The organism is Alteromonas genovensis (genome assembly GCF_010500895.1).
In the GTDB taxonomy this organism is placed as follows: Bacteria; Pseudomonadota; Gammaproteobacteria; order Enterobacterales; family Alteromonadaceae; genus Alteromonas; species Alteromonas genovensis.
Map to the genome: position 1 here is coordinate 1 of NZ_JAAAWO010000002.1, position 57,671 is coordinate 57,671.

The following is a 57,671-nucleotide window of genomic DNA, read 5'->3' on the forward strand; positions in this document are numbered from 1 at the left end:
AAGCACAACGTGCTCTGAATTTGAGACCAAGGAAGTGCCTTGGTTACAAACAACCTGAAGTTGTATTTAATCAATTACGCGGAGCGGCCTAATTTAGTGAGTGGTGCACTTCGAACTTGAATTCGCGGCCATATTTCCTGAAAGTCAGCTTACCCCAAATACTCTGCTTAAAGATGTGACTATTCCTGTGTGGTACTAGCGCCCTACATCGGCTCGTTTTGCCATACTCATCACGTTGCCAGATGGTGAACCCCGCTTTGTCTCTCAGGTATTTTCGGCTCCGCCTAAAAACGAAGCTGGTGGGACTAAAGTTAATCACGTGGTTTACAACATCGTTATCGGTGTTGTGGCGCTTATCAGTTTAGGAGTGGCATTGTTGTTTCTTATGCGCAGTGTGTCTCGTCCTGTAGAGTCACTTCAGCGTTGGGCGGCAGACTTAGATGAAGCTAAATTAGATGCGCCTATTTCTACTTTTCGCTACAAAGAGCTCGATGCGCTTGCCCACATTATTCATACCAGCTTGAAAGATGTACGCGACACCCTGAATCGTGAGCGAGAGTTCGTCAATCATGCCAGCCATGAATTGCGAACGCCTATTGCCGTTGTGCGCAGCAGTTTAGCCCTAATGCATAGGGTAACAACGCCATGCAACTCAAAGGCAACTAATGCAGCGCATCGATCATGCTTCTAAAACTATGGCTGATTTAACTGAGATTTTACTATGGCTTGGTCGAGATAACCAAGACAGCCTGCCGATAGAACAAGTCAATGTAGAAGCAATGGTTTCTACATTAGCGCAAGATTTAAAGTATTTACGTAAAGGTAAGGATGTCTCGGTAACGTTAGCCCTTGAGGCGTGTGAGCTGTTTTTACCAAAAACGGCTAGTGAGATTGTCATTGGCAACATAGTTCGCAATGCCTATCAACACACCCAATGTGGCAGTGTGGCGATTTCGCTACGTGATAATCAACTTGAAGTTGTCAATGAAGAGCAAAAAGAGGAAGATCAAAAAGAAAACGAGCAAGATGCCTCTAAAGCCCTCGCTACTGCTAATTTACCAGGCAACGCTACTGGTGCAGAAAGAAACGTTAACGTCAACAATAGTGAAGAATCAGCCAGCGGCTTTGGCATTGGATTAAAATTGCTAGATAAGCTTACTGGCAAGTTGACTTGGGCTTATCAACAGCGCACAACAAGTAACGGAGTATTGGTGACGCTAGTACTCGAAACGCATTAATAACACACACAAAAGGAAGACAATGAAGCACGACACGCAAAACAAATTAGCCCCAACCACAATAGTATTGCATTGGCTGGTAGGCATAACCATTATTGGGCTTTTAGCATCAGGTGTTTACATGGCGGAAAACGGTGTATACACCCTGTTTCCATGGCACAAAGCGTTTGGTTTTCTAATCTTATTCGTTGCGCTAGCTCGGGTGTTTTGGCGATTTAAAAATGGCTGGCCGTCAGCGGCGGGAAATTACACCGCTCTTGAACACCGCCTTGCCCACGTGGTTCATTGGGTGCTTATTGGCGCAACACTGTTAATGCCAATTTCAGGGCTAATGGGCTCTGTGCTAGGTGGTCATGGTCTTGATGTGTTTGGCATTGAAGTGTTTGCACAAAACTTTAGCGTAGAAGACCCAGAGAAAACCCTGCCGATTAATTATGAATTATCGAAGCTTGGCAGTGCTGTTCACTTCTACTTAGGATATGTGGTAATTGGCGCGCTGGTTTTACATATTGTTGGCGCATTAAAACATCATATTATCGACAAAGACGGCACGCTGCGCCGGATGCTTGGTAAACAGATTTAAGCAGTAATGAGTTAAAAGGAAAATGAATAAAACGAGCGGCGTACTTGCTCTATAAATAGCTACTATGTAAATAGTTACTATATAATTAGTTGCTACGCCCACTCGTTTCCACTTTGAAAATGGAAATTTGCTTATTCCGGATTAATTTTTACTAACCAGTTATGCGTATCTTCTGCCTTGCCCCACTGAATGTCGTTCAGCGCTTGACGAAGCTTCATAGTAACTGGGCCTGCCTCGCCGTTACCTACTTGATACTCTTTTTCGTTGTGAATAAGCGTGCCCACAGGCGTTAGCACTGCCGCTGTACCAGATAGAGCAGCCTCTGCGCCAGGCTTGGCTGCACGCTCTAGCAGCTCACTCACCGTAAGCTCTCTTTCGCTTACCGTCATGCCATGGTCTTTTGCTAGTTGTAGAACTGTCGCGCGAGTTACACCGTGCAGGAAGCTAGAATCTAGGCCTTTGGTGATGATTTCGTTGCCATCAATAAGTAAGAAATTTGCCGCGCCAGTTTCCTGTACGTCACCATTTGGGCAAAACAGAATTTGATCGGCCTGCACTTCTTCTCTCGCTTTTAGGATAGGCGGTAATGCACTGGCGTAGTTACCACCACTTTTTACCATACCCATGTGCGGCGCACAGCGCATGCCCGTTTCGTCTAGCAAAAGACGAAGCGGCTTTAAACCACCGGCAAAATAATCACCAACGGGTGATAACAGCACGTATAGCATTGATGTGGCCGACGGTGCGGCTGCTTTCCCAATAGACGCTTCAGTACCTACATGCGTTGGACGAATATACATTGAACCAGGAGGCTCTGGCACCTCCAAGCTGTACTTCGATACCACGTCGATAATCATTGCTTCTACTTGCGCTTTATCTATTTCAGGCAAGTTGAGTAAACGACTGCTTTGTGCAAAGCGTTCGATATTTTTGTCCATACGAAAAATGTTAATACTGCCATCTTCGTGCTTAAACGCCTTAAGACCCTCAAAACATGTGCTCGAGTAGTGAAGAACATGCGCGCCAGGATGCATTTGTATGGCGCCTGAACTGACAAACTCAGTCTCAGACCATGCGTCGTTTTCAAAGCGGGTAAGCGCCATTTCAGGCATGAATACGGTACCGAATACGGCCATTGGGGTTTCCTGTTTATGTGTTCTCAAAAATACTGCGGTGAGTTTATCAAAAATTACCCTGTTTGCTAAAAGAATGTGCAAAAGGAAATAATCTTTGTGATGCCAAATGTAAACTTAAGAGAGTCGTTGAGCTTTCTCGACACAAAGAAAAGGCCCTATGCTTTTATGCTGCTAGGGCCTTACGATGCTGGCACTTTTTATACCAGCGCTTAAAATGCTGAAGCCGAAGGGCACACTGCAGCCTCCGGCTTATTCTCAGTATTACCGTGTATTTAGGCTGTCTAAAGCGTACTAAAGTGCACTAGAGTTTTCTGCCGTGAATATCCAGTTCTACCAGAGGCGAGTCTAAAGACGCCGCGAATGCAGCAACCTTTTCTCGCTGAGTATTACCGTCGCCCGCAATAACATAAATCATGGCTGGCTCCTGCATATACTGCTCGATAACCCGGTGCACCTCATCTAAGTTGGCATTTAGTGCATAGTTTTGCTGTAGCTCTACGTAATTAGAGGGGCGGTTGTATTCACTGATTTCCTCTAGCATACGTAGCTTGCTTCCCAAGGTTTCAAACGCTCGCGCATTGCCTTTAATCACCATGTTTTGCATGACAGACAAATCTTTCTCGTTAAAGGTGTCTTTGTAATCACCCACAAGACGTTTAAATTCCTCTAACGATTCTTTAGTTACATTGCTTCTCACCTGCGAACTTGCAATAAATGCTGAATGATAAGGGCCACCTCTCACATATGAATATGCGCCGTAGGTGTAGCCTTTCTCTATTCTCAATGTTTGGGCTAAACGCCCGCTAATGCCACCGCCCAGAGATGTGTTGGCATATTCAATGGGATAAATATCGTCGTTTTGTGCATTTGGAAGCAGCTTGCCCATATAGATAACAGATTGCTTTGCATCTGGAATATCAATAAAGAATACGCGGCTATCTTTCGACGTAGTGGCAGGTTTTAGGTTAGGCAGCGAAGCCGTTGCGCCAGACCAATCGCTGAATGAGGAGAGCGCGGCAATTACCGACGCTTTATCTACCGCACCAACACTGTGGTATTGGCTACCTTGTGGCTTGATGTTGGTTGCGTAAAAGGCTTCAACATCTTCCAGCGTAATACTTTCTATACTGGTGAGCGTTCCACCTGTGGCAACGCCTAATGGGTGGTTATCGCCGTAAAGTTTGGTAGAGAACACGTTGAATGCTGTGCGCGATGGGTTACTTAAACTCTGCTTGATGTTCGTCAGTTGAGCTTGTTTTATTCTATCAAAATCAGCTTGTTTAAAGGCAGGCATGGTGAGCATTTCAGAGACCAACGCCATTGTCTTGCGGTAGTTTTTAGCGAGCACACTTCCTCGAAGCGTAATATCGTACTTCGATGCACTTACGTTAACCGACGCACCAAGTAGGCCAAGCGCTTGTTCAAACTCTGCCGCCGTTCTTTTTTCAGTACCCTCAAATAACATATCGGCAAGTAGTGCTGATGTGCCCTCTTTACCGCTTGCGTCTAACAGCTGGCCCCCTGGAAAGCGCATGCTGAAATTCACCAATGGCAGCTCGGTATCTTCAATACCATACGCATTAATACCTAACTCGGTAGTATGCTGCCACACATCGGGTACGTTAATAGCAGGTAAGTCTGTTAGTGCGGGTTCACTGCGATCGTTGTTCGTCTTTGTGCGTTTGAATACGACGTTATCCGACTCGTTAAACTCCTTTTCCGCCCCTTCAATAATTTGCTCTTCAACCACATTTGCCTTGGTGGCGTTGTCCATAGCAAGTTGAACTTCGCCTTTAGGAACGAAGTTGGTAATAACGGCGGGCTTGTTTAGTACATACTTGCTAAATACACGCATGATATCTTCGGTAGTCACACTGTTAATCTGTGCAATTTCAGTAGTATAAAAATCAGGAGATTGTGCATATTCATTGTATATTCCAAGCTGAAGGGACTTGTTAAGGATGCTTTCAAACTGTTCATAAAACGCGGTTTCGGTTTGCGCGCGTATGCGAGTCAGCTGAGCATCGGTAACGCCTTTCTCTTTGAAAGTGGCTAAACCTTGTTCAATAAGGGCATGGACTTCATCTAACGGTTGGCCTGAATTTGCCCGTACTCGCAGTGTGAACGTTCCAGCAACTTCTTGCGCAGAGTGATAAGCAGAAACATTTGGAGCCACTTGCTTTTCAGTCACGAGTAACTGGTATAGCGGTGTGTCTTTAGACCCTGCCAGTAATTCGCCAAGCATATCAAGGGCGTATGCATCAGGGTGATATTGCTCAACAGTAGGTAGCGTAATTCTAATTTCAGGAAGGCGCGCAAAATTATCTTCATGTACCAGAGTAATATCGCTGTCTAATGACACTGGCATAGGCTCTATCGGAGCCACCGACTTGCCGGCATCAATTTCGCCAAACCAATAAGCCACTTTTTCTTTTGTTGCTTCAATGTCGATATCACCGGCAATCACTAGCGTTACGTTCGATGGGGTATAAAACTCGTTATAAAAGCCTTTTACATCATCTAGTGTCGCCGCCTGTAAGTCTTCTAGGTCGCCAATCACCGTCCAGCTGTAAGGGTGTCCAGCGGGGTAAAGCGCTTTGCGAATAACGTGGTCGGTATGGCCGTAAGGGCGGTTATCCACACGCTGACGCTTTTCATTTTTTACTACCTGCTTCTCGCGCTCAAGAGTCGGCTCGGTAACCGTATTGATCATAAAGCCTAAACGGTCTGAGTCTATCCAAAGTAGTTTATCAAACGCATCTTTTGGCACCACTTCGTAGTAAATAGTACCGTCACTCCAGGTTCCTCCATTTCGACTACCACCTAATTCAGGGATCATTTTGCGATTGGCGCCTTTAGGTACATTTTCAGAATCGTTAAAGGCCATGTGCTCAAAGAAGTGGGCAAAACCTGTTCTACCGGGCTTTTCTCTGTTTGAGCCTACGTGCACCACAGTGGCAAGGGATACAATAGGGTCAGATTTATCTTCATGTAGAATTACGGTTAAGCCGTTGTCTAACTGATATTTCTCGTAATCGATTTTAAGACCTGCTTCTTCGGCCTTCGTTTCTTTTTTTGCGATATCTTTAGAGGATGGCGCTGTAGGGGCACATGCGGTTACCGCCGTTGCCAAAGCAAAAATACCAAAGAGGTAAGTGCCTGCTTTCATGGAGTAAATCCTTTTTTTAAGTGGATGCTAATCGCTCTACAATAGTAATTATTGGTGATGGGTACAAGTTGCTGGTGGTTTTAGAACTAGGCGAAAGTGCTTTTTTTGTAAAGTACAACTGACTGCATAAGTACAACAGCCAGCACCGTGTACCGACTAACTCTTATGATTGCCTATCCACCTAAGTTATTCGCGTGCGGCTTTTCTTAGTGCTAGCGTAAGGTTATAAGCAAACGCTATTACTAAATATAATTACACGGAGAATGGTTACTGTGACAACATCAAAACAACTACTAACAAAAATTACTTCGCAAGGTCAGCTAGAAATTAACCTCGTTGACTCGGATATTCCTGAGCCAAAAGCGCACCAGGTTGTTGTTAAAATTGAAGCCACACCTATCAACCCGTCTGATATGTGGCCCATGTTTGGCCCAGCAAATTTGAATGAAGCGACCTTCAATGCAGACAACGGGCAGCTAACGGCACCCGTGCATCCTGGTTTACTACCTCGTATAAAATCCCGCTTAGACATGTCATTGCCTATCGGTAATGAAGGTGCTGGCGTAGTGGTAGCTGCCGGTGAAAGTGAAGCGGCGCAGTCTATGTTGGGTAAAACAGTAGCAGTGCTCTCGGGGGCGTGTTTTGCGCAGTACTGCTGCGTTCCGGTTCAAGCGTGTATCGTTCATAAAGAAGAAACTACGCCACAGCAAGCCGCGTCTTCATTTGTTAATCCGCTAACTGCATTGGGTATGGTAGAAACTATGCGCATGGAAGGTCATAGCGCATTAGTGCATACAGCCGCGGCCTCTAACTTAGGTATTATGCTAAACAAAATTTGTATTGCCGAAGGCGTGCCCTTGGTCAATATAGTACGTAAGCAGTCTCAGGCAGATTTACTCACTGAGATTGGCGCGAAATACGTGTGCAATTCGTCAAGCGATAGCTTTAAGAAAGACCTCTACAAAGCCATTGAAGAAACCGGTGCCACATTGGCCTTTGATGCCATAGGTGGGGGCGAGTTGGTTAGCGACATTCTAACGGCAATGGAGGCGGTTGGAAGCAAAGACGCGGAAGGTTTTAATACCTATGGCTCAGATGCCAACAAACAAGTGTATATTTACGGTGGCCTAGACTTCTCACCTACTATATTAAACCGTGCCTACGGCATGACTTGGGGAATTGGCGGGTGGCTATTAATGCGCTTCTTAGGCAAGCTAGCCCCTGAAAAAGTGGGTGCGCTACATCAACGCGTGGCCAATGAAATTAACACCACGTTTAAAAGCGACTTTACTGATGTATTAAGCTTAGAAGAGGCATTGCAGCCTGAAAGAATAGCTCAATATAATGCAAAGAAAACCGGCGAGAAGTATTTAATTAACCCTCAGAAATAGAGTTTGTTGATAAGGCTGACTTGAGTTTAGAAGAAGCCTGTTTTCGTAATACTAAAAAAGCCACCTCTTACTAAGAGGTGGCTTTTTATTTGGCCGCTAAATGCTTTTTTATAGCTAAAGGCTCTACAGTAGCGCTAAAGGCTTTGTAACAGCAGCTAGAAGTTTATGAGCGTTTAAACTTAACCCAGCGACAAACCAGCGCTAAACTAAGTAGGAAAAAGCCTAAGCTTCCTCCGCCAGACGAATTGTTACCAGAGCCTGGAACATCCGGAGTGGCTGCGTCTATCAACGTATTTTCAACAGGAACGATATCTGGGTTGGTCACCGTTGCGCTATCTGTCACTACTACGTCAGTAATAATCACCAAGTTGTCGCCTGTTACTTCAACATCATTATTCGCATCGGCGTTGGTATAGTCTTGCAGCGGAATAGAGTCCGCTGCGCCGCCTAAATTAAAACGTGGTAGGTCTTCAATAGCATCAAGCACTTCCATGCCATTACCTAACACTTGGCCAAACACGGTAAACCCGCCATTTTGCACATCTAGGTTTGCGCTGTTGTCAGATAGGTTAATAAACCATTGTGATGTGGCGCTATCTGGTGAACTGGCAAGCTTTGCCATTGCAATAGTGCCGCGAACGTTAGATAACGTTGGCTCATTAATAACAGGCGTTCCTGTTGGTACGCTATCAAGAGGGAACATACCGTTATAAACAAAACCACCGCTTTGCGCGACAAAGCCTGGCTCTAAGCGGTGTATCACTGTGTTTGCATAAGCCCCTGAGTTTACATAGTCCAAAAAGTTCTCGACGCTTTCAGGAGTCTCTTCATCGAAAAGATTTATTTGTACGTTGCCTAGTGCGGTTCGTACCTCAACCACAGTGGCCTGTACTGTGCTCGCCATTATCAGACCTAGAACACCCATTACTCGTAAAGAGTTTGATTTAGCTAAAGTAAACATCAATTTATACGCTTATAGAAAAAATGAGAGTCTGATTCTACGGTAGAAGCCGAAACGAATACAAATAAAGATGAATCCGCATTTTTTCTATTCAAACACTGTTGCCTAGTCGCTATTAATGTTGGCTTACTGTAGAATGCGCCGCGGAGTTGGCCAGGCAATCGCCGCTTTCGCAAGAAAGGGGAGGAAAGTCCGGGCTCCACAGGGCAGGGTGCCAGATAACGTCTGGGCGGCGCAAGCCGACGACAAGTGCAGCAGAGAGAAGACCGCCTAAGCATGTTTACATGCCGGTAAGGCTGAAAGGGTGCGGTAAGAGCGCACCGCACCTCTGGTAACAGAGTGTGGCGAGGTAAACTCCACCCGGAGCAAGACCAAATAGGATCCCTTAACGTGTGGCCCGCATGGGGATCGGGTAGGTTGCTTGAATCAGTGAGTAATTGCTGATCTAGAGGAATGGTTGCCCACGACAGAACCCGGCTTATCGGCCAACTCCACCTTTATTCGGTAAGCGAAGTTAGCACGTTGTTTGCCTCTTTAGTCGACACGTTCGATAGTCGGCAAGCTTGCCTTACTCGACGATAAAGCGATGAAACTTTTATTAGGCGCTTTTCGTACATGCTCTTCTTAAAAGCTCCTTTGCAAGGTAATAGCTAGTCAATAACTCGATGGCAAACATAGCCAAATAGCTGCTATCTGGCAGTTAGATTGTAAAATCGGCGTATTTGTCGATTACTGATTGAATCTTCCCCTCAGCGCTTAACTTCTGTATCACGTTATTTAACGTACCTACTTTATCTTTGTGTCGGCTGTGCAAACGAAGGGAGAGTGAGCCTTTAGTGTGAATAGCGCCAAAACTAATTTCAACACCGTGTTTAGCAGACCAATAGCGAGCAACAGCCTCTTCCATAATTGCCACTTCTATCCGTTGATTACGCAAAGCCAATATGAGGTCACTTTCTGATTGAAAGGCGAGTGGCGTAAAGGTATTAGCGTCAAAATAAACATAGCCTTCTACGGTACCAACAATGCTATCGCTACGAATTTGGTTACGAGTGCGATAACGGTCTACATTTTCTGGAAGCGTAATAAAGTACTCTGTTACGTCGATAATAGGGTCGGTGAAAACAAAGTTGTCGTTGGCCTCGTTTGGTGGCACCCACTCTGGGCTGAAAAAGTCAAAATCAAGGGCCCCATTTTTAAACGCCTGCGCAGCTCGCTTAGTGGATAGCATGACTTTTTCAGTTTTTAATCCTGCAGCGTCCATAATCAATGGTAGCAATTCCACCATTATGCCAGGGCGCAAGTCATCAACCGCATTTTCATAAGGAATTGAGCTTCCGGAAGTGCCAAGGTTATATCTCAGTGACTCCTTGGCAATACAGGCTGAAGAGGCTAACGAGAGCAGCAATATCTTTACTAAAATTCGATATATTCGTCGTTTCACTGGGTCCATCCACATCGTAAAAAGTCGCTCGTTAACACTGCATCATTTACAAACAAGGCTAAAGATTCTATCAACAATGCTTGCATCGGTTGTTTAGAAGTTTTTAGGTATTGTTTATTAATAAGCGAGACGCTTTAAACGCAACCCATGTAGTCAGAGTAGTGCAAACTAACGATGATGAAAAGTGGCATGATTCTACTATTGCGATGCTAGAAGTAAAAAGTAAGAAAAAGTGCGTATATTCAGCTGAGTTGGCTTTTAGTTGCCTAAAAGAAAAAATGTACAGCAACCCTTTAGGACGTGTGCACAGTTTGTAGGCAATATAACGTGCTACTAATTAATTATGCGGAGAAAAAGTGCAAAATAGATGGCTCCCTTCTATCGTCGATGTTGAAGCAAGTGGTTTTGGGGCGGCGAGTTACCCCATTGAAGTCGGTATCGTGCGCTATGATGGTGCAAAGTGGTGTAAATTGATCCGCCCATTTGATTCGTGGATCCACTGGGATGACAAAGCCGAACAACTGCACGGTATAACAAAAGAAATGCTTCACACTCGTGGAGTAGAACCTGTGAGAGTGTGTCACGAGCTTAATCGCTTTTTAGGCAATACCATAGTATACAGTGACGGTTGGGTGGTTGATAATCCATGGCTGATTAAGCTGTTTAGCGCCGCTCAGGTAGAGATGGCATTTACGTGCAGGGCAATGGAATACATTTTGAGCGAGCCGCAGATGAACATTTGGCATGAGGTGAAGGATGATTTATCAGTTAATTTAGATACCCAGCGACATAGAGCGAGTGCCGACGCTTATTTAATCCAGCAAACGTTTATACAAACTCAGATTAAGACCAGTAAAAAGACTCACCGGTCGCCCAAACAAAGTAAATAAGGGCCGAACAAAAAAGTGCAAAACCAATAAAGCCCAAACGAACTAAGAACATGCCTTTGAAACAAAACTCCTTAAAAGAGGTAATGCACACCTAGAGAAAGCGCCATGTTTTCTTCTTCTCCAACCTGTCGATGTTCAATTTCTACTGCCATGTTCAACCCTTTGTTATCGCCTAAAAGCCATCCTAACCGAGTAAACGTGCCTATATCTGTTGGAACATACAGCCACTCTGCGTAATGACTAAATGCCGTGTTTTTCGTATTGTACGTGGCGTACACATGCTGAGGTAAACGTGTATTAAAACTGCGTTTGGCACTCACAAACGTTTGCGAACCGGCAGGGTAAGTAAAGCTGCTGTCGTACTGATGGGTTTCAGTTGTGGAATGCGGTCTGTAGCGGCTTTTCAGCTGCCAGCTAGCCATCTTTGCGCTTTTAAAATGAATGGGACCAAAGTTAGATTCCACACTTCTTTCACGCGCACTCGCATTGCTAGCGGTAAAACAGAGTCCGCATAGTAGCAATAAAACGTAGAAGCGCTTGGTTGTCATGTGTTTCACTTTAAGTGTCAATTTCATTGCTTGTTACAACACAATCAGCAACAAAGAAGTTTGGAGTAAAGAAGTAGAGAATAAAAGCGCCACTCTTTGCTCAACAATCCTATTATGGCACTGCTTGTCGGCGTCTACGGTATCACGCTGATGCAGTACGTATTTTTCTGGCTACATATTTAACAGCTACTTATTAATTGGCTAACTATTAAATGAATAAATAGCTTTTATCTAAGCATAGACAAAAATGCAGGTTACGGAAATGCATTTAAAATACTTAACGCAAATTCTTTTACTCTAAAAAACAAAAAGCCCCCGCTATGAACATGCTTTTCGCATTGACGAGGGCTTTTTTGGCGGCGCTGACACGCCTAGTTTATTTTACTAAACCGATGCTTTAAGCGCTTCGGCTTTGTCAGTCGCTTCCCAAGGGAAAGCTTCACGACCAAAGTGACCGTAGGCCGCAGTTGCGCGGTAAATTGGACGCTCAAGGTCTAACATTTTAATTAGGCCGTAAGGGCGAAGGTCAAAATGTTCGCGCACTAGCGCAACCAATGTTTTTTCATCAACCACGCCGGTACCAAAAGTATCGATGCTGATAGAGGTAGGCTGCGCAACGCCGATAGCGTAAGAAATTTGAATTTCACAGCGCTTGGCTAAACCTGCCGCTACGATATTCTTCGCTACATAACGTCCAGCGTAAGCGGCACTGCGGTCAACTTTTGATGGATCTTTTCCTGAGAATGCACCACCGCCGTGACGTGCCATACCGCCGTAGGTATCAACAATTATCTTGCGGCCGGTTAAACCACAGTCGCCCATTGGGCCACCAATCACAAATCGACCGGTTGGGTTAATGTGAAATTGGGTATTTCCATCAATCCATTCGCTTGGCAGAACAGGTTTAATTATCTCTTCCATGACTGCTTCGCGAACGGTATCAGTAGACACTGAGTCGCAATGCTGTGTTGATAACACTACTGCATCAATGCCAACAGGCTTGTCATTTTCGTATTTAAACGTGATCTGGCTTTTCGCGTCAGGACGCAGCCAATCAAGCTTGCCCGATTTACGTACTTCAGCTTGCTTTTGTACTAAACGGTGCGAGTAGGTAATAGGCGCTGGCATAAGCACGTCGGTTTCGTCACTTGCGTAACCAAACATTAACCCTTGGTCGCCTGCACCTTGCTCTTCTAAGCTAGCGCGGTCTACACCCTGATTAATGTCGGGAGACTGCTTACCAATAGCGTTAAGTACGGCGCACGAATCAGCGTCAAAACCCATATCTGAATGAGTATAACCAATTTCTTTCACTGTATTTCGAGTGATTTCTTCAATATCAACCCACGCTGACGTGGTAACTTCACCACCAACCAAAACCATGCCTGTTTTTACATAGGTTTCGCAGGCAACGCGTGCCCGAGAGTCTTGTTCTAATATAGCGTCAAGCACTGCATCTGATATTTGGTCAGCGATTTTATCCGGATGTCCTTCAGAAACCGATTCAGAAGTGAATAGATTCGTGGCCATGTGTACTCCGTTTGCATTTAATTATCGAAATTATTTGTATTGTACTAAATCAAGTTATAAATACCAGTCTTTACTTCTAGACGTCTAAAAGTCTTGTGGCTCTAAACCGTTACGATTTGTTGACATTTACCGATCAGGTTCTCTTTTTGTATCTCTTTTTTAGTTGAGTATTGAAATCCATCGGAGTCGAGTATTGACATACAAATTTGCGTTTTATCAATGAGCATTTACGTGTGTTCTGCGTAATAGACCATTTTTTGTGAGTAGTTTCGCTTTTGGCATTATAAACCCATTGAACTGTGCGGTGGCATGGGTAAGAATAACGCCACATTCAAACGTATATAAAACGCAGAGCTTAAGTCGAAAGCGCGACTTACCTCCACGCTCGCTTAGATACGAATTATAACCAGGAGACAACATGCCCTCTCGTCGCGAACTCGCCAATGCTATCCGTGCACTAAGTATGGATGCGGTTCAACAAGCTAAATCAGGTCACCCAGGCGCCCCAATGGGGATGGCTGATATTGCTCAAGTATTATGGCAAGATTTTTTATCTCACAATCCAGCTAACCCATCATGGGCTAATCGCGACCGCTTCGTGCTATCGAATGGTCATGGGTCGATGCTTTTATACTCGCTACTTCATCTCTCAGGCTACGAACTGCCGATTGAAGAGCTGAAGAACTTCCGTCAATTGCACTCTAAAACTCCAGGTCACCCAGAGTATGGCTATGCACCAGGTGTAGAAACCACTACCGGCCCACTAGGCCAGGGCGTGAGCAATGCAGTCGGTATGGCGCTAGCTGAGAAAGTACTCGCAGCCCAGTTTAACCGCGATGGCCACGACATTGTTGACCACTATACCTATGCATTCCTTGGTGATGGCTGCTTGATGGAAGGTATCTCACACGAAACGTGTTCACTTGCAGGTACCTTAGGTTTAGGCAAGCTTATCGCGTTTTGGGATGACAACGGCATTTCGATTGACGGTGAAGTTGAAGGTTGGTTTACTGACGACACGCCAGCACGCTTCAAAAGCTACGGCTGGGATGTAATTGAAGGTGTAGACGGTCATGATGCTGAGCAAGTTAAAGCGGCCATCGAAAAAGCGCAAGAAAACAGCGCTAAGCCAACCCTTATTTGCTGTAAAACGACTATTGGTTTTGGTTCTCCAAACAAAGAGGGGACTGAGTCTTGTCACGGTGCACCATTAGGTGATGATGAAATTGTAGCAACACGTGAAAAGCTAGGCTGGAAACACGGCGCGTTTGACATTCCTGATGACATTTATGCTCAGTGGGATGGCAAAGGTAAAGGCGGCGAAGCAGAGTCGGCATGGAACGACGCTTTTGCAGCCTATGAAGCCGCATACCCTGAACTAGCCGCAGAATTTAAGCGTCGTGTTAACGGTGAACTGCCTGCAGATTTCAGTGACAAAGCAGATGCAGTTATTGCTGAGCTGCAAGCTAATCCGCAAAACATTGCGTCGCGTAAAGCGTCTCAAAATGCGCTAAATGCGTTTGGTCCATTGTTGCCAGAATTATTAGGCGGCTCTGCTGACCTAGCAGGCTCTAACCTAACAATTTGGGAAGGCAGTAAAGGCGTTGAAGCTAACGATGCATCGGGTAACTATGTTTACTACGGCGTGCGCGAGTTTGGTATGTCTGCCATGATGAATGGCATTACGCTACACGGCGGCTTTAAAGCATACGGTGCAACATTCTTAATGTTTATGGAATACGCACGTAACGCAGTGCGCATGGCTGCACTAATGAAGCAACCTGCTATTTTTGTGTACACACATGACTCAATTGGTTTGGGCGAAGATGGTCCAACCCACCAACCTGTTGAGCAAGTGGTTGCGCTTCGCTCTACACCGAATCTTGATAACTGGCGCCCCTGCGACCAAGTTGAATCAGCGGTATCTTGGAAGTCGGCAATCGAGCGTACTGACGGCCCAACCACACTTATCTTTACGCGCCAAGGTTTAGCGCAGCAAGAAAGAACCTCACAGCAAGTGGCTGATATTGCGAAAGGTGGCTACGTACTTATCGATAGTGACAGCACGCCTGAACTTATCCTTATTGCAACGGGTTCTGAAGTTCAGTTGGCTGTAGAAGCCGCCGCTGCATTAACCGAGCAAGGCAAGGCCGTGCGCGTGGTATCAATGCCATCAACAGACGTGTTCGATCGCCAGTCGAAAGACTACCGCGAGAGCGTATTGCCTTCGTCAGTCACCAAGCGTGTGGCGGTTGAAGCACTGTCAAAAGATAGCTGGTATAAGTATGTTGGCCTTAATGGCGCTATTATTGGTATGGATACCTTTGGCGAATCGGCACCTGCGGGCGACCTGTTCAAGCACTTTGGTATTACTACCGACGCTGTCGTAGAGGCCGCGCTGTCTCTGTAAGAGGTAAATAAAAGCCAATGGTAAATATTGCCATAAATGGGTTTGGTCGAATTGGTCGTAACGTATTACGCGCACTCTACGAGAGTGGGCGTAATAACGAGTTTAATGTTGTGGCCATTAACGACATTGCCAAGCCCGAAGGCATTGCACATTTACTGAAATACGATACCGCCCACGGGCGGTTTCGTTTCGATGTGGCCTTAAAAGATAAAACACTGTCGGTAGCAGGCGATGATATACAGCTGCTAGCTGAAGCCGAAATTAGCAATCTTCCCTGGGAAGCCCTAGGTGTAGACATTGTGCTTGAATGTACCGGTATATTTGATGATCGTGCTTCAGGGCAGTCTCATCTCGATGCGGGTGCTAAACAAGTGCTGTTTTCATCCCCAGGTTCGCCCGATTTAGACAACACAGTCATTTTCGGTACTAACGAAGATACCTTAACCAGTGACCATAAATTAGTCTCTAACGGCTCGTGCACCACAAATTGTATTGTCCCTGTTATTCAGGCTCTCGATGCGGCATTTGGTGTACTAAGTGGCACAATTACCACCATTCATGCATCAATGCACGATCAACAGGTCATCGATGCATACCATGAAGATTTACGTCGGACTCGGGCTGCAAGCCAATCTATCATTCCTGTAGATACGCGCTTGGCGGCGGGAATTGAGCGTATCTTACCCAAGTTTGCAGGCAAGTTCGAAGCAATTGCGGTACGGGTACCCACCATCAACGTCACCGCGATGGACTTAAGTGTTAGCCTTAAAAGTGAAGTGTCTATTGAGCAAGTTAACCAAGCGTTGCGAAACGCAAAAGACGGTCGCTTGCAGGGAATTTTAGACTACACCGAAGAGCCTTTGGTATCAGTAGATTTCAATCACGACCCGCACTCGTGTATTGTAGATGGCACACAAACTCGCGTAAGCCACAAGCAGTTAGTTAAAACTCTGGTGTGGTGTGACAATGAATGGGGCTTTGCAAATCGAATGCTAGACACAGCCAAAGTGATGTTTGAAGCAAAATAAATCGTAAATGCTGCCAGGGTTGGTGGCACCAACCCGCGCAGCTTTCACACGTTAATGAATGACAACATTTTTAAATTAACATAGGAAAGATGATGCCAATTCCAAGTATGAACGATATGGCCTTGCACGGTCAGCGTGTTCTCATTAGACAAGATTTAAACGTACCGGTTAAAAACGGCAAAGTAACCTCAGATGCTCGCATTAAAGCATCAATTCCAACCATTAAAGCAGCGCTCGACGCTGGTGCTGCCGTTATGGTGATGTCTCACCTTGGCCGTCCAACTGAAGGCGAGCCTGCCGAAGAGTTTTCACTTCAACCTGTTGTCGATTACCTAAACGACGCCCTCGATGTACCTGTAAAGCTAGTTAAAGATTACCTAGACGGTGTTGAACTTTCCGATGGCGAACTAGTGATCCTAGAAAACGTACGCTTCAATGAAGGCGAAAAGAAAGACGACGAAACCCTTTCCAAACAATATGCTGCACTGTGCGATATTTTCGTGATGGATGCATTTGGTACTGCTCACCGTGCACAAGCTTCTACACATGGTGTAGCGAAATTTGCTACCCAAGCATGTGCTGGGCCGCTTCTAGCTGCCGAACTCGATGCACTAGGTAAAGCACTAGATAATCCTAAGCGTCCAATGGTGGCCATTGTTGGTGGGTCAAAAGTATCGACTAAGCTAACCGTACTAAAAACACTGGCAGAAAAGGTCGATCAGCTTATTGTAGGTGGCGGTATAGCCAACACATTTATTGCTGCCCAGGGCCACAATGTAGGTAAGTCTTTAGTTGAGATGGACCTAACTGAACAAGCCACGCAGTTGATGAACGACGCTCAGGCTAACGGCGGAAACATTCCTGTGCCAACCGATGTAGTGGTAGGCGCAGCGTTTGATGAAAATACCGAGGCCGCGTTAAAGCACGTGTCTGAAGTTACTGATGAAGATATGATTTTTGATATTGGCCCAGACTCATCGAAAGCTCTGGAAAGCATTATTAAAAATGCGGGCACTATTGTGTGGAATGGCCCGGTGGGTGTATTTGAATTTGAACAGTTCAGCGCAGGTACGAAAGCCCTGTCTGAGGCAATTGCAGCAAGTGACGCATTCTCTATTGCAGGGGGCGGTGATACACTTGCAGCAGTCGATAAGTACGGGATTGCCGATAAGGTCTCTTACATATCAACAGGCGGTGGTGCATTCCTTGAGTTTCTTGAAGGAAAAACACTGCCTGCTGTAGCGATACTAGAAGAAAAAAATAAATAAGCGCTGTCGTTGCCTCAAGTTAGCTAATCAAATTAACTCACTTGAAACTATAACGTAAGAAATAGCGCCTAGTATGCTACCGGTGCTTACCTATACTGAAAACAGCAATAACATGGTGTAGGTAAGCGCCTTTCGAAAACGACGCTTTTCGAAAAATTTTTTTAAAAAAGGTTCTTTGTGAAGAAGGACTGGTTAGCTTTACAGTGATGTTTGCTGACGAAATAACTATAAACCCTACAGCTGTCGTATAGGCAGAACAATACAAAAGGAGTGTTGCAATGGCATCACAAGCTCAGCAATCTATGCTGGATAAACTCAACACACAAATCGGTTTTATTGCAGCGCTAGATCAAAGCGGCGGCAGTACACCGAAAGCATTACGTCTTTACGGCATTGAAGAGTCACAATACAGTTCAGACGAAGAAATGTTCAACCTTGTACACGACATGCGCACTCGTATTATTACCAGTGCTCCTTTCAGTGGCGAGCGCGTTCTTGGCGCCATCTTGTTTGAAAATACCTTAGATAGAGAAATTGAAGGCATGTCCACTGCTCATTATTTGTGGCAGAAGAAGCGTGTTATTCCGTTTTTGAAGGTAGACAAAGGGCTTCAGGAAGAAAGTGATGGCGTACAGCTCATGAAGCCGATGCCAGAACTTGACGCATTGCTAGCGAAAGCCGTGGCGCAAGACGTGTTTGGTACTAAAATGCGAAGCGTAGTAAAGCTAGCTAACCAGCAGGGTATTAAAGCTGTTGTCGAGCAGCAGTTCGAAGTAGGCAAGCAAATTCTTGCCGCAGGACTTGTGCCTATTATCGAGCCAGAGGTTGATATTCACAGCCCGCAGAAAGCCGAAGCTGAAGCACTCCTTAAGCTTGAGATCCTTACTCAACTTAACTTGTTAAGTGAAGGGCAAGAGGTGATGTTAAAACTAACGCTACCTGACCAAGCTAACTTCTACAAAGAGTTAGTAGACAATCCACGTGTACTGAAAGTAGTTGCCTTATCGGGTGGTTATACTCGCAACGACGCTAATGCAAAGTTGTCAGAAAACCAAGGCATGATCGCAAGCTTCTCTCGCGCACTTACCGAGGGTACCTCGGCTCAGCAGTCTAAAGAAGAATTTGAAGCACTACTCGATACCGCAATTGACGGTATTTATACTGCTTCTAAGTCTTAATTTAGCGCTTGTATGGCATTGTGCTTTGCCGGTACAAGCGGCATTAGCTTTGCGACAGAAGCTTCGAAATATGAGCTTTGAAAAATAAACATAAACAAAAGGAGAGCATCGCTCTCCTTTTTTATGTCTGTTTATTCAGTGCTGAAATATCCCGTTTTCATAAAGAAAGCGAAAGGGCATTTGACTCAAGATGAAAAGTCATTTTGACTTAAAAACTGCCTGACTTCCTGCTCATCAAAACGCAACTCTGCTTGTGAAATAGCGTTAAGGGCGGCATCAATGTCATCAAAAAACGCATATTCGATGTTTGCGGCATCGTAACAAAAGCGCAATTGCTGTCTTATTGTCATTGCCACATCAGAATCTTTAATCACTACTGCAAGTAATGCTAACCCTCGAGTTTTACGAATAGAGGTTTGCTTAATAAATATATCAAATGTGGAGGGAGGCATAAGGCTTTCACCATATAACACACTTAATTGCGCCCACTGCTTGCTTGGGTTGTCTGCGTTGCTTGACACCGCTTCTATGTGCTTTGAGAATTTGACCACGCCATGTCGCATTGTTTCGTCATTCCACGGGCCTCTTGCAGAAAAAAGTACAAGCTGCTCGCTCACTGCACTTTTGTATTCACCATGATGATTATGCATATACCTAATGCCACCTTTTTGTTGGTAAAGTCACACTACCATGTCATCTACTTTTTCAATGTTCTCACTTCGTATACGGTTAGCTGTTGCTTAGAAATTAACTCTACAATTGCACAAAGAGCAGAGAAAGCGGTAAGAGTAAATCGCAGCAAGCGTGGTCTACAGCTTTAAATAAAGAACAGTTTGTCTTAAAAGTATGTACATTTTATCGACTAAATCGAGTGAGTGGCCGCATATTTAACCCCGCTTTATCTTCATGGCGTTTGATTGCGCTAGTATGAGAGCTGAACAAGTTTGAAGATCAAAAATAAAAAAGAATAGGGCAACAATGACAGCACATTATTTCCACCCACATTGCAAAACAACCAAGAAATCATTTACTACAGGCCGCATTTCTACGGCCATTTTATTTTCCTTAGGTACTTCTTTGCTGAGTACGTTACTTCCCGCTACCAGCGTGGCCCAAGAAGACACTCGCACTGTGAATTCGACGCCAACATCACCAACATCCAATAAAGCTCACCACTTTGCGTCAGAAGATATTTTCAATTTAGAATATGTGAGCGAAGCACGGGTATCGCCAGATAAAAAGCAGGTGGTCTACGTGCGTCGCTCTAATGACATTATGTCTGATAGCACGCGCTCTAATATCTGGCTTGCCAGTGTCGATGGCAGTAAGCACCGGCCTTTACTATCATCTAAACATAATTTCTACTCGCCCCGTTGGTCTCCTGATGGAAAGCGTTTGGCGTATTTGTCTAATGAAGAAGGAAAGCCACAGCTATATGTACGCTGGATGGATACCGGGCAAACGGCACTTGTTACCAATGTCACTTCTTCCCCTAGCTCTATTACCTGGTCGCCCGATGGAAAGCACATTGCATTTACCATGAGCGTCGATGCCGAAGAAAAGCCGCTGAAAGTCAATATGCCTAAAAAGCCGAAAGGGGCCAACTGGTCTCCAAGCTTTGAATATATAACTAAAGCAAGGTATCAGGCCGACGGAAGAGGCGTATTAGAGCCTGCGTACACACACATATTCGTAGTGCCATCACAAGGCGGCACCGCAAGGCAGCTTACCTCAGGTGATTATCACCATCGCGGAAGCTTAAGCTTCTCTCACGACGGCGCAAAAATATACTTTTCAGCCAATCGAAGCAGCAACTGGGAATACGAGCCAATAGAAGCGGATATTTATACGGTAGACATGCAGGGGCATATCGAGCAACTAACCAGTTTTAAAGGTCGTGAAGCGTCGCCGATAGTATCCCCTAATGGCAAATATGTCGCTTACGAACGCCGAAGCGATGACAAAGTCATGTATAAAAATACGTATTTATACGTGATGAAAGCCGATGGTACAGAGCATAAAAATCTCACTGAAACTATCGATAATGCTGTGTCTAACTTTGTATGGAAAGATAGCAAGAATATCTACTTTCAGCAGTCGGTAAGAGGCCTAGCGCAAGTCGATAGTGTGTCACTATCGGGTAAAGTAACCAATATGGCTTCTGGGTTAGGGGGCACTACATTAGGCAGGCCTTACGTTTTCGCCACTTACCACGCCGCGGGTGATGTTATTGCCTACACAAAAGGGGCAACTAACAGACCTGCCGACTTATATGTTACCAGCGATGATGAGCGTCAACTGACGTCGCTGAATGAAGATGTACTTGGCCACAAAACGCTGGGTGAGGTGAAAGAGATTGTTTACACATCTTCAATAGACGAAGAAGAAATTCAGGGCTGGTATATTCTTCCACCAGACTATGACAGCAGTAAAACCTATCCACTCATTTTAGAAATTCATGGCGGTCCAAATTTAGCCTATGGCCCCGTGTTTACGGCAGAGTTGCAGCGAATGGCGGCCGAAGGTTACGTAGTGTTTTACGATAATCACAGAGGCAGCACCGGCTATGGAGAGCGTTTTGCTTTGCTACTTCAAGGCAAGTACAGCTCAAAGTATGACTTTGCAGACCACATGTCGGGTGTTGATGCGCTCATTGAAAAAGGCATTGCCGACCCTGAAAAACTCTACATCACCGGTGGCTCTGCTGGTGGGATTGCATCTGCTTATGCCATTGGTCTAACGGATAGGTTTAAGGCAGCGGTAGTGGCAAAGCCTGTTATTAATTGGCTATCTAAAGTACTTACCGCTGACTCAGGGCTTTACCAAATACCTTTTCAGTTTCCTGGTAAGCCATGGGACAACGTAGAGCATTATTGGAAGCGTTCACCACTGTCGCTAGTTGGCAATGTTACAACGCCTACCATGCTTATCACTGGAGTGAACGATAAACGTACCCCCATGTCTGAAACAGAGCAGTTTTATCAAGCGCTTAAAATTCAGAAAGTAGATACGGTATTAGTAAAAGTACCTGAATCGTCTCATGGCATTGCCGCAAAACCGTCGCGAATGATCGGTAAGGTAGAAAATATCTTAGCGTGGTTTAAAAAGTACAGCGGTGCTGATGAAACTACAACGCCAGATGCTCCTTAGTACGTTTCTTATAAAAGCTATGTAAATACAACTTTCGCCAAATGGCTTCAAAAGGGCCTTGGCGGAAGTGCTTCGTCATTACATTCGCCAGCACTATCTGAATAGCCAATCCTGCGCCAAAGAGCAAGCAAAATAACGAACGGAATCTTCCATCTAAGAAAAGGGCATTGACTAGCGAAATGATGTCATCAGATAAAAGCGGTTCTTCAAAAAACGCGTAGCCAGTGTAAAAATTTTGGTGAAACGTAATATTTAAAAAGAGTATGCCGAGGATAGCTAGGCCTCGAATGGCGTCTATTGAATGAATTCGCATTTACATCCCTTGTAAAAGAAGATGGAGTGCCATTAGTTTGGAGTAATAGCAGTTTGGAGTTACAGCAGTGTAGCGAGTCTGATAAATAAAATCGAAATGAAAAATGTATCGAAACGTTTATTAGTTTTTGCGTTTTTGAACTTTCTTGATTGTATTCACGATGACATGTGACACGAAAATTCTAGGTCTGCTACTCGTCAAATTGACTCATCGTTTAAAATATAAAAAATAGCTAGCACTGCCGCTAGCTACTTTCTTGATGTTAAACGCAGTAGAAAGAAACCCAGCTAGCTATTAATCAGTAATTCCAAGTCTAACGCTTGCCAATGCTGGCTCTCACTGACTAAATCAGCAGATAAAATGGGCTTTTCCTCAAGCCACCCTTCAGGAAAGTTCAACGATAATGATGATGGGGTAACGTCAATGGTCATATCTGGCAAGAATTGCTCTTGTCGTTTTAAATTAAGTAACGCTCCTAGCCTTAGCAGTGCAATTAGGCGCTTCACGGCGTTGCTGTCGAAAAGGTTAAAGCTAGGTAAGTCACTAATGCGTATTTTTTTGCGATGAAAACGCACTAGTGTGGCTAACAATAGCTGCTGCTCTTGAGTGAAGCCCGGCATATCAACATTAGCGAGAATATAAGCACTGTGACGCTGCACGCCGCGGGAATTAATTTGTATACCTACCTCGTGCAGCAGCGCTGCCCAACCCAGCATGTTTTTAAAGTCTTGGCCTTTAAGTTTCCACGCTTTATCTGCTTCTCGCAGCAGCATTAGCGAGGTATTTAACACCATGGTTGCTTGCGAGGTATCCACATCATAACGGGTTGCCAAGCTACTCGCCGTTCTTCCGCGAATATCGGCGTGATGCAGCTCGTCTTCCATTTGGTAAAGCACGCCTTCGCGCAATGCCGCAGGGGAATAAACAAGTGCTTTAATATTTAAAGCTTTAAACACTGCAATTAAAATAGCGATACCACCGGCTATTACTACACGGCGATCTTCGCTTAAATTGGGAAAGTCCAACTTATCAACATGCCCCGCATCAATGAATTGGTCCATAAGGCTACGCAAGGCTTTCAACATAACGGGAATATCGTGTTCGTTAGTTTTGTCTTGCTGACATAGCGTAAATAGCGAGCGAATAGTCCCCGAGGTGCCAACACACTGCACCCAGCCAAGCTTGCGATACTTAACGTCTATCATCTCAAGTTCTTGAGCGGCACTGGTTATTGCTTTATTAAACGCGCTGCGCTTTAGCTCGCCGTTAGCAAAAAATTTCTGCGTGTAGCTTACACACCCCATTTGCAAGCTTCTACAAAGTAGAGGTTTAAACCCTTTGCCAATAACAAACTCCGTTGAGCCACCGCCAATATCTACCACCAGTTGCTGGCCATCGGCATGATTAGTGTGGGCAACGCCGGAGTAGATTAAGCGCGCTTCCTCCACCCCTGAAATAACCTCAATAGGGTAGGGCAGTACGTCTTTCGCTGCGCGAATAAACTGTCTGGCGTTTCGCGCTTTTCGCAGGGTGTGCGTGGCCACAATTCTGACTGAATCGGGCTCGAAGCCCTTTAAACTCTCAGCAATGACTTTGAGCATGGCAAGGCCACGTTCTATGGCTTCATCAGACAAAATATTGTCGTCATCTAGCCCTTCGGCAAGTCGCACCTTCTGTTTAACGCGGTGAAGAATTTGAACAGAGCCCGCTACAATTCTCGCCACGACAAGGTGAAAGCTGTTTGAGCCAATATCTAGCGCGGCGACTTTACTTACTTCCCGGGACTCTACACCGTCAAAGATGGATTCATGCTCAGTCATTTGTGATTAGGTTATCCTACAGGTTGTCTTCAAGTTGTTTGAGGTAGTCGTATATCTCTATTTGAGAGCGTACCTTTCTGCGATTACCGCGCAACACATAATTATTCGTCTGCTCAGAGTTGATAACGCGCGCTTTCAGCGTATCGTTAAACTGTAGCTCCATAATATCAACAATGCGCTGCTGCAAGGTTCTATCGTAAACTGGGCAACCCACTTCTATACGATTGTCCATGTTACGTGTCATCCAATCGGCAGAAGAGATAAAAACTTTCCTGTCACCGCCGCCTTCAAAAATCATCACGCGAGGGTGTTCTAAGAACCTATCGACAATAGAGATAATTTCAATGTTGTCGCTAATACCTTTGAGGCCTGGGTTTAGTGAGCACATACCGCGAACGATACCGCGAATTTTAACGCCTGCTTGGCTAGCTCGATATAAATCGTCAATCAACTCTTTATCAACAAGGTTGTTAATTTTGAACGTTATTTGCGCATCATGGCCTTGGTTTAAATGCTGTATTTCCTGACGAATTAACGACTGAATCTTGGTTCTTGAGTTCAGCGGCGAAATTTGTAAATGCTGGAATTTATAACGGCGGTACGGGTATTGAATAAGGTCAAACACCGCTACGCCTTCGTCGGCTAATTCTTGATTGCGCGTAAACAAGCTGTAATCGGTGTATATTTTAGCGGTTTTCTCGTTAAAGTTACCCGTACCGAAATGGGCGTAATTAATTAAAGTTCCACGCTCTTCTCGCGTCACAATACACAGCTTCGAGTGAATCTTAAGAGTAGGCACCCCAAGCACAACGCGAATTCCCGCTTCGGTCATTCGTTTCGACCACTCAATATTCGCTTCTTCGTCGAAACGGGCGCGTATCTCTACAACCACGGTCACTTTTTTACCGTTATCCACCGCGTCAATGAGCGAGTTGATGATGCGAGAATTACTCGCAACCCGATAAATATTAATGCGTATGGTGCGTACATTAGGATCGAAAGCTGCCTGACGCAAAAATTCAGTGAAGTGCAAAAAGCGGTGGTAAGGATAGTGCAGTAAAATATCATTGGCTGTAATGGCATCAAACACGGTGTTGTGTTGCGAAAACGCTTTGCTATCAATAGCCGGCAGCGGCGTATGCTCAAGGTATTCTCGGCCCACGTTGGGAAAGCCAATAAAGTCTTTAAAGTTACGATAGTGTCCCGCAGCATGCATGGTATCAAGCTTAGTAATTTTAAGGCGCTTGCGCAGGTCTTGCATCATATCGTCTGGCATATCGGTGTCATAAATAACCCGAACCGGCTCTGCAATAAGACGCTGCTTCATGCTTTCAGACATCTTCTCAACGTAGCTTTCGTCTATCTCATCGTTGATGGAATACTCTGCATCCCGAGTCATCTTAAATGAAAATGACTCTATCTCGTCAAACTTGATAAAACCTCGAAAGATATCTTCAAGGCAAAGCTGAATCATGTCGTCGAGCATAATAATATGCTTTTTCTTTTTACTTTTTTCTGGGGGAATAAGCATAAAGCGAGACATTTCAGTGGTAGGAACCTGAATGACTGCGAATTTCGTGTTTTTCTCTTTTCTTCTCAGGGCTACATACAAATAAACAGACGTGCCGTTTAGCCGTTTTAATAGGTCTGTTTTTTTATCAATAATGATAGGCGCAATATGACGCAGCACTTTATTCACAAAAAAGTTGCGAACCCACTGCTGCTGATAATCATCTAAGTCGTTTTTACGAAGTATATGTATATTGTATCGGGCTAAACTTTTTACGACGTCTTTATGAATTTTATCGAATTTTTCTGAAAGCTGAACCACCTTCTTTTGAATCAAAGCCATTAATGCTGTCTGACGCTCGGCCTCTTCTTCGTTACCGTCGTTTTGTGCAATTGTGATTTGTCTTTTTACACCCGCCGCTCTTACGCGATAAAATTCATCGAGGTTGTTTGAGTAAATACCTAAAAAGCGTATACGTTCAACAGCAGGGGTGTTTTGATCGGCGGCTTCCTGCAACACGCGTTCGTTAAAAGCTAACCAACTCAGTTCCGCAGGATAATATAAAACGTTGTTATCCATAATTTCTCATTCAAGACTCACAAAATGGTCAAAGGCTGTCATCCGTTAATTACACTTTGATGACAAGGCAATACTTAGCAATGGGCGAAACGGCGTATTCTTCACATTAATGCGTTGCGGTGATGTCGACAACTAAGTCATTCGCCAAAGCTTCAAGGGCGTCTTGCAATGCGCCATCGTCAAATTCTGCTGGTACACCAATTTCCGCTTTCGCTTTAAAAATTAAACTGCCCCAATTAGGCGCGCTTTCGCAGTGTGAGGCAAAGGTAAGTATGTTGAGGTTGAACTGATTAAGTACATTAGTCAGTTCTTGCACTATACCGGGTTTGTCATTACCCATTACCTCTACGGTATACTTAACGGCGCTGCTTTCTTGAGGTCCAAGTGCGGCTACATGTTGAACGGTGATGTCGGGTAACGCTTCAATGGCGTCAATTAAAGGCTGTTCTCCCTCTGCACTGACATGCACTTCTACAAAGCCTGTGAATAAACCGGCCATGTGCGCAAAGCTTGATCCCAACCAGTTACCCTTGTGTGTATAAATACATTTCGCAAGCGAATCGACTAACCCAGGCTTGTCCTGCCCCATTATGTTTATAACTATAGATTGCATGCAAAACTCCTTGATGAATGGCTGAGAAATAAGCTGAACGTGCTTACGCAGGCTAATGGCTAATGTGTTAGCGCTTGATGGTTGATTTGAGTCATAAACACACCGCCTAAAACATGTAGCACGAAAAATTTTCGCTTGCTATTAGCATAACAAAACTTACACTGCTCACCAGTGCAATTTACTCCAAATTCTTCCACAGCGAAGGGTTTTTATTATATAAACACTAAAAAGTAGAATGACTCCCGATAGCGATAGCATAAACAAGAGACGCCAACGGACTGACAGACGGTCTCGCTTTTTAGTGACGGGCTTTGGCGGTCTGGTGTTGCTGACGCTGGTTATTTTAGTGTCACACCTCATAAGCCAAGCAATACCGCTTACCTACACGCCTTCACTTAAGCAAGTTGCCCACACCACCGTGCCCAACAATGAATCTATTATTAGCACTGGCGATATCTTTAACGGACAACCGCTGTTGGCAGAAAAAGCAAACTGCCGATTAGGGCTTCTCGCCTTTTCTGAAGGTAAGCTAAAAAATACACAAGATTACACAAAACCTTGTGGTCACACGCTTTCTGCTATGAGCGTAATGGGCGAAAACTTCATTATTGATATTTCACCCACAGGGCAGGTACGTGTTATTCCTGTGCGAACCTACAATGCAGACAAACTGTTAGATAAGAAGGTAGTGCAAAGCACTCCGTCTAATACCATTGCATTTGCGCTTCCCAAACAGGTTTGGCAGGGGCAAAAGCACTGGCAAATTCAATTATCCAATCGATGGGTGGTGACACAGATTACCCTTGATAGCGGTGTTTTTGTGCGCTGGGTTAATCGCAAAGCGCCCACCACGTTTATCGATAAGCATTTTTCGGGTGAAGAACAGGTCACGCTGATGCCTGGCAGTGAAAGCATGCTGCTGCATAAAAATAACGATATTTATCTTCATCGCCTTTACGATAAGGCTAATGCATCAGCGCCATTTATCAGTAATGTGTCTCACGAAGGCAGTGATGCATTGGTCTTCCCCTTGGCCAAACAGCGTTCATTCTTTTTGCACAACCTCAACACCCATGCATTAACGCGGTGGGTATTGAGTAAAGGCAGCGAGGGCTTACACTTTCAAAAGACATACTCAATTGTGTTAAGCGATGATGAGGTAACGCTAGATATTGCTGAGCATGCCAGCATGAATTTGATTTCAGTGCTAACCAGCAACAATACGCTATTGCTCATCAACCGAATTACTGGGGAGATAATAAGCTCTCGCCACAGTGACACGGCTATTTCTAGTATTGACTGGCATGGTGATGTGTTAATAGGAAGAAGTAACAGTTCGGTAACGGCATGGCAGGGTAAGCACTTAAGCGGTATTACCACGTGGTCTTCTTTGTTTGAACCACAGCATTATGAAGGCTATGACGCCGAGGCGACGGTATGGCAAACCACTAGTGCATCAGACTACCAAGAGGCTAAATTTAGTTTAACTCCGCTATTAATAGGTAGTTTTAAAGCATCTTTACTGGCTTTGGTTATCGCTATTCCCATTGCCATTGGCGCGGCCATTTATACTGCTTACTTTGCAAAAGCGAGACTTCGCCACCTGTTAAAGCCGGCTATTGAGATGTTAGAGGCTATCCCCAGCGTACTCATTGGCTTTATTGCCGCTATATGGCTATCGCCCAAGGCAGAGCAATTTCTATTTTCCGTCGCTTTTTTTATTATCTTCGTGCCAATTGCACTTATTATTGTGTCGCTGTTTCAGCGCCAAGTAGCGCAATACCTGCCAAAGCGTATTCGCCACGGTAGCGAGTTGGTATTTGCCCTAGGAGGTACGTTATTACTCGCCTTTATCAGCGTGGAGTTTGCGCCTCAATTTATATTCTCCATCATGGGCGTTGATGGGTTTGCATTGTTGGCGTCGGGGTCAGACAGTCCAATTGGTAAAACAACCATTGTGGTTGCCATAGCTTTAGGTATCGCAATTTCGCCCAGTATTTATTCTTTGGCTGAAGACGCCATAAACGGTGTGCCCGAAGACTTGAAAAACGCCTCGTTTGCGCTGGGAGCAACACGACTTCAAACACTAATGCATGTGGTGTTGCACGTATCGCTGCCTGGTATTATTGCTGCCATAATGCTGGGCTTTGGTCGCGCTTTTGGTGAAACAATGATTGTTCTTATGGTAACGGGGAACACCCCCATATCTAGCTGGGGCCTTATTGAAGGGCTAAGGGCACTAACCGCTAATTTAGCCATTGAATTGCCTGAAGCTGATGTCTCATCGGCCCATTATCAAATTCTCTTTTTTACCGCCTGCATTTTGTTTGCATTCACCTTCGTGGTAAATACCATTGCCGAGGTTATGCGACAGCGACTGGGAAGGAGAAAAGAGCATGGCTAAGCTTCGCCTTTCTGGCTTAAATGCGGTGCAGCGTCAGTCGCTGGTGATTAGTTTAACCGCCTTTTTTACTGGCCTATTGCTGATTGCCCTTATTAGTGTACTCGTGTTGATTACGGCAAGGGGCGGCGCTTATTTTTGGCCAAAACCCATATACAGCGTTGCGCTTACTCACATATCTCCTCCAGCGCTTGCCACCGACCAAGTTCTACCTAAAGAAGCTGCGTCTAAAGAGACTACGCCTAGAGAGACTGAGCAGGTTGTGACTCTTTTAGCCAATGTATTCGATGATGAGGCTAAATCGGAGATAAGGCTTAAGTATGCAGACGCGCTAAACCCATACGGGGCGCAATTGTTAGTTGAGCGTGAGCGTATAAAGCGTATTGACCTGGCTAAAAACAGCGCCGAGATAAAGCTTAATGACGGGCGGCAGGTAATGGCTGTGCCTGAAAATGTGGTTACGCCAGAGGGCGCCAATATTCCGCTTGCTAAATTGCCGCAAATAATGGAGTCAGTAGCACTCATCTCAGATGAAATTACAAAATTAAACAAACAGTTTTTAGCGCCAATTCACGAATCACTCTCTCGCTTTGACAATCGAGATGTGGCAGCGGATGCACCAGCGCGAGAAAAGCTAGTAGCTCAGTTCAATGAGTATCAGCAGCGAGTTCGTTCACTTGAAACCCAGCGAGATCAATACAAGCTTGCGGTGAGCTTTGCCGAAGGGCAGCCTTTTAGTATTCCGATATTCACAATTCAAAGTGTCGATTTTGTGAGTCGATTAACAGGGTTTGAGAAGTGGCAGGTGGCCATTGGTGAAGTGTTTGTGTTTCTCACTGAATCGCCTAAACAAGCGAATACGTCGGGTGGCGTATTTCCTGCTTTATTCGGTACGGTGCTAATGGTATTTATTATGACCATTATCGTTACCCCCTTTGGCGTAATGGCGGCTATTTATTTAAGCGAATATGCGCCAAACACAGCCCTAACCACCATTATTCGCGTAAGCGTAAGCAATATGGCCGGTGTGCCTTCCATTGTGTATGGTGTGTTTGGCCTTGGTTTCTTTGTGTACACACTTGGCGGCAGTATAGACAGCCTCTTTTTTAGTGATACGCTACCTGCGCCAACCATGGGTAGCCCAGGTATATTTTGGGCGGCATTAACCATGGCAATACTCACACTTCCGGTGGTAATTGTAGCTACCGAAGAGGGACTTAGGCGGGTGCCAGAAGGGCTAAAAGCGGGCAGCTATGCACTAGGTGCCACTAAAATTGAAACCATTGTACGCACTATATTGCCTATTGCTTCTCCCGGTATTATGACCGGCGTTATATTGGCCATTGCCAGAGCCGCGGGTGAAGTTGCGCCACTTATGTTGGTCGGGGCAGTAAAATTTGCGCCTGCCTTACCTATTGATGGTGAGTTTCCATTTTTACACCTCGATAGACAGTTCATGCACCTAGGTGTGTTAATTTACGACAGTGCATTTCACAGCCAAACCGATGCTAAAAGTGCATCTATGATGTTTGCCGCGTGCTTACTACTGCTGGTGGTTGTATTTGTACTTAATATTTTAGCGGTACTACTTAGAACACGCTTACGTAAACGGTATTTAAAAGGGTAAAAGCTGTCATGCTGAAGTTGTTTAAACATAATATACAGCCCGTTAGCGAGTTATCGAGCGCGCAGACAGCAGTTGAGGTTAACGCACTCAACTTATGGTTTGGCGATAAGCACGTGTTAAAAGACATCACCATGCGGATCCCGAAAAACAAGGTCACAGCGTTAATTGGTCAAAGCGGGTGCGGTAAATCCACACTGATAAACTGCTTTAACCGGCTAAACGACCTGTATGACGGTTGTCAGTATAAGGGTGAAGTGATTATTGATGGTAAAAACATTAATAGTAAAAAAACCAACGTGTCACGGCTAAGAGCCAAAGTGGGTATGGTATTCCAGCGCCCAAATCCATTTCCTATGAGTATTTACGAAAACGTATGCTACGGATTGAAGCTTCAAGGGGTGCGTGAAAGACGGAATTTAGACGATGCGGTAGAAAGTGCGTTAAAGCAGGCCGCATTGTGGGATGAAGTGAAAGACCGATTGTTTGAGCCTGCCATGACCTTATCGGGCGGTCAGCAGCAGCGGTTAGTGATTGCGCGGGCTTTATCCTTAAAACCAGAAGTGTTGTTGCTTGATGAGCCAACCTCAGCCCTCGATCCGCTGACGACGCTTTTCATTGAAGAACTGATGGAGTCGCTTAAAAAGCAATGTACGATAGTTATTGTTACTCACAATATGCAGCAGGCCGCGCGCGTAAGCGACTACACGGCTTTTTTCCATCAAGGTAAACTCGTGGAGTATGCCGATAGCGATACGCTGTTCACCATGCCTGAGAAAAAACAAACAGAAGATTACATTACGGGGCGATATGGCTAACAGCGACTTTTTTATTCCCGCTAGCCATATACGAAGTTGCGCGCTACCTTTAATCGCTGCCCCCGTTGCATGCGTCATGTTTTGTTGTGCCACGTTTACCGTTCACTGGAGTTACTAGAATGCGTCAAGTTGCTTTAAATACTCATATTTCGGGTACGTTTAACGTTGAATTAGAAAACTTGCGCAACTCCGTGCTAACTATGGGGGGCGAGGTAGAGCAGCAGATGGTAGATACGCTGTATGCCATTAAGCACAACCATGCAGCTATTGCCGAAAAAGTAGTGTTGAACGACTTAAAAATAAACTCTATGGAAATTCAGATAGACGAAGAATGCCTGAGGATTATTGCTAAGCGACATCCCACGGCAAGCGATCTGCGTTTAATCATGACCATTTCTAAAGCTATCACTGATATTGAGCGTATGGGTGATGAAATAGAGCGCATTGCTAAGTTGGTAACGCGAAACAAGCTTCCTTCTTCTGACACCATAAAAAGCAGTATGGTAAAAATAGGCGAACAGGTTATCGACATGATGCGCGGCACATTCGATGCTTTCGCGCGACAAGATGAGTCAGCAGCCCTTGAGGTTTATCGCCAGGACAATCAAATAGACAGCGAATACAAACGCCTGATAACGTACACCACGTCTGAAATGGAAAAAATCACCGAAGATATGCAAGATTGGCTGGACGTGCTTTGGGCATTGCGTTCACTAGAGCGCATTGGCGATCGATGTAAAAACGTTTGCGAATATGTTGTGTACCTAACACGGGGAACCGATGTACGTCATACCTCCCTTGAAAGCATCCATCAGAAGATAGAAGATCTGACTTAATTGACTGCGTAGATGTCGCTATACCGCACGCGTGGCGTGGGATGGCGTGTCTTTTGAAATATAGCTGTCATAAAAATGAAACATTTGATTGAATAATCAGCGTCGAGATATACTTTTACCGAATTTCGATGATTTTCGCTATGGCTTCGAAGATGATTACGTTATCATGCGCCGGAGCCGAGGACAGGTCGTGCAAAAAACGAACATTATGCTAAAACATAATCTGTCTTTAACATCACACTCTAGCCTATTTGGCTCGGGGAACTGCTACACAGTGAAGTAGCGTAAAGCCCAAATCGCATTAGCTCGGGAGCGATACTTAGTGGATTTTTTTGAAAGTTATGGCCTAATTCTAATTCTTCTTGCCGGTGGTGTAGGTTTCATCATGGCGTGGGGAATTGGAGCCAACGATGTTGCCAATGCAATGGGGACATCAGTAGGGTCAAAAGCATTAACAATAAAACAAGCAATTTTTATTGCGATGATATTTGAGTTTGCTGGCGCTTACCTTGCGGGTGGTGAGGTTACCTCTACCATACGCAAAGGAATTATCGACTCAAGCTTCTTTACAGACATACCCGAATTGCTCGTACTGGGCATGATTTCCTCGCTGTTGGCTGCCGGTATTTGGTTGGCCGTAGCGTCTTGGTTAGGTTGGCCTGTATCTACAACGCATTCTATTATCGGCGCAATTATCGGTTTTACTGCAGCCGGCGTAAGCATGGACGCCGTTGCGTGGGATAAGGTTGCCGGTATTGTGGGTAGCTGGGTGGTAACGCCTGCTATTTCGGGTGTTATTGCCTATTTAATATTTATGAGTGCGCATAAACTCATATTCCAAACTGCCTCACCCTTTGAAAGTGCTAAGCGCTACGTTCCATTTTATATGGCGTTAGCGGGCTTTGTAATGTCACTCGTGACTATCAAAAAAGGGCTTAAGCACGTTGGATTAGAAATGAGCGCGGTGAATGGATACATTCTCGCCGTGATTATCGCAGTGTTACTAGGTGTTTTAGGCAAGTGGTACATTGGCCGCATGAAGTTCAGTGGCTCTGAAGATGCAGATTTACAGGCCGCAAACGTAGAGAAAGTGTTTGCACTATTAATGGTAGTGACGGCATGTTGCATGGCATTCGCCCACGGCTCGAACGACGTAGCGAATGCTATCGGACCATTAGCGGCCGTTGTCAGTGTAGTGAGCAGTGGCGGCGAAATTAATGCAAATGCCAAGCTTGCGGTATGGATTTTACCTCTTGGTGGTTTAGGAATAGTTGCTGGTTTAGCGCTATTCGGTCATCGAGTCATAAAAACCATAGGGCAGGGGATAACTCACCTTACGCCTAGCCGTGGTTTCGCAGCAGAATTGGCAGCAGCCTGTACCGTTGTTATTGCGTCAGGAACAGGTTTACCTATCTCTACCACGCAAACGCTTGTTGGTGCGGTGCTAGGCGTAGGTTTAGCGAGAGGTGTTTCTGCACTTAATCTTGGCATTGTAAGAAATATTGTAGTGTCGTGGGTTGTTACGCTTCCTGCGGGCGCCATTCTCTCAATTATCTCGTTCTATATATTAAGAGCATCGTTTGGGGTGTAAAACCACAGCAGTGTTATTCCGGCACTAGAATGCTGGAAAGTTTGCATCGCTAGCAGAAATACAATAATTAACGATATTGCTGTAAACGTAGAAAGCACCAAAAAAGCCGCGATAAGTGAAAACTTATCGCGGCTTTTGTATGTCATCGGTCACTTCGTTCAAGCACTCATTTTTTCTCAATAGAAATCGGTGTTTGAAATCCACTCGGTTTTATTCCGACAACCGCGCAATGCAGTTGATGAATGGTTTCTTCAGCGGTACCACCCATAATAAAACCAGGTACGCCAAGCCTTGCCACGGTACCCATGACAACCACATCGGCACTAACAGACGCTGCTGTGGCCGCAATTTCTCGTCGAGGGTAGCCGTGTACAATGTGTTTTTGCGGTTTAAGGAAATCCAGTACGTCATCGTCTAGCTCATCAGAAAGCTCGTTGAGCAGAAGGGCCAGCTCGTTATCCCGTTCCTCAAATATTTTGGCGAGGTCGTGTTCCATTCTATCGTTGTCGACAGTGATAAATCCGTCTCTTGCTATGTTTTCGGGAACCGCATCGAATACATGCACAACATGCAGTTGAGCAAATTCAAGTAAAGCAATCTGACTAGCGTGGCGAAGTATGTCGCGATTGAGCTCTTGGCGCACGGAGACTTCGTGTTTAGGGTAGTGATAGTTCAAATCAAGTGCAGCAACCACATTCTTGTACTGGCTTTTGGGCTTGCGATCGACAACCCAAACAGGGCATGGGCATTTTCTCAATAGTCGCATGTCTAAGCTGCCGAAAAGCTTATCTAAAAAACTCTCTTCTGCGCGCTTAATGACTAAATCGATATTGTTATTAACAACGTAACTCACAACATTAATCAGCGGATCGCCTATCAGTACCTCGGTATCAGCATGATAATGCTGGCTCCAGTTTTTAGACTGCTCTGTTAGCCACTGCTGAGCTTGGGTTTCCATACCCTGTTGAGATTCAATATAAGAAAACGATTCCATGATCATATTGGCATTTGGCGGAAGCGCCTCTAGTGCCAGCACGATGGTGATATTCGCCTGATGGGTTTTAGCAATGTGAAGTGCTTGCGCCACCGTATCATCCTGACGATGAGAGTCGCCTAGTACACAGAGAATGTTTTTGTAGTGTCCCTTCATAGTGGCCTCATTAGCATGTGGTTGTTGTGTTTACCGAATACGCTTTCACTTTATCCTAAACCCAGAATGTCTTGCTTGCCAGTGTATAAGTAAGAATTCTTCATGACGTTTTCGGGTTTTTAATGTGCTACACGTAATCCTTATGCTAGATTAAGAACTATATTATTAATCAATTATGAGATGAGTATGAAGTGGCCAAACCTTAAGCATTTACACTACCTTGTAACCCTACATCAAGAGCAGCATTTCCATCGTGCCGCTCAGCGTTGCAACGTGAGCCAATCAACATTAAGTACTGCCATCCAAAACCTCGAAGAGCACTTCGGTAGCCAGCTTCTAGAGCGAGAACACAAAACGTTTGTGTTTACCTCGCTAGGGTTAGACATTGTGGAGCGCAGTAAGTTAATACTGCAAGAAGCAGGTGAACTGGTTGAATACGCGCAAAATGCGGGCAATTGGCAACGAGGTACCATAAAGCTAGGGGTTATTCCTACTATTGCGCCCTTTCTCTTTGAAGGCATGTTGGGGGCTTTTAAGGCGTTTCTGCCAGAAATTAACCTAGAGATGCAGGAAGATACTACGGAGAAGCTGCTTCAGCAGTTAACAGACGGTAGACTAGATTTACTTATTCTGGCATTGCCAATGGAAACTCCAGGGTGCAAGCAAATGGTGCTAGGGCACGATCCATTTCATCTTATCGCTCATGAAGATATGATGCCGGCCTTACCGAATCCTGTTGATATATCGTCACTGCCTAAGAAAAGTATTTTCTTACTTCAACAAGAGCATTGTATGACGGGGCATGCGGTAAGCGCCTGTAACTTACAGCACAGCGACCAAATAAGCAGTGTCGCCGCGAGTAGCTTGTATACCTTGGTACAATTAGCAAATAGCAAAATGGGGTATACCTTTTTACCAGAGCTGGCGATTAACCAGTCTATTTTGGAGCACACCGGGCTTCAAAGTTATCCTGCTGAGGAAAAAGGCTTCAGGGAAATAGGGCTTGTATGGCGCTCTGGCACTACGCGCATGCAGTTGTTTCGACGTATTGGTGAAATTGTTTCACCATTATTGCCAATACCAACGCTCAAATAATAGCGCGAGCAAACACTAAATAGCGCAAATATTAGAAAGACGATCATAGAAGAATAATCTTAGAAAAATGATCGTAGGAAGATGCCCCTAAAAAATTAATGCAGAGCCACCAATTGCTAGATGGCTCTGCATTAACATTAGATATGCGGAGCTGAATGACCGAGTTCGGCAGCCCACGAAAGCTCGGAACGTGATAAGTTGTTTGCCGCATTGCGGCCAAAGCTATGCAGGGCATTGTAGGCGCTATTTGATGGAATGCCTACGTAATGGCAAAGTGCGTAAAACAGTAAGCTACAGCGATGCTGAGAGCCATCGCAGTGCAAATAAATACTGGCACCTTCAGATAACATTTTTGATAGCTCATGAAGATAATGATGTGAGTGAACATCATCTGTTGGCGATTGAGATGACGGATGACTAAAGGGCACCCACAACCATTCCAAGCCATTTTCCAATGCGCTGTCTCGAATATTTGGGGCTTGTTCTTCACCGGTTTGAACCGTTGCCACGTGAGTCACTCCTAAGCCCTTTAATGCACTATAGGCTTCGGCAACAGGCTTCTTGCCCAAACATATCTTGCCCGCTTTCAGTGAGAACCAGGCTATTGCGGGTGAACTATCATTAGTGATATTGCCAGCAGTGTTATTGCCAGTAATGTTAGTCTCAGTTTCAGTTGTATTCACAGCGAGCGTTAAACCACAAAATAATAAATTGAAAAATAATGGCAACCACATCCGCCAATAACGAATACGTGCCATATGGCATGGGTGTATTTTACCTTTTTTGCCACGTAAAAACAGACGCCCACGCTGAAACAAAGTCCTCCTGCTACGAGCAACCATAAACCCGCCCCAGGCAATGCCATATAAAGAGGATAGATTAAGCCAATGGCTATCCAGCCCATAAGTAGATACGTCATAACAGACACTTTTGGAAAGCGATGCTGCGCCACTAGCTTAAAGGCGACGCCGCCAAATGCAAGGCTCCAGATAACACCGGTCATTATCATACCTAACGCGCCACCGATAGATACTAAAAGTAAAGGTGTGTAAGTACCCGCTATCAACAAATATATTGCGCTGTGGTCGAAAAGCTTAAGCCATTCTTTGGCTTTATGATGTGAAGTAGCATGATAAAGAGTAGAGCTTAAAAACATCAGAATAAGGGTGGTGCCATAAATTGCTACGGTAACTAGGGCAAGCGTACCTTCAGCTCGATAGAGTAAAAACACTAAGCCAACAATGGCAGCAACCAAACCGACGCCGTGACTGATACTATTAAGCCATTCCTCTATTACTGAGTAAGCCCTTGCGGGTATGCTTTCAAGTTGGTCTCGCATTTCTGACATGACTAATCCTATTACGTGTTTGTCGTCATTTTTCTGAATTTCAGTGAACAAGTGTTCGCTGAAATGATGATAGCAGAAAATGCGCTGATATTGACACTAGTTTTCAACTTTCTAAAAACTACTTCTTACTCTTTTCGTTCAGAGCTGACCGTCCCGCCTATCAATGCCCTTTTTACAGCTCGGTAGGTTATATTTTACTCGGTGCTTTTTACTCCCTCTTGTGTAGAAACTTCCAATATCAACAAAGTTGTCTCGCTCATTTGTTAATAAGTATATGATTTTAATTATTTTTTGATTCTGGTTCGAAACCTGCAATAACTAGGGAACAGTGGGTTGATAACTCATAAAAGTTAACCAAGCAATTTACAGTTTCAGCACCACTACTGATGCAAGGTAATAGGTGTTTTGTCGCAAGAGCTTAAACCAGCGATGGCAAAAAGTTATAGAGCCATAAATTATAGCGTTGAAATGGAAGCCAGAAACAAGGAGCAATAAATGTCTTTTCTAAAATGGATTTCTTCAGGAATAGTAGTGTCATTACTCATCGTTATGATAGGAGTAGTAGGCAACGGGAATACCTTTGTGAGTCAAGCGACTGCTGAGGATAATGCTAAGCCTTATCATACAGACATAACGGATGTGGAAGAGACTTACTCCAGCATGGAATTTAACGTAAATAGAAAAACTCATTTATTACGTAAAACTCGAATTGAATTTTACCTTGCGCAAGCGAAACAGGCTGATAAGCGTGGGTGGGATCATCAACGCAAAGACATCATGAGAAGAGTGGAAAACATTTTAGCGCATCACCTAACGCAATATGCGCAAGAAGTTGATTCTGAAATGTCGCAATATACTTCTGCTTAACCATACCTCAGCGTAACCATATTTCTGCTTAACCCACATCGAGTATTGCTAAATACAGATAGCTAGAATTGAGAGCGTGTTAACTGCTGCAGCAATGCACGTTAAAAACGACACGCTTTAATTCTTTATCTCTGTTCGTCAGCCTTAAAGCAGCTACCAAGTTTGTCTAGTAAGTAACGAAGCTGCAGGCTTTCTTCATGGCTCATGCCGTCTAATTTGCATAGCATCTGCGAGGGTACGTCCTGGGCAATGTGTTTTTTTGATTTACCTTCCTCGGTGAGCATTACTCGTTTTACCCGCTTGTCGTGTTCGTCTTTCTCTATAGTGAGGAATTGTTTTTCACTTAGCTTTTTAAGAATGAGCGTCATAGCACCGCCATCAATCGCGGTGCGCTCTAATAGTTCGGCAATGGTGATGTTATTCGCTTCCCACAAAGCCATAAGCGTAATGTACTGTGGATAGGTAATATCCAACGCCTTCAATAGCGGCCTGTAAGCACGTGTAAATGCATTTGAAAGCGTATAAAAACGATGACAAAGCTGATTTTCTAATTTTAATAATTCAGACACAGGCAACTCCAATTCAATAGTAGTTTTATATTTTGTATGCAAAGTACTTGAACTTCAAGCCGAGATAGTGTTATTTTAGTTTGTATGCAAAGTAAGTGTGGCTAATAAAAGTCTTCGCTTGCTGTTTTGCAATTTTCTTTTTAACAACGGAGTTTATGATGCATACATTACAACAGATCGTTTATACCGGCACAGCAACGGCAACAGGCGGAAGAGAAGGCACGGCAAAGTCGAGTGACGGCAAACTTGAGCTTGGACTTTCTACACCAAAAGAACTTGGCGGCGCAGGTGGCCAAGGGACAAACCCTGAGCAAATGTTTGCAGCAGGGTACTCAGCCTGTTTTATTGGTGCACTGAAGCACGTTGCTGCTTCACAAAAAATCAAATTGTCAGACGATATAAGCGTAACTGGCGATGTGTCTATTGGGCCTATCGAACAAGGCTTTGCCATTGCCGTTAAGCTTATCGTTGACCTTGGTGATGTGGAATCAGACAAAGCGCAGGCGCTAGTAGATGCAGCGCACCAAGTGTGCCCGTACTCAAATGCAACTCGCGGCAATATTGAAGTAGAGATAGCGCTAGCTTAAACCACTACAGTGATTCAATGACCACTGTCTTCCAGTGGCCATTGAGCCTGCGCTAAAGCCGTGCTTCAGCGGAATCGAACCCTCACAACTACCGAATTCTTTCGTTGCTCAACCTCACAGCCACTGGGTCCACATCATCACTTAACCCAGTTAGCAAAGTTAGTGTTAAACGCTACCTGTCTCATACCCTGTTTATTTATCGCCCCTGAAGTCTCGACTTGCTACTATGACCATGTAGAACGAACTCTTAGACAGAATTGCCCAAACTTATAAAGAAACAGAACGAGCTAGAAAGAACTATAAAGGAAGAAGCATGAAACAACATAGGAACCACACTATGAGCTACTGCAAAATGCTAGCTACGCTAATTTGTGTACCAGCACTTTTTGCGTGCAGCGATGCCACAACTGAGCCTGCAAACAAGGTCGACGCTAGCGCTGCCATGAAAGACGTTGCAAACGAAAAGATGGGAAATAAGGCGGCCGAAGACAACGCTAGAGCAGAAATTACAGAGGGGTCATCTGACATGGCCTCAGGCGTTGATTATCATTCATTCTCTAACCCCGATGAAGTACGGGTAACCCATTTAGCGTTAGCTCTTAGCGCTAATTTTGATACTCAGCAGTTATCAGGAAGTGCAACGCTCAAGGTAGAGCGCACCGACCCAAAATACAATGAGCTTATTCTTGATACTCGCGCTCTTAAAATTGAAACTGTTACCGTAAATGGTGAGGCAGTTCCCTTTACTTTAGGCGAAACCGATGTTGACCTAGGAACGCCTCTTTCAATTTCGTTACCCGAGAACGCCAATCAAGTTACCGTGAACTATGCCACATCACCAAGTGCATCAGGCGTTCAGTGGCTCACACCAGCACAAACCGCAGGTAAAAAGCATCCGTTCTTATTTACTCAAGCTCAGGCCGTTCACGCCCGAAGCTTTATACCATTGCAAGATTCTCCGCAAGTGCGTGTGACTTATGAGGCCACCATTAAAACACCGCCAAGCTTATTGGCAGTAATGAGCGCAGCAAACGATCCTCAAACAAAGCGCGATGGTGAATATACGTTTACCATGCCGCAGCCTATTCCTTCTTACCTTATTGCTCTAGCCATTGGCGATCTGCAGTTTAAGGCCATGGGCGAGAGAACAGGGGTGTATGCCGAACCTGCGCTTCTTGAAAGTGCCGCAAAAGAGTTTGAAGACACCGAAGCGATGCTCGAAGTAACTGAAGAGACTTACGGGCCTTATCAGTGGGATCGATACGATCTACTCATATTACCGCCATCGTTTCCCTTTGGTGGCATGGAAAACCCTCGTCTCTCGTTTATCACGCCAACCGTAATTGCAGGAGACAAGAGTCTAGTGTCTCTTATTGCTCATGAACTAGCACATAGCTGGTCTGGAAATACAGTAACCAACGCTACATGGCGTGATTTGTGGTTAAACGAAGGTTTCACCACCTATTTAACTTATCGCATCATGGAAATGATTTATGGTCATGAGCGGTTTAAAAAAGAGGCTGTGCTAGGTTATCAAGACTTGCAAAACGATATCGCTGCACTAGAACAAAACGATGAAATTCTTGCTATCGATTTACGTGGTCGTAACCCTGACGATGTATTTTCAAATATCCCTTACGAAAAAGGCGCGCTTTTCCTTCGAGAGTTAGAGCAAAAAGTTGGGCGTGAGAACTTTGATGCATTCTTAATGCAGTACTTCGAAGACTTTGCATTCAAAAGCATTACTACAGATACCTTTATCGACTACTTGGATGAGACGCTGCTTAAGCAATATCCAGAAAAGTTAGACGCTGAGCGTATTCAGCAGTGGATTTTTGAACCTGGTATTCCTGAGGGCGCACCAAAGCCTGAGTCTGATGCCTTCACTAAAATCGATGATACACGAAGCGCTTGGCTTTCTGGTGACGTAAAAGCAGCGGATATTGAAACCGCACAATGGACAGTGCATGAATGGTTATACTTCCTTAACAATATGCCTGAGTCGTTGACCGACAAGCAGCTAACAGCGTTAGACACGGCGTTCTCGCTAACAGAAACACAAAACAACGAAATTGCCCATAGCTGGCTGATGATTGCGGTAGCCAATGAGTACAAGCCAGCATACGAGCGTTTATACAGCTACCTGGTTAGCATTGGCCGCAACAAATTGGTTAAGCCGCTTTATCGCACGCTTTCGCAAACACCAGAAGGCAAAGCATTTGCGAAAAAAGCATTTGAAGAGGCAAAGCCTGGTTACCATCCATTGACGATAAGAGCCAACGAAGGTTTTGTTAACTAAGCGCTGTATGAGTAGTCTCTTAAAGAGTGAGTAGGTAAAGCCTGCTCTCTCAGAATATACGTTATATAAAGGCCCTATCAACTTTGGTTGGTAGGGCCTTTTTTATACATCTTTATTGTAGTGTATTAGTTGTAGCCGTCGCGTGAAAAAGGGTAGCTTGTCTAATCAGCTAGCGCTGGATTGGCGATAAACAATATGTCCATAATAATGGCTGGGTCCCACTGTCGCATGGCGGTCTCACTGGCTATGCGGATATCGTCTAGTTCACTTATCGTGGCAACGGAAAACGATTTATCAACAATAATATGCACGAGTAAATAGATGTCTCTTCCGCTTTTACTTATTCGCACCTCAACATGTTGATAAGGTACTGCAATCAAGGTTTGCTTTAATCGCTTCTCAATCACAGCTGTCACAGACTCAGGTGGAGCCTTGTTAATTACTTCTTTTAGGCTGTCGAGCATAATTTTAAAAGGCACTGGCAATATCGCGAGCCCTAATATTATTAGCAAGACGGGGTCGATAAAAGAGGCATACTCAGCAAAACGGGTTTGTTCAATACCATACGCAGTGGCAAACCCTAATAGAATGGAAGCACTCAATACGCCATCTACAAACCAGGTGTGAACTTCCACCGCCACTAGGTCTGAGCGCAATGGCTTGCTTTGATACTTCATGTAGCCAGACACAGCAAAGCATGCAGTAGTAGCAATAACACCGTAAATTATTGCGTATCCGTACTCTGCCTTTATTCCGCCGTTTGTAAGGCTACCAATAGCCCCCACAACGGCGTATAAGCACGTGGCAATAATAACAATGGATTTGAATAAGTTTAACGTAGGCTCTATGGCCGTATAGCCGAAATGAAAACGGTCGTCATCGGGCAATTGCACTAAATTTGCTACTTTCAGCGTGAGCAACGACATGAAAAAGGCAATGAGTGAGTATGCGCCGTCAAACAGGATGGCGGCTGAATGGGTAATAAAGGCAAAGCCAAGTGCGATAAATACAAACAAACCCGCTACGTAAAACGATACGCGTAGTAAGGTTTTTTCTTTAGTGTGGTGAAAACCTATGGCCATTTTCGGCTCAAAGACTCAAGTGTTAATATTCGGCGGATAATACGCTTGTTTTAGAAATAAGATAGCGAATTTATGCTGGGCGACGAATAATTTTTTTGTCCTTATTTAGTGCACTTTTTTATCAAAAAATAGCGCAGTTTAATAAATAGGTTCTCCTTGTGCTGATACTGCTATGCTTAGATCAACTTGATAATAGAAAGGGCATGCTTTGCCTAACTCAAAATTTGATGCCCAAAACGCTAAAGACCAAGGCACTGATACCAAAGCTTCTGATACCAAAGCTACTGATGCCCAAAATACTGGCAAACAAACTCAAACAAAAAAGCCCTCTCAGGCGCAAGAAGCTAATCGGCTAATTGCCGAGTCGGTTATTCAAATTACCCTGGTAATTGAGACAATGCACAACCGTATTAATCCGCTGAATTGGCTGACGCCATCAATTCAACAATCAACACAAAAATCAAATCAGACGCTTAGCAGTGGTATTACTGGCATGGTTTACGACAGTATATGCAGCATTACTTGCGAGGTAAGCAAGCGCATTAGTACGCCGCTCTCGGTATTAAACGACAGTTTGGATAACAGAGGTGGCGACAACCTCAAGGGCAATGTCGGTGGCAGTACTAGTAATAGTGCAAACGGCAATGTAAGCGAAGACGCACCGCCATCATCACCGCCATCATCAACGCATCCACCATCACCTTCATCAATAAAACCTACATTACTCTCAGCCATAAATGGCGTGATAGGCGATTACCTTCATACACAACAAAATCCGCTGTCCATCGCCATGACATTTCGTCAACACGGCAACGATATAGAGTTAAACGCATTAGCGCGACACATCGCAGAGTCTGAGGGTAAGCTTCTCATCATGGTGCATGGCTTATGTATGAATGATGTGCAGTGGCGGCAAAGTGAGCACGATCATGGTTATCACCTTGCTAATGATCTTTCATGCACCACGGTTTATTTGCACTACAATACAGGCCGGCATATCTATCAAAATGGGATGGAGTTGAACGCGCTATTAGGTGAGTTGACGAATCAGTTTCACTCTCTACAAAGCCAGCATTCATTAGATATTTCAGTTGTTGCCCATAGCATGGGCGGGTTGGTCACAAGAAGTGCGCTTTATTATGCTAAAGCTGCACTATCAGAAGCGGCGGCAATCGCAGAGGTAGCCGAAGAAAAGGCACAGTGGGCCGAGTATTTGAAAAAAATAGTGTTTCTTGGCACTCCGCATCATGGGGCGCCACTTGAAAAAGCAGGCAACTGGGTAGACCTATTTTTAGGTATGCATCACTTCACGGCTCAGCTAACCCGCATTACTCAAATTCGCAGTGCAGGTATTGCCGACCTTCGGCACGGATATATTGTTGAAAGCGACACCCACTCTGAACGGCGTTTTGATTTTGCTAGTGATCAACGCAAACCAATTCCATTGCCCGATGGGGTAGAGTGCTATGCCATTGCAACTACGTCCTCGGCATCGCCAAATGCTATTAATAAGCATCTTGTTGGTGATGGTCTAGTGCCCCTTAATAGCGCATTAGGCATTCATGAAAATGAAGCGTTTAACCTTAATTTTAAGCCAGAAAATCAGTGAGTGGGGAATAACATCAGTCACCTCGGGTTACTGGGGAATAGAACAATTTACGACGTTATTCACCGATGGCTTTCCTAAGACGTTTATTAACGAATGAACGCCTTCCATTCCTGCAGTAAATGTTTGAAATCTGCCAAGCCGCAACCTGTCTGCATTTCTTGGTCATAGTCTTCGGCAAATTCTTTGTGACTGGTTTCGTTGTGGTTGAGAGTAAGAATTACTTCGTCGTCTTCAATGGTTAACGTGTATTCCTTACCAATAAATTGGTAATCAGGAATGTTGCGACACAGCAGGTTTTCAATGGCATTTAGCACTAAATTAATGCTTTCATGGTCGGTGCCTAAATCGTTACTTAGCCAATCGCCAAAAGCTTCGCATTCAAGATCACATTTGGCAGAAGGCTCTCCTAACATGTCAGTGCGAAATTGAAAGTCCATTAGGCCTCCTTGGGCACATCATAAACATACCCTGTTAATTCTAGTTCAGTTAAATAGACTCGCACATCAAATTCAATTTGATGGTAGTCGGGCAGCATGTGTTGGCACAGTTTGTAAAAAGCCTTGTTGTGCTCTTTCTCTTTTAAGTGGGCTAATTCGTGCACAACTATCATGTTTAAAAATGGTTCTGGTGTGTGTTTAAACAAGCTGCTTACTCGCAGTTCGTTTTTACTCTTTAATTTGCCGCCCTGTACTCGAGAAACATAGGAATGTAACCCAAGGGCGTGGTTCACTATATGAATTTTTTGATCGTATATGACCTTACTCAACGGTTGAGTTTTTTTCATATACTGATTTTTAAGCCCCATTACGTAGTCACGTAAATCGTTGTCGTTTGCTACTGAGTGGGTGGCTGGGTAACGAGCGCGCAACCAATTTCCCAACGCATTGTCGTCAATCATCTGCTGAATTTGTTGTTGCAGCCTCTCAGGGTAGTGTGAGAGGTATTGAAGCCTGCTTTTCATATTGGCACTCATATTGGCACTCATGCTGACGAATCATTCAATTTGCTTTGCTTGCTGTCAACGTCCGGGCTGTCACCTTGCTGGTTCTCAATGCCTTGATTAACAATTGGCGCCAGCTGCTGCTTTATTTCTTCTACGTGGGTAACGGGTATTTGAATATCAATACTTACCTGCTGTGCATAGCGACAGTCGGCAATATTGCCCGACGCTTGCTGAACCAAATGCCTAACAAATTGTTCGTGTTTAAAGTCTACATCAACAGTAAGCATGTGAAGGGGAACTTCTTCTCGTACAGTAAGCTGTTCAATGGCTTGCTGCGCCGATGCAGAGTAAGCGCGAACTAGGCCGCCAGCGCCTAACTTTATACCGCCAAAGTAACGAGTCACTACAATCATAACATCGCCAATATCCTTGTGCTGAAGCACGTTTAAAATAGGTTTGCCGGCCGTGCCACTTGGCTCGCCATCATCGGCCATAGCTGCGCTTACTGGAGAGCTTGGAGGACCAAAAATATAGGCCCAGCAGTGATGTCGTGCATCGGGGTAGCGCTTCTTTACTTCATCAAGAACAGCCATAGCGCTCTCGCGAGAGTTGGCAAATGCTGCCATCGCAATAAACTTGCTTTTCTTTACTTCAAACAGGACTTCAACCTGATTGGCGGGAACGGGATAATTCATTTGGTAAGTATACCCCATTGCGCAGCTGCAATTAAGCGGGTCGTAGAGGTAGTGCAATAGAATACGAAATATGCGCAGTTGATGAAATTGAGAAAGCTGCTGGATAACCTAAACAAGATGTTGCTATATTCTGTGGCCAGCTAGAAATTGATGAATGCTGTAATTAAAAACCATCGATAAGCAGATCGATACCATACTTAATTTTTGTTCTAATCGGTTTCAATGACTGTTCAGGGATAAGTTTTAAATTGCGCTTTGAGACCGTCGCTATGTCTAGCAAGTCGACATAATAATTAACGCCGCTCACTTCACAAGGTATTTGTAAATCTTTTACAAAAGAAAGGCCTTCAAGCGGTTTTAATGGCGCCACCAAGATACTTTCAACTTCATTGAAAACAGTGTTAGTCAAAATAACAACTATTGATGATGAATACTGACAAACAGAAAACTGAGTTATCATGAAAGCTGACTTATTGATTCTGAAAACGTCCCGGTCTCTAACACTTTTTGATTATGGGTATTGAGAGCATCTTTGTTGTGTTTAAACCATTCAACCTTCTTTTTTTCATTTACAGCTTGTATCAAAGCCGTTTCAAATACTTCGGATAACTTAATATTTAGTGATTTAGCCTCACTGAGTAACTCACTATTAATTGATGTATTACAAGATACTTTTTGGCGCATGACTGACTCCGATCTGCTCTTTAATTATATTATGCGCATTTTTTATGCGTGTAGCAATGGCGCAAATTTTAAGCGCTGAAAATCGGGCTTCTGAAAATAGGTGAAATATTGTTTGAACATCTGCTTTGGCGCTGCTCTTGAATAGTCTTTTCATTAAGTAGAGCACCTCATTATCAAACACCAATTTATTTTGTAAGTAGCCTTTAGATGCATTGTGTTATCAGTCATTTATGGTTTACTGAGCACATGAATTTGTTTCGTTAGCCACTTGTATAGCGCCACTGACTAGATATAAAACGGTGTGCCAAGTGTTAGTGAATTACCTACGTTAGAACGGTTATGTCCTCAGAACGATTTATACCTTTTCGCAAAGCCGATGTTGTTTCCATGTGTAACGATGTTCTCATTAACAAAGAAACCGCTGATGCTGATAGCACTGCAAACACCTTTGAGGTGTTTTGTAATTTGTTGGTGAGCCGCATTCACTTTCAGTATCACGAGCAGCTAGAGCGCTTGAAAAACAGTTATGCGCTTTTCGACCCCAACAAAGATACCCGCACGCTGAAAGATATTGCAGATAGCGAACGTAAGGCCGTTCAAAAAGATTTCGCCAGTGAGTTCTCAACATTATTAGATTCTGCCAACTTTGAAAAAGTCACCGATACTGATTTAGAAGATGCGCTGCATGAAGAGTCGCTGTTTAAAGTTCGTTTGGCGGTGAGTTTTGACGATTTTCAAGAAGTCGTGTTTTATCGCCGAGGTGAATCAGTTAAAACTGAAACGCTACGCACTTTTTTTGGACTGCGCAAAAAATCGATATCGTTTACCAACTACGATCGAGTGGCGGTTTATATTACCTTCAAAGATAAAGATTACTTCGAGCAACGGAAAGGCACTAAAAAACAGCTCCCTGTCACTTTCACCCCTGGAGCCACCATCATTAAGCTGTTTCAAAACGTACCCAAAGCAGATTTGGAAATGCTGTTTCCAAACAGTGAAGTGAAAATGCGTCCGCTCGATAAACTTATCATTGGGGCGTCGGCAACGGTCGGTGGCATTGTTGTGTTGGTGACGAAATTAGGGGCGTCTATATTACTGCTTTCGTCGTTTCTCGCGTTTTGGTTGGGGCTTAAAGATGAGTCAGTAGAGCTTACAAAGCAAAGCCTTATTACCTTTGGTATTGGTATGGGAGTGTTCGGTAGCTTTGTCTTTAAAGAATGGACGAAGTTTAAAAATCGAAAAATACGGTTTATGAAAGCCCTTTCGGACAACCTTTATTTTAAGAATTTAGATAACAACGCTGGCGTGTTTCATACACTAGTAGACGCCGCAGAAGAGGAAGACTGTAAAGAAGCGTTGTTGGCTTATACCTTCTTGTTAAAACATGAAGGGGCAGGGATGAGCGCAGATGAACTCGATAAAGAGATTGAAGCTTGGTTTAAGCACACTCACCATTGCACCTTAGACTTTGATGTGTCTGATGCTATCGATAAATTAGTTACAATGAAGCTGGTAGAAATAAAGCCAGTAGAAACAGGACTCGTAGCAACTAAGCTCGTAGATAAAAATAACGAGCGATTCACGGCCAAGCCGTTAAAAAATGCTATTAATGAATTAGACGAGTATTGGGACAATATTTACCAAGGCTAGCTTGGTAGGTTTAGTTTTTAAAGGTGTATCTATTAAAGGTCATTTCTTGCAGAACCATCTTTTGTAGATACAGCTTTTCCCCAAAAACAAACTTATTCAAGTAATGGCCGAATTGCCTATAGTTGCAGATAAAAAGTGGTTATTTGAGCTATTCACACATTGCTTTATATTCAAGCAACCAATAGGCTCACGTTTTTTCTGATAGGTATCTAATGTTTTTAATTCATGTAGAAAGAGTAATTGATAAACCTATCCACGATGTGTTTGCGATGCTAAGCGATCACGAAAACTATGCGCAGTTTAAAGGCGTGGATGAAGCTAACTTACTAGTACATGGTAAAGACGATAAAAACGGGTTAGGCGCTGTGCGTGAAATTATCGCAGGTGGCGCTAATCTACATGAAGAAATTGTCGCGTTTGAGCCTCCTTATAAACTTGGCTACAAGGTGATAAAGTCGAAACCGCTGCCTTACGATCATCAATTAGGCGAAATAACCCTAAAAGAAATTGACGGTAAAACCCACGCAACGTGGCGCTCAAAAGGCCATATCACTATTTTCTTGTTGGGCAGTCTGTATTTCGATAAGCAAATTCAAAAAAACGGTGGAAGAGCGTTTGGTAGTATCTTGAAGCAAATTGGCAATTCATAACGCTAGCTAGAGTGCTCCATTGAGGGGATGCTTGTCTAGACTGAAATCTTCTTTAGATAGAAACCTTCTTTAAATGGAGAGCTCCACCCTCATTGTCAAAACAAGCGCGTCTTTTGCTTCCCTGTCTTCGGCAGGGTTTGCAATAAACTGTATGTCTGGTTTAAGCGCAAGGTTATCTGTTAGCTGAAAACGATAAAACAGCTCTATCGCTGTTTCGTCTCGCTTGTATTGAGATGCTACAAGGGGGCTGGTGGTAATATGAGATATGCCAAGCCCTAACACGTCGTCTTTACGATTATTCATGCCGTACCACGTTATTCCAGCGCCAATATGCGTGTCTATCTCACTGGTTGTATCGCTACTTTGCCCATATTGCATAAACCAACTACCGTTTTGTGCTGCAAATAATCGAGAACCAAACTCACCAGACAGAGTGGCGAAAAGCCCACTTGCATCCTGAGGAGGCATTGATTCGTCAACTTCATTTTCTACTAATGGCGCAATGTCGCCCGATTGCATCCAGCCGCCAATGGCAGCAGTAACGTTGCCTATATGTTGTGTCCATTGCCCCACGGTGAAACCATTACTAAAGCTGCGATTTTGATTGGCGTAATGTCCAATAGATAGCTGTGTATTTTGCGTGGCGCTATAAAACGCATTCACCGATAGCCGAGGGCTTGGATAAGTGGGGAAATAGGAAACTGTCGGGCTAAACCCCATAGACGAATGAATAAACTCTCCAGCATGTTCAGCATAGGCAAATTCATTATTGGCATCGACTTGACCTATTTTGAAGCGCAGGCTTTCTTCATAAAATGACTTCTCTACCCAAACCTCATACATTTTTGTGAGCTCAGCTTCATCAATATTCGAAAATGCCTGAAGATCGCCAACAGAGTCACTGCCATTGTTCCCTCTTAATACTTGAGCATCTGCAAAAATTAACGTGCTGTCGTTAATACGATATTCATACGCAACAATACCCAGCGTCCTATTAATCGTAGTGCGCTCTTCTAGTCCACCCGATGCCACATAGCTTGTGTCGTGAACGAGAGTGAGTGAGAGGGAGTTTGCCAAGGTGTTGGCAGCACAAAAGCATGACGCCATCACTATACTGAGCTTAAGCGTATTAAATCGTGCTGCTCGTTTTTTTAATTGTGAAATGCCGAATAGAATGGGAAAAACCTTTGTTCCAATTTACTGGTTGAATATTACTACTAACCACCATGAATACTATTTTTTACGTAAGTCATACTCGAATTAGCTCACCTGAGCTTTTAAAAGAAACGACGTTTAAAGAATAGGCTTCAAAAAACAGCATTGAAGCAGGTGCTTAAATCAACGACCAGATGTTAAACGCGAGCAAATTAACAGTTTAGAAGCTAATCAAACAGAAGCTCAGAGCTGCGTGACTAATTAGTTCGAAAATGTGGACCTGACCCCCTTTTATTTATATAGGTCGCTGTGTTTGTATTTATCGATGAAAAAGCGGATTAATACACCTATTATGGCGGCCAGAGGTACTGCAACTAAAAGCCCTAAAAAGCCGAATAAACTACCAAAAATAGACAGCGACATAATGAGCCACACTGGGTGTAATCCTACAGAATCCCCAACGAGTTTAGGTGTAATAAAGTTGCCCTCAACAGCCTGGCCGAACACGAAAATCCCTACAACCATCGCCACTGAAATCCACTCATTCCAAAACTGAAATAGAGCCAAACCTAGCGCAAGTAGCCCTCCCAATATGGCGCCTAAATAAGGAATAAAGCTTATCAATCCTGCTGCAAACCCCACCACTAGGCCAAATTTAAGGCCTACAAGCATCAGCGAGATGGCATAGTAAACGCCTAAAATAATGCATACGGAGCCGGTACCGCGAATAAATCCAGCTAAGGTTTTATCTATTTTTTTCAATAAGTCGCGAATGACGGGTTCATGTTTGCGGGGAAGTAAACCGTAAATAGTTGAACTCATGCGGTGCCAATCTAAAAGTAGATAAACCGCTACTACAGGCACAATGACAAACAGCATTGCCAAATCGATGATGTTTGCTGCAGAGCTAAATGCAGTACTTAAAAACTCACCGCCACGTTCTTTAAAAACGTCACCTGCAGAGTTCATTACTGAGCGTAATGTAGTACTTTCACCAAACACTGACGGGAGTGTTTTACTTAACCACTCACTCAAACTGTTGAACAAATCTGGGCCAGATTCGAATAAGCTTATTGCTTGCGACACGATTGCCGGTGCAACTAGAAGCGTGGTGAGCACAAAAATTAGCGTTGCTGAAAGTGTTATCAGGGCAGTAGCCGCGGGTCGGCTGAATCCTTTACTCTCCAATTTTTCTGCGACTGGGTTGAGAATGTAGGCAACCACTGCACCTAAAATAAACGGTAGCAGCACATCGCCTAAAAACCACAGCACAAGAATGAGTACGCCGAGAGCGAGTGCCCAGTATTGAATCTGCCTTTTTCCTGTAGATGTCATATGTCCTTACTCCCTGTTATACACTGTAGCGAAGCGGTGCAAAGGCTTATAAAACTCCTGCATTGCTCGTATCTTATCGCCTATGGCCCGCATCCTATCGCCTATGCCCTATCAATTTTGCTATTCGCTGCAAACGGCCGGTGCGTAGCTGCAAATAAAGGTGTAATGCTGCTGTAAGTCTGCTATTGGCGTATTGTTCAACCTGTTATCAATAAAGCGCTGAGTTTCTTTTTTAAGGCGAAGCAGTAATGTCTCGCGGTCTTCACCTGACATGAAGCTGTGAGTTATCGCGTTTGTATTTAACTCAACCAATTCATCCCACGATAAATTAAAGTGGGTTACTGCTAGATAATACTCATCAGTTAAATTGCTGCTCCACATGCCTCTATCATCGGTTGAAAGCGTCACCGGCACGCCTGTTCGCAAGTATTCTGGGAAGGGATGTTCATCAATACTCTCGGCATATTCCAACAGCAGGTTAGATATAAGGTTTATCTCCACTAGATAGGGAGAGTTGCGCATCATCAATAGCGTGTCTGGGTCTTCAATCAGGTTATACCCATGACCAATTCTGTCTGCGCCCAGCAGCAATGTATCTTTAATGTGAGTATTGGGCTCATCCGACTCACCAGCATGAACACTTAGCGATACCGGTGGTGACTGAGCACGGAGCTTACGCAGTGTTGACAGAAAACGCAGTGGATACCCTTTATCATTATCTTCTCTGCCCACAAAGTTGATGCCAACAAAGTAGTCTCTGTGCCCATCAACAAACTTCCATGCTTCTTCCAGCTGTTGTGTAGCGTTAGGTAAAAAACGCACTATATGGATTTGAAAGCGTACCTCTACGTTAGTTTTTTGCGCGGCGTCGCTCTTTAACATGTCTATCAATAATTCAGCAAAAGCCTGGGTCGAATAAGGGGAGCCGTCAGGAAACCGCATGTCTGTTACTTGAAGCTGAGTTTCTAAGTACAGTACGTTTTCCTGCTGGTAGGCCTGCATGTTCTTTAACAGTAAATAGGTTTGTATGTGCGGGTTAAGCAGCATGTCGCCTAAGCGTTGCCAATGAGTCTGAAAAAATTCGTCGCGGCCCTCGTGAGGCTTATCCAATCTAATGCTGTTTAAAAACGCCTGCTTTTGCATCTCACTCAAGTTGGTAAGTAGGGTGTAATTGTTTTTTTCACAGCTAGAGAGCTGCTCGTAAGTAAAGGCTGAAACGGTGTGAAACATCAACAGCTGAGGACTAAAGCCAAATTCGTTGGTGCCGTAACCGTTACATAATGTGGGTGCTGTTTTTGTGTAGTAAGTATAGCCGCCGTTTTGCTTTGAACTTGTGGCGATATCCCACCACCACTCGCTCATGCCAGCGCCGGAAAGGTGATGATGAATATCACCGCCTTTGGGCATGGCATGCAAGAAGTTATACATTTGCGCGGGTGTTGCGCGTTGTTTAAATGCGTTGAACCACTCTGACATAGAGGGTGAAGATGCTGCTATAGAAGGTAAGCTGAAAATAAATACGCAAAAAAGCGCAAAGGTGCGAATTAACAAGTATCTATCCTCTTTAAGACAGGCTGCCAGCGTTTAAATCGTTTCTTAAAAACAATGAATTTACGAAATCAAACCGCTTCCATGGGGTTGATCTAATGGAGTCATTGTATACGTCATTGTCATATAAGCATAATATCTCTATAGTTCAACGATAACTCATTGAGTCTGTTTAACAGCACTTTGCGAGTTCAATATACGTCACTTTATTCTTTCCAAACGCATTCTGGTTCTCCAATTACATGAAAATATTGCATACGTCTGACTGGCATTTAGGGCAGAGCTTTTTTACAAAAAGCCGAAAGCACGAACATGACGCATTTTTGAAATGGCTTTTAAAAGAGGTCGACACTCATGCAATTGATGCAGTGATTGTGGCGGGCGATGTGTTTGATACAGGTACACCTCCTAGCTACGCCCGAGAGCTTTATCATGCATTTATTGGTGCGCTGCAAGCTCGGCAATGCACTCTTGTTGTACTGGGTGGAAACCACGACTCTGTTTCTGTGCTTAACGAGAGTAAATCGCTGCTTAAGTATTTAAATAGTCATGTTATCGCCAGCACGTTTGGTGATAGCGCCGAACAGGTTATTGCGCTTAAAAATAGCATCCATGAGGTTGGCGCTATTTTATGTGCCGTGCCGTTTATTCGCCCAAAAGATGTGTTGGTGAGTACAGCAGGGCAAAGTGCGATAGATAAGCGCCATGCGTTAGGTGAAGCAATAAAGCAGCATTACGCAATGTTGTATCAGCAAGCCATTGCGCTTCGAAATTCCATTGCAGCACAAACTCAGCAGCAGGCCGAGACTATTCCCATAGTTGCTACAGGTCATTTAACGGCGCTGGGAGTAAGTCAGTCTGAAAGTGTGCGGGATATTTATATCGGTACGTTAGAAGGGTTTGATGCTGGTGGCTTTCCTCCGGCCGATTACATTGCGTTAGGTCATATCCACCGCCCACAGAAGGTAGCTAAAACCGAGCATATTCGTTACTCCGGCTCGCCAATACCCTTAAGCTTTGATGAACTCAATACGCAGAAGCAGGTTGTTATGGTTGAGTTTACATCAGGCCAAACCGCTATTACGCCAATCCCCGTTCCGCGCTTTCAAGCAATGGAGGTGATCAAAGGAGATTTAGCGAGTATTGAGTTAGCAATTAATAGTAGCAGCGCTATTGCTAATGCCACAGAGTTTTCGCCTGTGTGGCTGTGTATTGAAGTTGAAACCCAAGATTACCTTACGGATTTGCAACAGCGTATACAGGCTTTGTTAGAAGGTAAAAACGCCGAAATTTTGCAACTCAAGCGTGTGAGAAAAAGTGCCACAAAAAGCTTAAGTGAAACAAAAAATAGGCAGTTGAGCGAGCTGTCGGTAAAAGAGGTATTTGAGGCGCGGTTGGCCCTCGAAGATTTTGACAGCCTTGAGCAGGATAACAGCCCTGAGCTGATCGAGAGCCTAGAACCAGATGAAAGTACACCCACTCAAGCATCATCAACAAACCGTAAAGCGCGTATAACGCACCTGTTTTCAGAGGCAGTAGAGCGAGTTCACGCTAATGACGAGGACAATGACGCTCTTGTTAATCGCAGCAAAGCAGATAAGGAGCAGGCGAAGTGAAAATATTAACCCTGCGACTTAAAAACCTGAACGCCCTAAAGGGCGAGTGGAAGATAGATTTTACCCAGTCACCTTTTGTTGATAATGGGTTATTTGCCATTACCGGGCCAACCGGTGCGGGTAAAACCACATTGCTCGATGCCATCTGTTTAGCGCTTTACCATCAAACGCCTCGTTTAGGCACTATCTCTTCTACGGCCAACGACATTATGACTCGCGGCACGGCAGAGTGTTTAGCAGAGGTGGAGTTTGATATTAAAGGCAAAGCTTATCGTGCGTTTTGGAGTATGCGCAGGGCGCGAGGCAAGGCCGATGGCAACTTGCAAAGTGCCGACGTCGAACTCGCCGAGGTAGACACTGGCAAAGTATTAGCAACCCAGGTTCGACCTAAAAGTGATGAAGTAGAGCGACTTACTGGGCTTAACTTTGCCCGCTTTACTAAGTCGATGATGCTGTCTCAAGGCGACTTTGCGGCGTTTTTAAATGCCAATGAGAACGACCGGGCTGAGTTATTAGAAGAGCTCACGGGAACAGAAATTTACGGTCATATTTCCCAAGCGGTTCATGCCCAATTTTCTGAGGCTAAACAGAAAAAGAAAGACTTTGGGTTAATGCTAGAGGGCGTAACGCTTTTAAGCGAACAAGAAACTAAGACCCTAAATGATGAACTCACGCAGACCAAACAACACATTGCCGATTTATCTGCAGAGCTTCACGTACTGCACCAGCAAAAGCAGTGGCAAGATGCGATTAAAGAAAATGGACACGCCGTAAATGAAGCGCACCATCTACAAAAGGCCGCGCAGAATGACGCCGACGAGGCAAAAAGTAAGCTGGATAAATTAGCGCAAAGTGAACCCGCCGAGGTGCTACGAGTTCCTTACTTTAAATATAAATCGATTCAAGATGACGTTACTGTTTATGAGGGGCGACTGAAAGAAAAAGAGCAGCAGTTACCTCATGCTCAGGCGGCATGCAGCGAGGCGCAACAGTCTGTAGCGCATACCGAGAAAGCGCTTAAAGAAACAAAGACTCATAATATTCGCCTTGAAGAACGCATCAATAACCATGTGTTGCCGATAGACAATAAAATTCAGCAGACCACAGACACCCTGAGCGAGTTAACCAATACCATATCTACGTTGACAGCATCTCTTAGTGAAAAAGACCAAGAAAAGTCGCAAATTGAAAAGGCTTTTTCTCAGCAGCGCGCGCTTAAAGAAGAGTTATCGTCTTACTTACAGTCGCACAGGCACATCGGCAATATTGCCGAGCATATAAGCGGCTGGAGTGAATCTGCCATAAGCATAAATAACGAACGAGGGCTTATAAACTCGTGGGTAGCTAAACGCAATGAAAGCGCCCACACGTTTAGTCAGCTATCAGAAAAGGTGAGCCAACGCTTCGATGAAGTTTCAAAGTTCACTGTAGAAAGTGAACGGCTTAAAGAGCAAGTGGAGAGCTATCAACATGCACTTAATTTGCTGCTAAATGGCTACGAAAAAGCAACACTTAGCGATGAAGTTGCAGTAAAGCTTAAGCACTGGGATAACATTATTCAGTGCGATCATTTGCAGCAACAGTACAAAGCGCTGACAGATGATGTGAATAATATTGCGACATGTGATGAAGCGCGTGAAAACGAAAAAGCGACGCAAAAAGCCAAACGTGACAGTTTGGTGGATGACTACAAAAATACGAAAGCAAGACTAAAAGAAATCGATGAGATTATATCGCTGAACAACGAGGTAGTGCACTTACGTGCTCAACTTAATGACGGCGAGGCGTGCCCCGTATGCGGTGCAAATGAACACAAAGTAGACTCGGTAAATATTGATGTACCCGCAACGGTGCAAAAGCGAGATGCTCTCAAACAACAGTTAGAAGATATAGAGCAAGAGGGAACAAAAGCCAAAGACGCACTAGCAAAAGCTGAGATGGCTATTGAACAAGCCCTCGCAAATAAAAGTGCCATTACTAAGCGGTTAGAAGAATTAAAAGTGCAGTGGCAACAGCAACAAGAAGTGATTAGCCACGCCATCGACTCAGCATTTAGTGAAATACCGATTGAAGACAACGCTCAATTTACACGCTTTAGTAACGCATACAAAGCGCGTATCGATTCTCTTAATCGGCAGTTAAAAGATATTGAACGGGCGGAGCAACAGTTAACCGACGAGAAAGCCAACCACCACAATGCACAACGTGAACTGTCGAATGCAAACGGTGAGCACCAGTTACTGTTACAACAACAGCAAAATGTGCAGGCATCCACTACTGAGCTGGAAAAAGATATTGAGGAAAAGCAGCGGGCACTCGACGAAAAAGAAAGCGCCTTAATTGCAGCGATAGCCGAAGTTACCCGAGCTAATGTGGGCATTTCTGGCGATAATGCTATTGAAGGTAAAGACACTGAAGTCGAATTTACAGTTCCTGAACCTCAAGACTTAACGCAATGGTTAAAAGAAAAGGCCGACGCACTTAACGTTTACAAAGCAAAGCAGCATGAGCTTGAGTCACTGTTGCCAAGTATTAATGCCTTTAACGAGAATCTCGCCACGCTTACCCGTGAAATAGCGACTTATCAGCAGCAGCTGAAAGAAAGTGCTGAAAAGGTAAAGCAATATGAAGGTACTCTGTCGTCATTAAACGCTAAACGACAGGAGGTGTTTCCAGAGCGAAACATAGTAGCAGTGCGACAAACCGCCGCTGACAACATAGAGCGCATTGAGCAGCAGTTAGCTGAATATCGAGCCAAAC

General features: G+C 44.4%; 48 protein-coding genes and 1 other RNA gene (1 of these 49 running past the window's edge). 25 read left to right on the forward strand and 24 right to left on the reverse strand.

The features are described 5' to 3' along the window. Positions 1-319: 319 nt before the first annotated feature. From GTQ48_RS17585 to GTQ48_RS02825, 3 genes are read left to right on the forward strand one after another with little or no spacing between them, the layout of a single operon-like run. Positions 320-691: a histidine kinase dimerization/phospho-acceptor domain-containing protein gene (locus GTQ48_RS17585; protein WP_163105087.1), complete on the forward strand. Its 372-nt coding sequence runs from the start codon at positions 320-322 to the stop codon at positions 689-691. After that, a complete protein-coding gene (locus GTQ48_RS02820) occupies positions 666-1,238 on the forward strand; it encodes an ATP-binding protein (RefSeq protein WP_163105088.1) in 573 nt (190 codons plus the stop codon). The genes GTQ48_RS17585 and GTQ48_RS02820 overlap by 26 nt, the downstream gene beginning before the upstream one ends. A 22-nt stretch (positions 1,239-1,260) precedes the next feature. Beyond that, complete coding sequence (locus tag GTQ48_RS02825) at positions 1,261-1,821, forward strand: cytochrome b (RefSeq protein WP_163105089.1); 561 nt, start codon at positions 1,261-1,263, stop codon at positions 1,819-1,821. Positions 1,822-1,952: 131 nt separating this feature from the next. Here GTQ48_RS02825 and GTQ48_RS02830 read toward each other — a convergent pair whose 3' ends face one another. Both GTQ48_RS02830 and GTQ48_RS02835 read right to left on the reverse strand, forming a co-directional pair. Next, positions 1,953-2,984, reverse strand: a complete 1,032-nt coding sequence (locus GTQ48_RS02830; RefSeq protein WP_275405596.1) for a branched-chain amino acid aminotransferase — start codon at positions 2,982-2,984, stop codon at positions 1,953-1,955. 274 nt (positions 2,985-3,258) lie between these two features. Next, positions 3,259-6,126 (reverse strand): M16 family metallopeptidase, encoded by a 2,868-nt coding sequence (locus GTQ48_RS02835; RefSeq protein WP_163105091.1) that lies wholly within the window; start codon positions 6,124-6,126, stop codon positions 3,259-3,261. A 272-nt stretch (positions 6,127-6,398) separates the two neighbouring features. Between GTQ48_RS02835 and GTQ48_RS02840 the strand changes: the two genes are divergently transcribed. After that, positions 6,399-7,517, forward strand: a complete 1,119-nt coding sequence (locus GTQ48_RS02840; protein ID WP_163105092.1) for an MDR/zinc-dependent alcohol dehydrogenase-like family protein — start codon at positions 6,399-6,401, stop codon at positions 7,515-7,517. 163 nt (positions 7,518-7,680) lie between these two features. On the opposite strand, the gene GTQ48_RS02845 is transcribed toward GTQ48_RS02840, so the two are convergent. Beyond that, positions 7,681-8,421: a peptidylprolyl isomerase gene (locus GTQ48_RS02845; RefSeq protein ID WP_239059972.1), complete on the reverse strand. Its 741-nt coding sequence runs from the start codon at positions 8,419-8,421 to the stop codon at positions 7,681-7,683. Positions 8,422-8,623: 202 nt separating this feature from the next. On the opposite strand from GTQ48_RS02845, the gene rnpB reads away from it, so the two are divergent. Then, positions 8,624-8,975, forward strand: an RNA gene (gene rnpB, locus GTQ48_RS02850) — RNase P RNA component class A. Positions 8,976-9,178: 203 nt separating this feature from the next. Here rnpB and GTQ48_RS02855 read toward each other — a convergent pair. Continuing rightward, a complete protein-coding gene (locus GTQ48_RS02855; protein ID WP_420837585.1) occupies positions 9,179-9,922 on the reverse strand; it encodes a substrate-binding periplasmic protein in 744 nt (247 codons plus the stop codon). Positions 9,923-10,278: 356 nt separating this feature from the next. Between GTQ48_RS02855 and GTQ48_RS02860 the strand changes: the two genes are divergently transcribed. Beyond that, positions 10,279-10,812, forward strand: a complete 534-nt coding sequence (locus GTQ48_RS02860) for a 3'-5' exonuclease (RefSeq protein ID WP_163105093.1) — start codon at positions 10,279-10,281, stop codon at positions 10,810-10,812. Between the two features lie 71 nt (positions 10,813-10,883). Here GTQ48_RS02860 and GTQ48_RS02865 read toward each other — a convergent pair whose 3' ends face one another. Beyond that, the gene (locus tag GTQ48_RS02865; RefSeq protein WP_239059973.1) at positions 10,884-11,360 is read right to left on the reverse strand and encodes a hypothetical protein; all 477 of its coding nucleotides are present in this window, start codon (positions 11,358-11,360) and stop codon (positions 10,884-10,886) included. A 384-nt stretch (positions 11,361-11,744) separates the two neighbouring features. Then, positions 11,745-12,890, reverse strand: coding sequence for a methionine adenosyltransferase (gene metK / locus GTQ48_RS02870; RefSeq protein WP_163105094.1), 1,146 nt, complete (start codon positions 12,888-12,890; stop codon positions 11,745-11,747). Between the two features lie 418 nt (positions 12,891-13,308). Between metK and tkt the strand changes: the two genes are divergently transcribed. From tkt to GTQ48_RS02890, 4 genes are all read left to right on the forward strand, one after another. Further along, positions 13,309-15,300 (forward strand): transketolase, encoded by a 1,992-nt coding sequence (gene tkt / locus GTQ48_RS02875; RefSeq protein WP_163105095.1) that lies wholly within the window; start codon positions 13,309-13,311, stop codon positions 15,298-15,300. 17 nt (positions 15,301-15,317) lie between these two features. Further along, positions 15,318-16,328, forward strand: coding sequence for an erythrose-4-phosphate dehydrogenase (gene epd, locus GTQ48_RS02880; protein WP_163105096.1), 1,011 nt, complete (start codon positions 15,318-15,320; stop codon positions 16,326-16,328). Positions 16,329-16,420: 92 nt separating this feature from the next. Continuing rightward, positions 16,421-17,596: a phosphoglycerate kinase gene (locus GTQ48_RS02885; protein WP_163105097.1), complete on the forward strand. Its 1,176-nt coding sequence runs from the start codon at positions 16,421-16,423 to the stop codon at positions 17,594-17,596. A 278-nt stretch (positions 17,597-17,874) separates the two neighbouring features. Further along, positions 17,875-18,774, forward strand: a complete 900-nt coding sequence (locus tag GTQ48_RS02890) for a fructose bisphosphate aldolase (RefSeq protein ID WP_163105098.1) — start codon at positions 17,875-17,877, stop codon at positions 18,772-18,774. Positions 18,775-18,959: 185 nt separating this feature from the next. Here the strand turns inward: GTQ48_RS02890 and GTQ48_RS02895 are convergent, their stop codons facing one another. Next, positions 18,960-19,424: a hypothetical protein gene (locus GTQ48_RS02895; RefSeq protein WP_163105099.1), complete on the reverse strand. Its 465-nt coding sequence runs from the start codon at positions 19,422-19,424 to the stop codon at positions 18,960-18,962. A gap of 328 nt (positions 19,425-19,752) precedes the next feature. Here GTQ48_RS02895 and GTQ48_RS02900 point away from each other — a divergent pair, with 328 nt between their 5' ends. After that, complete coding sequence (locus tag GTQ48_RS02900; protein WP_163105100.1) at positions 19,753-21,924, forward strand: S9 family peptidase; 2,172 nt, start codon at positions 19,753-19,755, stop codon at positions 21,922-21,924. Here the strand turns inward: GTQ48_RS02900 and GTQ48_RS17500 are convergent. The 4 genes from GTQ48_RS17500 to GTQ48_RS02920 form a co-directional block, all read right to left on the reverse strand. Next, positions 21,902-22,237, reverse strand: a complete 336-nt coding sequence (locus GTQ48_RS17500; protein WP_203565079.1) for a DUF418 domain-containing protein — start codon at positions 22,235-22,237, stop codon at positions 21,902-21,904. The two genes, GTQ48_RS02900 and GTQ48_RS17500, sit on opposite strands and share 23 nt — an antisense overlap. A gap of 287 nt (positions 22,238-22,524) precedes the next feature. Then, on the reverse strand, positions 22,525-24,057 hold the full coding sequence (ppx, locus tag GTQ48_RS02910; protein WP_163105101.1) for an exopolyphosphatase: 1,533 nt from the start codon (positions 24,055-24,057) through the stop codon (positions 22,525-22,527). A gap of 16 nt (positions 24,058-24,073) precedes the next feature. Continuing rightward, positions 24,074-26,146 carry a polyphosphate kinase 1 gene (gene ppk1, locus GTQ48_RS02915; protein ID WP_163105102.1) on the reverse strand — a complete coding sequence of 691 codons (2,073 nt, stop codon included), beginning with the start codon at positions 26,144-26,146 and terminating at the stop codon, positions 24,074-24,076. Positions 26,147-26,252: 106 nt separating this feature from the next. Beyond that, a complete protein-coding gene (locus GTQ48_RS02920) occupies positions 26,253-26,759 on the reverse strand; it encodes a glycine cleavage system transcriptional repressor (RefSeq protein WP_163105103.1) in 507 nt (168 codons plus the stop codon). A 235-nt stretch (positions 26,760-26,994) separates the two neighbouring features. Here GTQ48_RS02920 and GTQ48_RS02925 point away from each other — a divergent pair, with 235 nt between their 5' ends. The 5 genes from GTQ48_RS02925 to GTQ48_RS02945 all read left to right on the forward strand — a co-directional run bounded on the left by GTQ48_RS02925 (position 26,995) and on the right by GTQ48_RS02945 (position 34,029). Further along, entirely contained in the window at positions 26,995-29,163 is a 2,169-nt protein-coding gene (locus GTQ48_RS02925) for an ABC transporter permease subunit (RefSeq protein ID WP_163105104.1), read from the forward strand. Further along, the gene (gene pstA, locus GTQ48_RS02930) at positions 29,156-30,787 is read left to right on the forward strand and encodes a phosphate ABC transporter permease PstA (RefSeq protein ID WP_163105105.1); all 1,632 of its coding nucleotides are present in this window, start codon (positions 29,156-29,158) and stop codon (positions 30,785-30,787) included. Before GTQ48_RS02925 ends, pstA begins: the two co-directional genes overlap by 8 nt. An 8-nt stretch (positions 30,788-30,795) precedes the next feature. Beyond that, positions 30,796-31,602 carry a phosphate ABC transporter ATP-binding protein PstB gene (gene pstB, locus GTQ48_RS02935; RefSeq protein ID WP_163105106.1) on the forward strand — a complete coding sequence of 269 codons (807 nt, stop codon included), beginning with the start codon at positions 30,796-30,798 and terminating at the stop codon, positions 31,600-31,602. A gap of 119 nt (positions 31,603-31,721) precedes the next feature. Beyond that, positions 31,722-32,438 (forward strand): phosphate signaling complex protein PhoU, encoded by a 717-nt coding sequence (phoU, locus tag GTQ48_RS02940; RefSeq protein ID WP_163105107.1) that lies wholly within the window; start codon positions 31,722-31,724, stop codon positions 32,436-32,438. Between the two features lie 322 nt (positions 32,439-32,760). Further along, on the forward strand, positions 32,761-34,029 hold the full coding sequence (locus GTQ48_RS02945) for an inorganic phosphate transporter (RefSeq protein WP_163105108.1): 1,269 nt from the start codon (positions 32,761-32,763) through the stop codon (positions 34,027-34,029). 166 nt (positions 34,030-34,195) lie between these two features. Here GTQ48_RS02945 and GTQ48_RS02950 read toward each other — a convergent pair whose 3' ends face one another. Continuing rightward, positions 34,196-35,179 carry a universal stress protein gene (locus GTQ48_RS02950; protein WP_163105109.1) on the reverse strand — a complete coding sequence of 328 codons (984 nt, stop codon included), beginning with the start codon at positions 35,177-35,179 and terminating at the stop codon, positions 34,196-34,198. 186 nt (positions 35,180-35,365) lie between these two features. On the opposite strand from GTQ48_RS02950, the gene GTQ48_RS02955 reads away from it, so the two are divergent. Next, on the forward strand, positions 35,366-36,274 hold the full coding sequence (locus GTQ48_RS02955) for a hydrogen peroxide-inducible genes activator (RefSeq protein WP_032096381.1): 909 nt from the start codon (positions 35,366-35,368) through the stop codon (positions 36,272-36,274). A gap of 137 nt (positions 36,275-36,411) precedes the next feature. Here the strand turns inward: GTQ48_RS02955 and GTQ48_RS02960 are convergent, their stop codons facing one another. Both GTQ48_RS02960 and trhA read right to left on the reverse strand, forming a co-directional pair. Continuing rightward, positions 36,412-36,957 carry a protein-tyrosine phosphatase family protein gene (locus GTQ48_RS02960; RefSeq protein WP_239059974.1) on the reverse strand — a complete coding sequence of 182 codons (546 nt, stop codon included), beginning with the start codon at positions 36,955-36,957 and terminating at the stop codon, positions 36,412-36,414. Positions 36,958-36,965: 8 nt separating this feature from the next. Further along, on the reverse strand, positions 36,966-37,622 hold the full coding sequence (gene trhA, locus GTQ48_RS02965; RefSeq protein ID WP_239059975.1) for a PAQR family membrane homeostasis protein TrhA: 657 nt from the start codon (positions 37,620-37,622) through the stop codon (positions 36,966-36,968). Positions 37,623-38,117: 495 nt separating this feature from the next. Between trhA and GTQ48_RS02970 the strand changes: the two genes are divergently transcribed. Beyond that, complete coding sequence (locus tag GTQ48_RS02970; RefSeq protein ID WP_163105110.1) at positions 38,118-38,489, forward strand: hypothetical protein; 372 nt, start codon at positions 38,118-38,120, stop codon at positions 38,487-38,489. Between the two features lie 125 nt (positions 38,490-38,614). Here the strand turns inward: GTQ48_RS02970 and GTQ48_RS02975 are convergent, their stop codons facing one another. After that, the gene (locus tag GTQ48_RS02975; RefSeq protein ID WP_163105111.1) at positions 38,615-39,058 is read right to left on the reverse strand and encodes a transcriptional regulator, SarA/Rot family; all 444 of its coding nucleotides are present in this window, start codon (positions 39,056-39,058) and stop codon (positions 38,615-38,617) included. Between the two features lie 158 nt (positions 39,059-39,216). Here GTQ48_RS02975 and GTQ48_RS02980 point away from each other — a divergent pair, with 158 nt between their 5' ends. Beyond that, the gene (locus GTQ48_RS02980) at positions 39,217-39,645 is read left to right on the forward strand and encodes an organic hydroperoxide resistance protein (protein ID WP_163105431.1); all 429 of its coding nucleotides are present in this window, start codon (positions 39,217-39,219) and stop codon (positions 39,643-39,645) included. A gap of 466 nt (positions 39,646-40,111) precedes the next feature. Continuing rightward, entirely contained in the window at positions 40,112-41,944 is a 1,833-nt protein-coding gene (locus tag GTQ48_RS02985) for a M1 family metallopeptidase (RefSeq protein ID WP_420837590.1), read from the forward strand. A gap of 161 nt (positions 41,945-42,105) precedes the next feature. Here GTQ48_RS02985 and GTQ48_RS02990 read toward each other — a convergent pair whose 3' ends face one another. Further along, complete coding sequence (locus GTQ48_RS02990) at positions 42,106-43,026, reverse strand: cation diffusion facilitator family transporter (protein WP_163105112.1); 921 nt, start codon at positions 43,024-43,026, stop codon at positions 42,106-42,108. 208 nt (positions 43,027-43,234) lie between these two features. Between GTQ48_RS02990 and GTQ48_RS02995 the strand changes: the two genes are divergently transcribed. Next, positions 43,235-44,635: an esterase/lipase family protein gene (locus GTQ48_RS02995; RefSeq protein WP_163105113.1), complete on the forward strand. Its 1,401-nt coding sequence runs from the start codon at positions 43,235-43,237 to the stop codon at positions 44,633-44,635. An 86-nt stretch (positions 44,636-44,721) separates the two neighbouring features. On the opposite strand, the gene GTQ48_RS03000 is transcribed toward GTQ48_RS02995, so the two are convergent. From GTQ48_RS03000 to GTQ48_RS03020, 5 genes are all read right to left on the reverse strand, one after another. Then, entirely contained in the window at positions 44,722-45,072 is a 351-nt protein-coding gene (locus GTQ48_RS03000; RefSeq protein WP_163105114.1) for a YacL family protein, read from the reverse strand. Next, the gene (locus GTQ48_RS03005; RefSeq protein ID WP_163105433.1) at positions 45,072-45,596 is read right to left on the reverse strand and encodes a YgjP-like metallopeptidase domain-containing protein; all 525 of its coding nucleotides are present in this window, start codon (positions 45,594-45,596) and stop codon (positions 45,072-45,074) included. Before GTQ48_RS03005 ends, GTQ48_RS03000 begins: the two co-directional genes overlap by 1 nt. A 20-nt stretch (positions 45,597-45,616) precedes the next feature. Then, a complete protein-coding gene (locus GTQ48_RS03010; RefSeq protein ID WP_163105115.1) occupies positions 45,617-46,273 on the reverse strand; it encodes a YigZ family protein in 657 nt (218 codons plus the stop codon). 163 nt (positions 46,274-46,436) lie between these two features. After that, entirely contained in the window at positions 46,437-46,733 is a 297-nt protein-coding gene (locus GTQ48_RS03015; RefSeq protein WP_163105116.1) for a CcdB family protein, read from the reverse strand. Then, positions 46,730-46,957, reverse strand: a complete 228-nt coding sequence (locus tag GTQ48_RS03020; protein WP_163105117.1) for a type II toxin-antitoxin system CcdA family antitoxin — start codon at positions 46,955-46,957, stop codon at positions 46,730-46,732. The genes GTQ48_RS03015 and GTQ48_RS03020 overlap by 4 nt, the downstream gene beginning before the upstream one ends. Positions 46,958-47,296: 339 nt before the next feature. Between GTQ48_RS03020 and GTQ48_RS03025 the strand changes: the two genes are divergently transcribed. Beyond that, the gene (locus tag GTQ48_RS03025; protein ID WP_163105118.1) at positions 47,297-48,607 is read left to right on the forward strand and encodes a TMEM143 family protein; all 1,311 of its coding nucleotides are present in this window, start codon (positions 47,297-47,299) and stop codon (positions 48,605-48,607) included. A gap of 212 nt (positions 48,608-48,819) precedes the next feature. Continuing rightward, on the forward strand, positions 48,820-49,257 hold the full coding sequence (locus tag GTQ48_RS03030) for an SRPBCC family protein (protein WP_163105119.1): 438 nt from the start codon (positions 48,820-48,822) through the stop codon (positions 49,255-49,257). Positions 49,258-49,326: 69 nt separating this feature from the next. Here the strand turns inward: GTQ48_RS03030 and GTQ48_RS03035 are convergent, their stop codons facing one another. The 3 genes from GTQ48_RS03035 to GTQ48_RS03045 form a co-directional block, all read right to left on the reverse strand. Beyond that, the gene (locus tag GTQ48_RS03035) at positions 49,327-50,364 is read right to left on the reverse strand and encodes a carbohydrate porin (RefSeq protein ID WP_163105120.1); all 1,038 of its coding nucleotides are present in this window, start codon (positions 50,362-50,364) and stop codon (positions 49,327-49,329) included. A 339-nt stretch (positions 50,365-50,703) separates the two neighbouring features. Then, positions 50,704-51,747, reverse strand: a complete 1,044-nt coding sequence (locus GTQ48_RS03040; RefSeq protein ID WP_163105121.1) for an AI-2E family transporter — start codon at positions 51,745-51,747, stop codon at positions 50,704-50,706. A 120-nt stretch (positions 51,748-51,867) separates the two neighbouring features. Beyond that, on the reverse strand, positions 51,868-53,298 hold the full coding sequence (locus GTQ48_RS03045; protein ID WP_163105122.1) for an adenosine deaminase family protein: 1,431 nt from the start codon (positions 53,296-53,298) through the stop codon (positions 51,868-51,870). 239 nt (positions 53,299-53,537) lie between these two features. Between GTQ48_RS03045 and sbcD the strand changes: the two genes are divergently transcribed. Together sbcD and GTQ48_RS03055 are read left to right on the forward strand one after the other, a co-directional pair. Continuing rightward, on the forward strand, positions 53,538-54,911 hold the full coding sequence (gene sbcD, locus GTQ48_RS03050) for an exonuclease subunit SbcD (protein ID WP_163105123.1): 1,374 nt from the start codon (positions 53,538-53,540) through the stop codon (positions 54,909-54,911). Beyond that, a protein-coding gene (locus tag GTQ48_RS03055) for an AAA family ATPase (protein WP_163105124.1) crosses the window boundary here: on the forward strand, positions 54,908-57,671 show its 5' portion. Its footprint extends 1,013 nt past the window's final position; 2,764 of the gene's 3,777 nt are visible here — the first part of the coding sequence; it begins with the start codon at positions 54,908-54,910; its stop codon lies off the right edge, out of view. Before sbcD ends, GTQ48_RS03055 begins: the two co-directional genes overlap by 4 nt.

Coding starts and splice junctions, on each gene's coding strand:
- GTQ48_RS02820 (WP_163105088.1), top strand. CDS start 666: ATGCAGCGCATCGATCATGCTTCTAAAACTATGGCTGATTTAACTGAG.
- GTQ48_RS02825 (WP_163105089.1), top strand. CDS start 1,261: ATGAAGCACGACACGCAAAACAAATTAGCCCCAACCACAATAGTATTG.
- GTQ48_RS02835 (WP_163105091.1), bottom strand. CDS start 6,126: ATGAAAGCAGGCACTTACCTCTTTGGTATTTTTGCTTTGGCAACGGCG.
- GTQ48_RS02845 (WP_239059972.1), bottom strand. CDS start 8,421: ATGGCGAGCACAGTACAGGCCACTGTGGTTGAGGTACGAACCGCACTA.
- GTQ48_RS02865 (WP_239059973.1), bottom strand. CDS start 11,360: ATGACAACCAAGCGCTTCTACGTTTTATTGCTACTATGCGGACTCTGT.
- metK (WP_163105094.1), bottom strand. CDS start 12,890: ATGGCCACGAATCTATTCACTTCTGAATCGGTTTCTGAAGGACATCCG.
- tkt (WP_163105095.1), top strand. CDS start 13,309: ATGCCCTCTCGTCGCGAACTCGCCAATGCTATCCGTGCACTAAGTATG.
- epd (WP_163105096.1), top strand. CDS start 15,318: ATGGTAAATATTGCCATAAATGGGTTTGGTCGAATTGGTCGTAACGTA.
- GTQ48_RS02885 (WP_163105097.1), top strand. CDS start 16,421: ATGCCAATTCCAAGTATGAACGATATGGCCTTGCACGGTCAGCGTGTT.
- GTQ48_RS02890 (WP_163105098.1), top strand. CDS start 17,875: ATGGCATCACAAGCTCAGCAATCTATGCTGGATAAACTCAACACACAA.
- GTQ48_RS02895 (WP_163105099.1), bottom strand. CDS start 19,424: ATGCATAATCATCATGGTGAATACAAAAGTGCAGTGAGCGAGCAGCTT.
- GTQ48_RS02900 (WP_163105100.1), top strand. CDS start 19,753: ATGACAGCACATTATTTCCACCCACATTGCAAAACAACCAAGAAATCA.
- GTQ48_RS17500 (WP_203565079.1), bottom strand. CDS start 22,237: ATGCGAATTCATTCAATAGACGCCATTCGAGGCCTAGCTATCCTCGGC.
- ppx (WP_163105101.1), bottom strand. CDS start 24,057: ATGACTGAGCATGAATCCATCTTTGACGGTGTAGAGTCCCGGGAAGTA.
- ppk1 (WP_163105102.1), bottom strand. CDS start 26,146: ATGGATAACAACGTTTTATATTATCCTGCGGAACTGAGTTGGTTAGCT.
- GTQ48_RS02920 (WP_163105103.1), bottom strand. CDS start 26,759: ATGCAATCTATAGTTATAAACATAATGGGGCAGGACAAGCCTGGGTTA.
- GTQ48_RS02925 (WP_163105104.1), top strand. CDS start 26,995: ATGACTCCCGATAGCGATAGCATAAACAAGAGACGCCAACGGACTGAC.
- pstA (WP_163105105.1), top strand. CDS start 29,156: ATGGCTAAGCTTCGCCTTTCTGGCTTAAATGCGGTGCAGCGTCAGTCG.
- pstB (WP_163105106.1), top strand. CDS start 30,796: ATGCTGAAGTTGTTTAAACATAATATACAGCCCGTTAGCGAGTTATCG.
- phoU (WP_163105107.1), top strand. CDS start 31,722: ATGCGTCAAGTTGCTTTAAATACTCATATTTCGGGTACGTTTAACGTT.
- GTQ48_RS02950 (WP_163105109.1), bottom strand. CDS start 35,179: ATGAAGGGACACTACAAAAACATTCTCTGTGTACTAGGCGACTCTCAT.
- GTQ48_RS02955 (WP_032096381.1), top strand. CDS start 35,366: ATGAAGTGGCCAAACCTTAAGCATTTACACTACCTTGTAACCCTACAT.
- trhA (WP_239059975.1), bottom strand. CDS start 37,622: ATGTCAGAAATGCGAGACCAACTTGAAAGCATACCCGCAAGGGCTTAC.
- GTQ48_RS02970 (WP_163105110.1), top strand. CDS start 38,118: ATGTCTTTTCTAAAATGGATTTCTTCAGGAATAGTAGTGTCATTACTC.
- GTQ48_RS02980 (WP_163105431.1), top strand. CDS start 39,217: ATGCATACATTACAACAGATCGTTTATACCGGCACAGCAACGGCAACA.
- GTQ48_RS02985 (WP_420837590.1), top strand. CDS start 40,112: ATGGGAAATAAGGCGGCCGAAGACAACGCTAGAGCAGAAATTACAGAG.
- GTQ48_RS02990 (WP_163105112.1), bottom strand. CDS start 43,026: ATGGCCATAGGTTTTCACCACACTAAAGAAAAAACCTTACTACGCGTA.
- GTQ48_RS03000 (WP_163105114.1), bottom strand. CDS start 45,072: ATGGACTTTCAATTTCGCACTGACATGTTAGGAGAGCCTTCTGCCAAA.
- GTQ48_RS03005 (WP_163105433.1), bottom strand. CDS start 45,596: ATGAAAAGCAGGCTTCAATACCTCTCACACTACCCTGAGAGGCTGCAA.
- GTQ48_RS03010 (WP_163105115.1), bottom strand. CDS start 46,273: ATGAATTATCCCGTTCCCGCCAATCAGGTTGAAGTCCTGTTTGAAGTA.
- GTQ48_RS03015 (WP_163105116.1), bottom strand. CDS start 46,733: ATGATAACTCAGTTTTCTGTTTGTCAGTATTCATCATCAATAGTTGTT.
- GTQ48_RS03020 (WP_163105117.1), bottom strand. CDS start 46,957: ATGCGCCAAAAAGTATCTTGTAATACATCAATTAATAGTGAGTTACTC.
- GTQ48_RS03025 (WP_163105118.1), top strand. CDS start 47,297: ATGTCCTCAGAACGATTTATACCTTTTCGCAAAGCCGATGTTGTTTCC.
- GTQ48_RS03030 (WP_163105119.1), top strand. CDS start 48,820: ATGTTTTTAATTCATGTAGAAAGAGTAATTGATAAACCTATCCACGAT.
- GTQ48_RS03035 (WP_163105120.1), bottom strand. CDS start 50,364: ATGGCGTCATGCTTTTGTGCTGCCAACACCTTGGCAAACTCCCTCTCA.
- GTQ48_RS03040 (WP_163105121.1), bottom strand. CDS start 51,747: ATGACATCTACAGGAAAAAGGCAGATTCAATACTGGGCACTCGCTCTC.
- sbcD (WP_163105123.1), top strand. CDS start 53,538: ATGAAAATATTGCATACGTCTGACTGGCATTTAGGGCAGAGCTTTTTT.